The sequence below is a fragment of the Roseococcus thiosulfatophilus genome, from assembly GCF_017311575.1.
GTDB lineage: Bacteria > Pseudomonadota > Alphaproteobacteria > Acetobacterales > Acetobacteraceae > Roseococcus > Roseococcus thiosulfatophilus.
Genome location: NZ_JAFFQY010000033.1, coordinates 218027 through 258921, shown reverse-complemented (window position 1 = coordinate 258921; position 40895 = coordinate 218027). Strand labels below are relative to the sequence as shown.

At 70.6% G+C, this 40895-nt stretch carries 45 protein-coding genes and 1 tRNA gene (1 of these 46 cut by a window edge); 27 read left to right on the top strand and 19 right to left on the bottom strand.

Going from position 1 to position 40895, the window contains the following annotated elements:
• The coding region (locus JTN19_RS13080) for an efflux RND transporter permease subunit (RefSeq protein WP_206933404.1) at nt 1–1006 on the top strand (1006 nt) is incomplete at its 5' end.
• Nucleotides 1003–1608 (top strand): TetR/AcrR family transcriptional regulator, encoded by a 606-nt coding sequence (locus tag JTN19_RS13075; RefSeq protein WP_206933402.1) that lies wholly within the window; start codon nt 1003–1005, stop codon nt 1606–1608. The genes JTN19_RS13080 and JTN19_RS13075, both read left to right, overlap by 4 nt.
• 81 nt (nt 1609–1689) lie before the next feature.
• On the opposite strand, the gene glnA is transcribed toward JTN19_RS13075, so the two are convergent.
• Together glnA and JTN19_RS13065 are read right to left on the bottom strand one after the other, a co-directional pair.
• Entirely contained in the window at nt 1690–3114 is a 1425-nt protein-coding gene (glnA, locus tag JTN19_RS13070; protein ID WP_206933400.1) for a type I glutamate--ammonia ligase, read from the bottom strand.
• Nucleotides 3115–3268: 154 nt separating this feature from the next.
• The gene (locus tag JTN19_RS13065; RefSeq protein WP_184385397.1) at nt 3269–3607 is read right to left on the bottom strand and encodes a P-II family nitrogen regulator; all 339 of its coding nucleotides are present in this window, start codon (nt 3605–3607) and stop codon (nt 3269–3271) included.
• Between the two features lie 297 nt (nt 3608–3904).
• On the opposite strand from JTN19_RS13065, the gene JTN19_RS13060 reads away from it, so the two are divergent.
• From JTN19_RS13060 to JTN19_RS13045, 4 genes are all read left to right on the top strand, one after another.
• Nucleotides 3905–5098 carry an aminotransferase gene (locus tag JTN19_RS13060; RefSeq protein WP_206933391.1) on the top strand — a complete coding sequence of 398 codons (1194 nt, stop codon included), beginning with the start codon at nt 3905–3907 and terminating at the stop codon, nt 5096–5098.
• A gap of 54 nt (nt 5099–5152) precedes the next feature.
• Complete coding sequence (locus tag JTN19_RS13055; RefSeq protein WP_206933381.1) at nt 5153–5422, top strand: MoaD/ThiS family protein; 270 nt, start codon at nt 5153–5155, stop codon at nt 5420–5422.
• 3 nt (nt 5423–5425) lie between these two features.
• Complete coding sequence (locus JTN19_RS13050) at nt 5426–6493, top strand: WD40/YVTN/BNR-like repeat-containing protein (RefSeq protein WP_206933379.1); 1068 nt, start codon at nt 5426–5428, stop codon at nt 6491–6493.
• A gap of 78 nt (nt 6494–6571) precedes the next feature.
• Nucleotides 6572–6647 (top strand) — tRNA-His (locus tag JTN19_RS13045).
• Between the two features lie 12 nt (nt 6648–6659).
• On the opposite strand, the gene gmd is transcribed toward JTN19_RS13045, so the two are convergent.
• Nucleotides 6660–7640 carry a GDP-mannose 4,6-dehydratase gene (gene gmd / locus JTN19_RS13040; RefSeq protein WP_206933377.1) on the bottom strand — a complete coding sequence of 327 codons (981 nt, stop codon included), beginning with the start codon at nt 7638–7640 and terminating at the stop codon, nt 6660–6662.
• Nucleotides 7641–7805: 165 nt separating this feature from the next.
• Between gmd and JTN19_RS13035 the strand changes: the two genes are divergently transcribed.
• A complete protein-coding gene (locus JTN19_RS13035) occupies nt 7806–10076 on the top strand; it encodes a PAS domain-containing protein (RefSeq protein WP_206933367.1) in 2271 nt (756 codons plus the stop codon).
• Nucleotides 10073–10690, top strand: a complete 618-nt coding sequence (locus JTN19_RS13030; RefSeq protein WP_206933358.1) for a response regulator transcription factor — start codon at nt 10073–10075, stop codon at nt 10688–10690. The genes JTN19_RS13035 and JTN19_RS13030 overlap by 4 nt, the downstream gene beginning before the upstream one ends.
• 61 nt (nt 10691–10751) lie before the next feature.
• On the opposite strand, the gene JTN19_RS13025 is transcribed toward JTN19_RS13030, so the two are convergent.
• From JTN19_RS13025 to JTN19_RS12990, 8 genes are all read right to left on the bottom strand, one after another.
• The gene (locus tag JTN19_RS13025) at nt 10752–11150 is read right to left on the bottom strand and encodes a Rieske (2Fe-2S) protein (protein ID WP_191083968.1); all 399 of its coding nucleotides are present in this window, start codon (nt 11148–11150) and stop codon (nt 10752–10754) included.
• On the bottom strand, nt 11150–12256 hold the full coding sequence (locus tag JTN19_RS13020) for an amidohydrolase family protein (protein ID WP_206933356.1): 1107 nt from the start codon (nt 12254–12256) through the stop codon (nt 11150–11152). The genes JTN19_RS13025 and JTN19_RS13020 overlap by 1 nt, the downstream gene beginning before the upstream one ends.
• Nucleotides 12253–13329 (bottom strand): amidohydrolase family protein, encoded by a 1077-nt coding sequence (locus JTN19_RS13015; protein ID WP_206933354.1) that lies wholly within the window; start codon nt 13327–13329, stop codon nt 12253–12255. Before JTN19_RS13015 ends, JTN19_RS13020 begins: the two co-directional genes overlap by 4 nt.
• Nucleotides 13326–13628, bottom strand: coding sequence for a putative quinol monooxygenase (locus JTN19_RS13010; protein WP_206933352.1), 303 nt, complete (start codon nt 13626–13628; stop codon nt 13326–13328). Before JTN19_RS13010 ends, JTN19_RS13015 begins: the two co-directional genes overlap by 4 nt.
• A gap of 52 nt (nt 13629–13680) precedes the next feature.
• Nucleotides 13681–14664 carry a S1C family serine protease gene (locus JTN19_RS13005; protein ID WP_206933350.1) on the bottom strand — a complete coding sequence of 328 codons (984 nt, stop codon included), beginning with the start codon at nt 14662–14664 and terminating at the stop codon, nt 13681–13683.
• Between the two features lie 90 nt (nt 14665–14754).
• Nucleotides 14755–15243, bottom strand: a complete 489-nt coding sequence (locus tag JTN19_RS13000; protein ID WP_206933348.1) for a CinA family protein — start codon at nt 15241–15243, stop codon at nt 14755–14757.
• Nucleotides 15243–15683, bottom strand: a complete 441-nt coding sequence (locus JTN19_RS12995) for a phosphatidylglycerophosphatase A family protein (protein ID WP_206933346.1) — start codon at nt 15681–15683, stop codon at nt 15243–15245. Before JTN19_RS12995 ends, JTN19_RS13000 begins: the two co-directional genes overlap by 1 nt.
• Complete coding sequence (locus JTN19_RS12990) at nt 15671–17611, bottom strand: lytic transglycosylase domain-containing protein (RefSeq protein WP_206933345.1); 1941 nt, start codon at nt 17609–17611, stop codon at nt 15671–15673. Before JTN19_RS12990 ends, JTN19_RS12995 begins: the two co-directional genes overlap by 13 nt.
• Before the next feature lie 108 nt (nt 17612–17719).
• Here JTN19_RS12990 and dapA point away from each other — a divergent pair, with 108 nt between their 5' ends.
• Entirely contained in the window at nt 17720–18601 is an 882-nt protein-coding gene (gene dapA, locus JTN19_RS12985; RefSeq protein WP_206933344.1) for a 4-hydroxy-tetrahydrodipicolinate synthase, read from the top strand.
• Nucleotides 18601–19098 (top strand): SsrA-binding protein SmpB, encoded by a 498-nt coding sequence (gene smpB / locus JTN19_RS12980; RefSeq protein ID WP_206933342.1) that lies wholly within the window; start codon nt 18601–18603, stop codon nt 19096–19098. The genes dapA and smpB overlap by 1 nt, the downstream gene beginning before the upstream one ends.
• A gap of 20 nt (nt 19099–19118) precedes the next feature.
• On the opposite strand, the gene JTN19_RS12975 is transcribed toward smpB, so the two are convergent.
• Nucleotides 19119–19631 carry a hypothetical protein gene (locus JTN19_RS12975; protein ID WP_206933334.1) on the bottom strand — a complete coding sequence of 171 codons (513 nt, stop codon included), beginning with the start codon at nt 19629–19631 and terminating at the stop codon, nt 19119–19121.
• A gap of 214 nt (nt 19632–19845) precedes the next feature.
• Here JTN19_RS12975 and JTN19_RS12970 point away from each other — a divergent pair, with 214 nt between their 5' ends.
• The 11 genes from JTN19_RS12970 to parC all read left to right on the top strand — a co-directional run bounded on the left by JTN19_RS12970 (nt 19846) and on the right by parC (nt 30382).
• Nucleotides 19846–20526 (top strand): sulfite oxidase-like oxidoreductase, encoded by a 681-nt coding sequence (locus JTN19_RS12970; protein ID WP_206933332.1) that lies wholly within the window; start codon nt 19846–19848, stop codon nt 20524–20526.
• Nucleotides 20519–21067 (top strand): glutathione peroxidase, encoded by a 549-nt coding sequence (locus JTN19_RS12965; RefSeq protein WP_206933330.1) that lies wholly within the window; start codon nt 20519–20521, stop codon nt 21065–21067. The genes JTN19_RS12970 and JTN19_RS12965 overlap by 8 nt, the downstream gene beginning before the upstream one ends.
• Nucleotides 21064–21561, top strand: a complete 498-nt coding sequence (gene folK, locus JTN19_RS12960; RefSeq protein WP_206933328.1) for a 2-amino-4-hydroxy-6-hydroxymethyldihydropteridine diphosphokinase — start codon at nt 21064–21066, stop codon at nt 21559–21561. Before JTN19_RS12965 ends, folK begins: the two co-directional genes overlap by 4 nt.
• 90 nt (nt 21562–21651) lie before the next feature.
• The gene (gene rpoZ / locus JTN19_RS12955; protein ID WP_206933326.1) at nt 21652–22047 is read left to right on the top strand and encodes a DNA-directed RNA polymerase subunit omega; all 396 of its coding nucleotides are present in this window, start codon (nt 21652–21654) and stop codon (nt 22045–22047) included.
• Between the two features lie 24 nt (nt 22048–22071).
• Nucleotides 22072–24354, top strand: coding sequence for a RelA/SpoT family protein (locus JTN19_RS12950; protein ID WP_206933325.1), 2283 nt, complete (start codon nt 22072–22074; stop codon nt 24352–24354).
• A gap of 160 nt (nt 24355–24514) precedes the next feature.
• A complete protein-coding gene (gene acpS, locus JTN19_RS12945) occupies nt 24515–24943 on the top strand; it encodes a holo-ACP synthase (protein WP_206933324.1) in 429 nt (142 codons plus the stop codon).
• Nucleotides 24944–25026: 83 nt separating this feature from the next.
• Complete coding sequence (gene lepB, locus JTN19_RS12940; RefSeq protein WP_206933322.1) at nt 25027–25764, top strand: signal peptidase I; 738 nt, start codon at nt 25027–25029, stop codon at nt 25762–25764.
• Entirely contained in the window at nt 25761–26438 is a 678-nt protein-coding gene (gene rnc / locus JTN19_RS12935; RefSeq protein ID WP_206933320.1) for a ribonuclease III, read from the top strand. Before lepB ends, rnc begins: the two co-directional genes overlap by 4 nt.
• Nucleotides 26435–27340, top strand: a complete 906-nt coding sequence (era, locus tag JTN19_RS12930) for a GTPase Era (RefSeq protein WP_206933318.1) — start codon at nt 26435–26437, stop codon at nt 27338–27340. The genes rnc and era overlap by 4 nt, the downstream gene beginning before the upstream one ends.
• A gap of 2 nt (nt 27341–27342) precedes the next feature.
• Nucleotides 27343–28116 (top strand): DNA repair protein RecO, encoded by a 774-nt coding sequence (recO, locus tag JTN19_RS12925; protein WP_206933440.1) that lies wholly within the window; start codon nt 27343–27345, stop codon nt 28114–28116.
• Nucleotides 28106–30382 carry a DNA topoisomerase IV subunit A gene (gene parC, locus JTN19_RS12920; protein WP_206933310.1) on the top strand — a complete coding sequence of 759 codons (2277 nt, stop codon included), beginning with the start codon at nt 28106–28108 and terminating at the stop codon, nt 30380–30382. Before recO ends, parC begins: the two co-directional genes overlap by 11 nt.
• Here parC and JTN19_RS12915 read toward each other — a convergent pair.
• From JTN19_RS12915 to JTN19_RS12885, 7 genes are all read right to left on the bottom strand, one after another.
• A complete protein-coding gene (locus tag JTN19_RS12915) occupies nt 30379–31116 on the bottom strand; it encodes an arginyltransferase (RefSeq protein WP_408901880.1) in 738 nt (245 codons plus the stop codon). The genes parC and JTN19_RS12915 overlap by 4 nt on opposite strands.
• 50 nt (nt 31117–31166) lie before the next feature.
• Nucleotides 31167–31922, bottom strand: coding sequence for an NAD kinase (locus tag JTN19_RS12910; RefSeq protein ID WP_206933298.1), 756 nt, complete (start codon nt 31920–31922; stop codon nt 31167–31169).
• Entirely contained in the window at nt 31919–32746 is an 828-nt protein-coding gene (locus JTN19_RS12905) for a carbon-nitrogen hydrolase family protein (protein ID WP_206933296.1), read from the bottom strand. The genes JTN19_RS12910 and JTN19_RS12905 overlap by 4 nt, the downstream gene beginning before the upstream one ends.
• Nucleotides 32747–32797: 51 nt before the next feature.
• Nucleotides 32798–33112 carry a hypothetical protein gene (locus JTN19_RS12900; protein ID WP_206933294.1) on the bottom strand — a complete coding sequence of 105 codons (315 nt, stop codon included), beginning with the start codon at nt 33110–33112 and terminating at the stop codon, nt 32798–32800.
• Nucleotides 33112–34104 (bottom strand): GTP 3',8-cyclase MoaA, encoded by a 993-nt coding sequence (moaA, locus tag JTN19_RS12895; protein WP_206933292.1) that lies wholly within the window; start codon nt 34102–34104, stop codon nt 33112–33114. Before moaA ends, JTN19_RS12900 begins: the two co-directional genes overlap by 1 nt.
• A gap of 143 nt (nt 34105–34247) precedes the next feature.
• Nucleotides 34248–34991: a sulfite exporter TauE/SafE family protein gene (locus tag JTN19_RS12890; protein WP_206933290.1), complete on the bottom strand. Its 744-nt coding sequence runs from the start codon at nt 34989–34991 to the stop codon at nt 34248–34250.
• Nucleotides 34991–35158, bottom strand: coding sequence for a DUF3553 domain-containing protein (locus JTN19_RS12885; protein ID WP_456315798.1), 168 nt, complete (start codon nt 35156–35158; stop codon nt 34991–34993). The genes JTN19_RS12890 and JTN19_RS12885 overlap by 1 nt, the downstream gene beginning before the upstream one ends.
• A gap of 306 nt (nt 35159–35464) precedes the next feature.
• Between JTN19_RS12885 and JTN19_RS12880 the strand changes: the two genes are divergently transcribed.
• From JTN19_RS12880 to JTN19_RS12855, 6 genes are all read left to right on the top strand, one after another.
• Nucleotides 35465–36088 (top strand): histidine phosphotransferase family protein, encoded by a 624-nt coding sequence (locus tag JTN19_RS12880; RefSeq protein WP_206933287.1) that lies wholly within the window; start codon nt 35465–35467, stop codon nt 36086–36088.
• Nucleotides 36089–36218: 130 nt separating this feature from the next.
• A complete protein-coding gene (locus JTN19_RS12875) occupies nt 36219–38780 on the top strand; it encodes a hybrid sensor histidine kinase/response regulator (protein ID WP_206933285.1) in 2562 nt (853 codons plus the stop codon).
• 25 nt (nt 38781–38805) lie between these two features.
• Nucleotides 38806–39294 (top strand): chemotaxis protein CheW, encoded by a 489-nt coding sequence (locus JTN19_RS12870; protein WP_206933277.1) that lies wholly within the window; start codon nt 38806–38808, stop codon nt 39292–39294.
• Nucleotides 39291–39668, top strand: a complete 378-nt coding sequence (locus JTN19_RS12865) for a response regulator (RefSeq protein WP_206933275.1) — start codon at nt 39291–39293, stop codon at nt 39666–39668. Before JTN19_RS12870 ends, JTN19_RS12865 begins: the two co-directional genes overlap by 4 nt.
• The gene (locus JTN19_RS12860; protein ID WP_242531105.1) at nt 39665–40756 is read left to right on the top strand and encodes a protein-glutamate methylesterase/protein-glutamine glutaminase; all 1092 of its coding nucleotides are present in this window, start codon (nt 39665–39667) and stop codon (nt 40754–40756) included. The genes JTN19_RS12865 and JTN19_RS12860 overlap by 4 nt, the downstream gene beginning before the upstream one ends.
• Nucleotides 40753–40895, top strand: the 5' portion of a protein-coding gene (locus JTN19_RS12855; protein ID WP_206933264.1) for a CheR family methyltransferase. It continues 703 nt past the right edge of the window; only the first 143 of its 846 coding nucleotides appear in the window; the start codon lies at nt 40753–40755; its stop codon lies off the right edge, out of view. Before JTN19_RS12860 ends, JTN19_RS12855 begins: the two co-directional genes overlap by 4 nt.

Below are 40895 nucleotides of genomic sequence, written 5' to 3'. Positions count from 1 at the left end.
AGATGGCCGCATCACCGACCTGCGGCACGACTGGCAGGCGCGCGAACTTGTGGCCGTGCCGCGCCTGGAGGAGGAGCGCATGCGCGTGGCGGGCGTGGCCCGGACCGATATCGCGCAGGCGCTGCTGTTTGCCACCTCGGGCGTGCGGGCGGGCGAATACCGCGAGGGCGACACCATCATCCCCATCCTCGCCCGCGCGCCTGAGGCTGAACGCGGCGACCTGGCCCGGATGCAGGACCGCCTGGTCTGGAGCCCGGCCGAGCAGGCGCATGTGCCGCTCTCCCAGCTCATGACCCGGCTGGAGACGGTGCAGGAGGACACGCTGATTCAGCGGCGCAACCGCGTGCGGACGCTAACGGTGCAGGCCAACCCGGGCCCGGGCGAGACGGCGGCCGATGCCTTCGCGCGCATCCGCGGCGACATCGAGGCCATCCCGCTGCCGCCCGGCTATGCGCTGGAATGGGGCGGCGAATTCGAGAACTCCCAGCGCGCGCAGGCGGCGTTGGGCGCGCAGCTGCCCTTCAGCTTCATCCCCATGCTGGTCATCTCCATCCTGCTGTTCGGCCGGCTGCGCCAGCCGCTGATCGTCTGGGCGGTGGTGCCCATGGCCATCTGCGGCGTGACGCTGGGCTTGCTCGCCACCGGCATGCCCTTCACCTTCACGGCGCTGCTCGGGCTGCTCAGCCTGTCGGGGATGCTGATGAAGAACGCGATCGTGCTGGTGGATGAGATCGACACGCGCCTCGCGGAGGGGGAGGCATTGCCGGAGGCCATCACCGAAGGCGCCGTCAGCCGCCTCCGCCCGGTGTTCCTCGCGGCCGCGACGACCATCCTGGGCATGGTGCCGCTGCTGGGCGATGCCTTCTTCTCCAGCATGGCGGTGACGATCATGGCGGGCCTGGCCTTCGCCTCGCTGCTGACGCTGTTCGCCGTTCCCGCGCTTTACGCGATCCTCTTCGCCGCGCCGGCGCCCGGTCGCGCGCCGGCCACCGCCACCGCCACATGACGCGCCGGCCGCTGGGCGACGCGTTGCGGGAGGAGCGGCGGCGCCAGGTGCTGGACGCCGCGCTGGAATGCTTCCGCAGCGAGGGGTTCCGCGGCGCCAGCATGGCCGACATCTGCCAGGCGGCGCGAATGAGCCCCGGCCACCTCTACCACTACTTCGCGGGCAAGGAGGCCATCATCGAGGCCATCGCCGAGGATGACCTCGCCCGCCGCCTGGCCGAGGTGGAGCGCGCGGCGGCCGCGCCCGATGTTCTCGACGCGCTGATCACCTTCGGCGTGGAGACGCGCGACCACGCGACAAGCGGGGGGTTGGGCGGTGCGCTCCGCGCCGAGATCGCGGCCGAGGCCAGCCACAACCCCCGCATCGCCGCGATCCTGTCCCGCTTCCACGGAAGGCTGGAGGCGCGACTGGCGGAGGTGCTGGCCGTGGCGCAACGGCAGGGTCAGGTGGACCCGGCGCTGGACCCGGCGGTGCTGGCCGTGGTGGTGGGCCTGATGGCGGATGGCTTCCACGCGAGGCTGGCCTCGGAGCCTGGTCTCGCCGAGCGGGAGCGGATGCTGGCGATGGGCGCGGTGCTGCGGCGGATGCTGTCCGGGCGCTGAGGCGCGGGCAAAGAAAAACCCGTCGCCATTCCTGGCGACGGGCCATTCAGGTGGCGGCCGGGTGCCGGCCGCCGGCCTTTATCAGACGCTGTAGTACATCTCGAACTCGACCGGGTGCGGGGTGTGCTCGAAGCGGTACACCTCGCCCCACTTCAGCTCGATGTAGCTCTCGATCTGGTCCTTCGAGAACACGTCACCGGCCAGCAGGAACTCATGGTCGGCGGCGAGCGCGCCCAGGGCTTCGCGCAGCGAGCCGCAGACGGTCGGGATGCCCTTCAGCTCCTCGGGCGGCAGGTCGTACAGATCCTTGTCCATGGCGTCGCCCGGGTGGATCTTGTTCTTGATGCCGTCCAGGCCGGCCATCAGCATGGCGGCGAAGGCCAGGTAGGGGTTCGCACCCGGATCGGGGAAGCGGACCTCGACGCGCTTGGCCTTGGGGCTCGTCGCGTAGGGGATGCGGCAGGAGGCCGAGCGGTTGCGGGCCGAATAGGCCAGCAGCACGGGGGCCTCGAAGCCCGGGATCAGCCGCTTGTAGCTGTTGGTCAGCGGGTTGGTGAAGGCGTTCAGCGCCTTGGCGTGCTTGATGATGCCGCCGATGTAGTACAGCGCCATCTCGCTCAGGTCCGCGTAGCCATTGCCCGCGAACATCGGCTTGCCGTCCTTCCAGATGGACTGGTGGACATGCATGCCCGAGCCGTTGTCGCCATAGATCGGCTTCGGCATGAAGGTGGCCGACTTGCCGTAGCTGTGGGCGACGTTGTGGATGCAGTACTTGTAGATCTGCAGCATGTCGGCCTGCTTCACCAGCGTGCCGAACTTGGTGCCGAGCTCATGCTGGGACTGCGCCACCTCGTGGTGGTGCTTCTCGCCCTCGACGCCCATCTCGATCATGGTCGAGAGCATCTCGGCGCGCAGGTCCTGCTCGCTGTCCACGGGGGGGACGGGGAAGTAGCCGCCCTTCACGCCGGGGCGGTGGCCCATGTTGCCCTCGGGGAAGTCCTTCAGGCTGGCCTGCGGACCCTCGATGCTGTCCAGCTGGTACATGCCATAGTTGCCGCCCGTGCCGAACTTCACGTTGTCGAAGATGAAGAACTCGGCTTCGGGGCCGAAGAAGGCGGTGTCGCCCAGGCCCGTGGACTTCAGATACTCTTCGGCCTTCTTGGCGGTCGAGCGCGGGTCGCGCGTGTAGCGCTGGCCGGTCGAGGGCTCATAGATGTCGCAGAACAGGATCAGCTGCGGCTTGGCCGAGAAGGGGTCCATGCAGGCGCTGGCCGCGTCCGGCATCAGGATCATGTCGCTCTCGTTGATCGCCTTCCAGCCGGCGATGGACGAGCCGTCGAACATGATGCCGTCCTCGAAGGTGTCCGGCTCGACGGTGGAGACATGCTGGGCGGTGTGCTGCCACTTGCCGCGGGGGTCGGTGAACCGGAAGTCCACATACTCCACGCTGTTCTCCTTGATCATTTCCATGACCTTGGAGACGGCCTCGGGGGAATTCATCGACATGTCGTCTCTGTCCTGTTCCTGCGTCCCTGTTCACGTTCCCGCGGGGGGGTGTTCCGCCCCCGCAGCCGCCACCCCACCGACCAGGGACGCGCCCAGGGCCGGCGTGCTGCGATAAGCCTTGCCCGCCGCCCGGGTGCGCCGGGCGGCGGGAAACTCACACCGCCTCTTCGCCCCGTTCGCCGGTGCGGATGCGGATCACCTCCTGGATGTCCGAGATGAAGATCTTGCCGTCGCCGATGCGGCCGGTGCGGGCGGCGGCCTGGATGGCCTCCACGGCGCGGTCCAGCATGTCATCGGCGCAGATCACCTCGATCTTCACCTTGGGCAGGAAGTCCACGACGTATTCGGCGCCACGGTACAGCTCGGTATGGCCCTTCTGGCGGCCGAAGCCCTTGGCTTCCACCACCGTCAGGCCCTGCAGGCCGATCTCGTGCAGCGCGTCCTTCACCTCGTCGAGCTTGAAGGGCTTGATGATCGCCTCGATCTTTTTCATCGCATCCGTCGTCGCATGGCGCGGGCTGGATGGGCGGCCCACGGCGTTTCCCCGGCGCCCGTCGAAGGCGCGATACGCGCCGCGCTCGATCCAGGCAGGGCGTGTTTTGCACGCGCCATGCCAGGGCGCAATCGGCCGTTGGGGCGGTTTGACCCCTCCTCCGGCCGCCCCACAGCCTCCATCGGAGGCAAGCTGCACAGAGGGCGGGCAAACCGTGTCAGCGCCCGCATTGCGCATCCGGCGGGCCGGGGCCATTCTGGGAGGCTTACCGCTCTGCCTCCGCGCCAGGACATGCCCATGCAGCCGATGAACCACCTCCTCTCCGCCACCGGCACCACCATTTTCACGGTGATGTCCGCCCTGGCCGTGCAGCATGGCGCGATCAACCTGGGCCAGGGCTTCCCCGACTATGACGGCCCGGAGGACGTGATCGAGGCCGCCGCCGCGGCATTGAAGGACGGTCGCAACCAATACCCCCCCATGACGGGCGTGCCCGAGCTGCGCCGCGCGGTCGCCGAGGCCAACCGCCGCTTCTACGGGCTTGAGGTGGACCCGGACCGCGAAGTGGTCGTCACCTCCGGCGCCACAGAGGCTATCACCGCCTGCCTGATGGCCGTGCTGAACCCCGGCGACGAATGCGTGCTGATCGAGCCGCTCTATGACACCTACCTGCCCGTGGTGAAGCTGCTGGGCGCGGTGCCGAAGCTGGTGCGCCTCTCCCCGCCCAAGTGGGAGCTGCCGCGCGCCGAGCTGGCCGCCGCCTTCGGCCCCAAGACCAAGGCCGTGCTGTTCAACACGCCCATGAACCCCACGGGCAAGGTCTTCACCGCGGCCGAACTGGCTTTCCTCGCCGACCTGATCGAGCGCCACGACTGCTACGCCATCTGCGACGAGGTCTATGAGCACCTGACCTATGACGGCTGGAAGCACATCCCGCTGATGACGCTGCCAGGCATGCGGCAGCGCTGCATGCGGATCGGCAGCGCGGGCAAGACCTTCAGCCTGACCGGCTGGAAGGTGGGCTACGTCACCTGCGACGCGGCACTCCAGCCCAACGTGGCGAAGGCCCACCAGAACCTGACCTTCACCACGCCCCCCAACCTGCAGCGCGCCGTCGCCGTGGGGCTGGCCAAGGACGACGCCTATTTCGACGGCCTCTCGGGCGAGCTGGCCGAGCGGCGGGACCTGCTGACGCGCGGCCTCCAGGCGCTGGGCTTCGAGACCCTGCCCGTCATGGGCAGCTATTTCGTGACGGCGGACATCCGCTCCATCGGCTTCACCGGCGATGACGTGGCCTTCTGCCGCGCCATCACGGAGGAAGCCAAGGTCACGGCCATTCCTGTCACCGCCTTCTATGCGGGGCCCAACCCGCCCAACCACTATGCCCGCTTCGCCTTCTGCAAGAACGCGGCGGTGCTGGAGGAGGCGCTGGCCCGGCTCGGCGCCTGGGTCGCGGCGCGCGGGGCGGGGAGCGTCCGCGCGGCCGGGTAGGCCGCCATACACTAAACCTTGAAGTAAAGTATTGGGTGGGGCATGGTAACGTCCATGCCCCGCGTCAGCTTCACGCCCAATCTGCGCCGCCATCTGGATTGCCCGACCGTGGATGCGCCTGGCGCCACGGTCCGCGCGGCGCTGGAGAATGTCTTCGCCGGCAACCCGCGGCTGCGCGGCTACCTGCTCGACGAGCACGGATGCCTGCGCCGGCATGTCACCATCTTCGTCAACGACGCCCCCGCCGCCGACCGCGTGACGCTCGCCGATCCGGTTGGCGAGGGCGACGACATCTTCGTCTTCCAGGCGCTTTCGGGAGGATAGGCCATGTCAGCGCGGCTGCTCGTCGCAACCCGCAAGGGACTCTTCATCTGCCCGCCCGGCGGAGATGGCTGGTCCATCCCGGCCCCCGCTTTCCTGGGCGAGCCGGTCTCCGCCGTTCTGCACGACCCGCGCGACGGCGCGCTCTATGCCGCCCTGCGGCTCGGCCATTTCGGCGTGAAGCTGCATCGCTCCGAGGATGGCGGGGCGAGCTGGACAGAGATCGGCGTGCCGGCCCTTCCGAAGGAGAAGGAGGGCGACAAGCCGCTCGACATGATCTGGACGCTGGCCGTGGGCGCGGAGCCGGGCGTGCTCTGGGCCGGCACGCTGCCCGCCGCGCTGTTCCGCAGCGCCGACCGTGGCGCGAGCTGGGAGCTTGTGCGCGGCCTCTGGGACGTGCCGGAGCGCGCGTCCTGGATGGGCGGTGGCTATGACGACCCCGGCCTGCATTCCATCGTGATCCATCCGCTGGACCCGCGCCGCATGGCCATCGCCATCTCCACCGGCGGCGTGTGGCTGAGCGGCGATGGCGGCGGCACATGGCGGCTCGGCGGGCGCGGTTTGCGCGCCGAATACATGCCGCCCGCCCAGGCCTTCGAGCCGGGGGTGCAGGACGTGCACCTGCTGGCCGCCTGCGCCGCCGCGCCCGAGGTGCTCTGGGCGCAGCACCACAACGGCATCTTCCGCTCCGCCGATGGTGGCGAGAGCTTCGTGGAGGTGACGGCCGCCGCACCATCGCGCTTCGGCTTCGCGGTGGCGGCGCATCCGGCTGATCCCGCCACCGCCTGGTTCGCCCCGGCCGTGAAGGATGAATGCCGCGTGCCGGTGGAAGGCCGGCTCCTCGTCACCCGCACGCAGGATGGCGGCGCGAGCCTGGAGTCGCTGGGCGAGGGGCTGCCGGCGGGCGGCAGCTATGACCTCGTCTATCGTCACGCCCTCTTGGTGGATGCGGCGGGCACGCGCCTGGCCATGGGCTCCACCACGGGAAACCTCTGGCTGGGCGAGGACGGCGGCGCGCGCTGGCGGCTGCTCTCGGCGCATCTGCCGCCCATCGCGGCGCTGGCCTTCGCGTGAAGCCCCGCGGCGGTTGCCGCGCGCCGGGGCGGCGTTGACGTCCCCGGCAGTGCTGGCCTAAACCCTCGCGGCACTGTGGCGGCCATAGCTCAGTTGGTAGAGCGCCAGGTTGTGGTCTTGGATGTCGCGGGTTCGAGTCCCGTTGGTCGCCCCAGTTCTCCCACCTTCAGTGTCCGCGACGCCGCAGCCGTTCCAGGTCGGCGTCCACCATCTCCGCCACCATCCGCTCCAGCGTGATCTCGGGCTCCCAGCCGAGACGTTCCCGCGCGCGGCTGGCGTCGCCTTGCAGCACGTCCACCTCGGCGGGGCGCAGGAAGGCGGGGTCCACCGTCACATGGGCCTCCCAGTCCAGGCCCGCATGGGCGAAGGCCAGGCGGCAGAACTCGCGCACGCTGGTGGTGCGGCCCGTGGCCACGACATAATCGGCCGGCGTCTCCTGCTGCATCATCAGCCACATGGCGCGCACATAGTCGGCCGCATGGCCCCAGTCGCGCCGGGCATCGAGGTTGCCCAGCGCCAGCGTCTTCGCCAGGCCGAGCTTGATGCGCGCCACCCCGTCCGTGATCTTGCGGGTGACGAACTCGATGCCGCGCAGCGGGCTCTCGTGGTTGAACAGGATGCCGCTGCTGGCGTGCATGCCGAAGCTCTCGCGGTAGTTCACCGTCATCCAGTGGGCGTAGAGCTTGGCTGCGGCATAGGGGCTGCGCGGGTAGAAGGGCGTCGTCTCGTTCTGGATGGGCGCCTGGATCAGCCCATACATCTCGCTGCTGCTGGCCTGGTAGAAGCGCGCCTGCGGGGCCGCGAGGCGCACCGCCTCCAGCATGTTCACGGCGCCGAGCCCCGTGACCTGGCCCGTCAGCAGCGGCTGGGTCCAGCTCGTCTTCACGAAGGACTGGGCGGCCAGGTTGTAGACCTCGTCGGGCTGCGTCACCTGCACGGCGCGCAGGATGGAGGAGAGGTCCACCAGGTCCGCATCCACCATCTCGACCTCGCGCTCGATGCCGAGCCAGCGCAGCCGCTCGCCAATCACGTCGGCCGAGGCCGAGCGCCGCAGCAGCCCGTGGACGCGGTAGCCCCGGCCCAACAGGAAGCGCGCCAGATAGGCGCCGTCCTGTCCCGTGATCCCGGTGATCAGCGCCGTCTTCATCCGTGCATCCAAAATGCCATGGCCTCCGGCCGCGTGGTGTCCTGCCCGCGATGGTGTCACCCCGCGGCGAAAAATGGATGGAAAGGATAGCATGCCGCCGCCATGCGCCGGAACACGGGCCTCTGCGCGCTGGTTCCTTGCCACGGTTTCGGGCATTCTGCCGACATGTTGGGCCACAGCACGGCAACCGCTTCGCCCCAGCCGGGGGACCTGCCCGCGGAGGCGTTGGGGCGCGCGAAGCCCGCCCCGGGCCTCGCCCGGCACATCACCGTGCTCGCGCTGCTGCTGTTGATGCCGGCCTTGGCGCTCGGCCTCATCACCTCCTTCAACCTGGCCTCGCGGTTGCGCGCGGGCATGGAGGCGAGCTTCGCCGCGGCGGCCGCAGCGGGCGCCCTTGCCGTGGCGGACCAGGTGGAGACGCGCACCGTCCTGCTGGAAGTGCTGGCCGCCTCGCCACTGATCGATGCGGGGCCGGCGGCGGAGGAGGATTTCCGCCACCAGGCGCGCCGTGCCCTGGCCGGGCGCGGACCCTGGATCACGCTCATCACCGCCACCGCGCCCGACCACCCCCCGTTGCACACCCGGGGCGAGGCGGAGGGGCCGCCCACCCTGCCCATGGCCGCGCTCGCCCAGGTGATGCGCGATGGCGTGGCGGTGGTGGCCCGCCATGCCGGGGACGGGGCGGGGCGGCAAGACCAGCTTGTCCTGGCCGTGCCGGTGTTGCGCGACCGGGTGGCCATGGGCGCGCTCGCCACCCCGGTGACGCAAGCGGTCCTGCTGGATGCCCTGGCCCGCGCCACCCGCCCGCCCGACTCCTTCCTGATGCTGCTCGACCCGGATGGTGCCGTGGTGACCGCGCATGGCCTCGGGCCCGATGCCGCGGCCTGGACGGCCCCGCCCGCCCTGCGCGCGGCGCTGGCGGCGGGAAGCGCGACCACGCCGCGCGCGCGGGGGGGCGTGGCCACGACGCGTGCGCCGGGGCCGGAGGGCGCCCCGGCCGTGCTGTTCGCCGCGCCATTGCCGCTGGCGGGCTGGGTCGTGGTGGCGGGGCAGGCCGAATCCCGCTTCTCCGCCGGCTGGACCGGCCCCGCCCTGCTGCAATGGGGTGGGGGCCTGGCCATGATCGCGCTGGGGCTGCTGCTGGCCGGCCAGTTCGCCCGGCGCCTGCTGGCGGCGCTGGGGTCCATCCGCGCCCCCCAGCCCCGCGGCCTGCGTGTGGCGGAGTTCGAGGTGCTGGGCACGACCATCGCGGATGCCGAGGGCGCGCTGCGGCAGGAGGCCGCGCGGGCGGAGCGCGCGGCCGCCCGGACAACCCATCTGGCCCGCACCGCCGAGGATGACCGGCTGCTGCTCGAATCCGTCGTGCGCTCGGTGCCCGAGCCCATCTTCGTGAAGGACCGGGACCTGCGCTACGTGCTCATCAACGATGCCGCGGCGCGCTCCATGGGCTGGAACGAGAGGGATTGCATCGGCCGCACCGCCGCGGAGATGACGCGGCCCGACGTGGTGGAACGCTTCGACACCCAGGACCGCGCCGTTCTGGCGGCCGGCCGCACCATGGAATTCGAGGATCAGATCGTGCTCGAACGCGGCGTCACGCGCTGCTACCGCACCATCAAGGCCCCCTGGCGCGACAGCGCGGGCCGCGTGCTGGGCGTGGTGGGCGTGGCGCGCGACGTGACGCGCCGCCGCGCGGCCGAGGAACGCCTCCGCGCGGCCGAGGCCGCCATGCGCCGCATCGCCCGCGCGGACAGCCTGACGGTGATGAGCCTCGGCATCGCGCATGAGCTGAACCAGCCGCTGACCGCGGCCTCGAACTTCCAGCGGGCGTCGCTGCGCTGGCTGGACCAGGCGGCTTCCGACCCCGAGCGCCTGGCGGCGGCCCGCGCCGCCATCGAGGAGGCCTCGGCCGAGACGCTGCGCGCCGCCGCCATCCTGCGCCAGATCCGCGACTTCATCGATCGCGGCCAGACCGAGCGCACCACGGTCGAGCTCGGCCCCCTGCTGGCCGACACGGTGGCCCTGTTCCGCGCCGCCCGGGCCGAAGAGAAGCTGCCGGTGGAGGTGGAGGTGCCCGAAAGCGGCCATGCCGTCATGGGCGACCGGGTGCAGCTGCAGCAGGTCTTCGTGAACCTGCTGCGCAACGCCATCGAGGCGACGGAAGGCCAGGCGGAGCGGGGCCTGGCCGTCTCGCTCAGCAGCGAGGGCGGCATGGCGCGGGTGATCCTGGCCGACCGCGGCCCAGGCCTGCCGGAGGAGGTGACGGAGCGCATGTTCGAACCCTTCGTCTCCACCCGCGCGGAGGGCATGGGCATCGGCCTGTCCATCGCGCGCACCATCATCGAATCCCATGGCGGGCGGATCACGGCGCGGGCCCGGCCCGGGGGGGGCACCGAGTTCGTGCTGGACCTGCCGCTGCACATGGCCTTCGCATGAGGCAGGTGGTGCATGTGGTGGATGACCACGCGGCCATTCGCCGTTCGCTCGCCCTGCTGCTCCAGGCCGCGGGCCATGAGGTGGTGCTGCACGAGAGCGGCGACGCGCTGCTGGAAGCCGCCGAGGCCGGGCTGGAGCCCGGCTGCATCATCCTCGACGTGCGGATGCCGGGGCGCGACGGGCTGGCGGTGATGGAGTTGCTGGGCCACCGTCCCCTCGCGCTGCCCGTCATCATCGTGACGGGCCATGGCGACATTCCGCTGGCGGTGCGCGCCATGCGCGCCGGCGCGCGCGACTTCATCGAGAAGCCCTACCCGGAGGAGCGCATCCTGGGTGCGGTGGAGGAGGCGCTGGAGGCCGCCCGCGCCGCGGTGGACGAGAAGGCGCGCACGGCCGAGGCGCAGGCCCGCATCGCCACCCTGACCCCGCGCGAGGGCGAGGTGCTGGCGGCCCTCGTCTCCGGCCAGTCCAACAAGGGCACGGCCGCCAAGCTCGGCATCAGCCCGCGCACCGTAGAGGTGCACCGCGCGCATCTGATGGAGAAGCTGGGCGTGCGGAGCCTGCCGGAGGCGGTGCGGATGTATCTCGCGGCCGGCGTGCCGCAGGATTCCTGAGGCGGGGCTCCATCTCGCGTGATTCACGCGTCCGGGCGTTACGCCCTGCGGCGATCACGCTCTACAGCTCCACCACCACATAGGCCTGTTCCACCCGCACGGGGAAGGTCTCGGCCTGGAGGGTGGCGCCATCCTCCACGCAGGCGGGGAAGGCACGCACCTTCATCCGCCGCGGGTCGAAGCGGGAGCGCCCGGTGCGGATGTCGAACTCCCAGGCATGCCAGGGGCAGCGCACGATCTCGCCCGCGCGGCCATAGCGGTATTCGCCGGGGCAGGGGCTTTCCACCAGGCCCATCACCGGGCCCTTGTGCAGCGGCCCACCCTGGTGCGGGCAGCGGTCGGACAGCGCGAAGAACTCGCCATCCAGGTTGAAGACGACGACGCGCTTGCCCTCCGCCTCCACGAGCTTGCGGGCGCCGGGCGGAATCTCCTCCACCGGGCCGACGACATGGCGCGGCATCAGAAGCCGTAGACCCGGCGGGCATTGCCGCCATAGATCGCGGCGCGCTTGGCCTCCGGGATGTAGGAGGGGATGGCGTGGCGCGGGTCGTCGAAATCCCAGTGGGGGTAGTCGGACGCGTAGAGGATCTTGTCCCAGCCGATCCAGCCCATGCAGTCCAGCAACTGCTCGGGGCGGGGCGGTTCCTCCACGGGCTGGGTGCTGACCCAGATGTGCTCGCGGATCTGCTCCGACGGCGCGCGCTTCATGTGCGGCACCTCGTCGCGCAGGGTGGGCCAGTGCTTGTCCAGCCGCCAGGCGACGGAGGGCAGCCAGCCGAAACCGCATTCGATCAGCACGATCTTGAGCTGCCGGAAGCGTTCGAAGACGCCCTCGATCACCATGGAGTTGACCAGCGACTGGCAGGAGGTGGCGTGCTCGCTCACCTCCTCGATGTAGAAGCTGGGCCAGCCGCCATTGGTCATGGGCCAGCCGCTGTAGCCGAAGGCGTGGATGCCGATGGGGAGGTTCGCCTCCTGCGCCGCCTCGAAGATCGGCCAGTATTTCGGGTTGCCCAGCGGGTGGCTGGTGCGGCTCATCAGCAGCACCTGGCAGAAGCGGGGGTCGCCGGCGCGCTTGCGGATTTCGGCGGCGCTGGCCTCCGGGTCCTCGTAGGGAACCACCACGCTGGCCCGCAGCCGCCCGTCCACCGCGATCCATTGGTCGAGCTGCCACTCATTCACCGCATGGGCCATGGCCACCGAGAACGGGTTGTTCATGTCCCCCTGGCCCGAGGGCTGGAGAGGGTTCAGCACGCCCACATCCACGCCGTGGAAATCGAGGTGCTGGGTGGCGGTGAAGGCCGGGTCGCTGGCCGGGGTGCCGCCTTCCGGCGTCCAGGCATCGCGGCGCGAGGCCAGGGGCTGCGACTTAAAATAAGGCGTGCCCTTCACGAAGCCGTGGCGGGGCCGGTTGCCATAGGTGTGCAGGCGATGGCGCATCTCGGCCGAGAGGTAGGGGTCGAAATCCTTCACGGACCGCACGCGGGGGTGGATGTCCACATCCACCAGGCCCTGCGTGGCGGCGAGGGGCCTTCCAGGCGCGGCTTCGGGGCGGATCACGTTCATGGCACGGTCTCCCAGGCGAGGCGCCTGTAGGTGGCGCGGGCGTTGTCCACGCAGATCTTTTGCATCAGCTCGGGGCCGATGCCGGGCGGCAGGCGCGGCGGCCCGTCGAACTGCCAATGCGGCCAGTCGCTGGACCATAGCAGCATTTCGTCCGAGCCCAGGTGGTTCATCAGCCGGTCCACCGTTTCCGCATCCTCCGGTGCGTCGAAGGGCTGCACCGACATCCGGACATTCTCGCGCACGATCTCGATGGGCGAGCGGTCCACCCAGGGCACCTCGAAGCGCACGCCCTTCCAGGTCTTGGACAGGCGCCAGAGGAAGGCTGGCAGCCAGGAGACGCCTGACTCCAGCAGCACCACCTTCAGCGTGGGGAACTTGGAAAACACGCCCTCGGTGATCAGCGAGGCGAGGGTGGACTGGAAGGCCTGCTGGTTGGCCGCGTAGTCCTCCATGTACCAGGACGCCCAGCCGAGCGACGTCACGGGGTTGCGCCAGGAAGATCCCGCATGGATGGCCAGCGGCAGGTCATGCTTCACCAGCGCCTCGAAGATGGGCCAATTGTGCCGCCGGCCGAGCGGCGTCTCGCCCATCACCAGCACCATGGCCTGCACGAAGCGGGGGTCGGGGGCGAGGCGCTCGATCTCGGCCACCGCGTGCTCGGCATTGAACATGGGCAGGATGATGGAGGCGGCGAGACGGGTGTCCTCATCGAGGAAGCGCGCCCGCGTCCAGTCGTTCAGCGCGCGGGTGAAGCCCGCCGCCATGTCCTCGTTGAAGACCAGTTGCACCCCGTAGAGGGGTGTGACGATGCCGCGCGAAATTCCCCAGGGCTCCAACACCTGGGCGCGCAATTGCTCGATGGTGCAGGCGGGCTTCGACCCATCGGCGGGGCGCCAGTCGGCGCGCACCGTCTTGGGGGCGTTGGGCGGGTAGGATTGCGTGTCGAAACCTTCCATCCCGCGCTGCGAAATCTGGTCGCGCCAGAGCGGGTCCAGGAAGGGTTCCAGCGCGGCGAGGCCCGGCACCATGGGGTGCAGGTCCACATCCACCACGCCTCGTGGCAGGGTTGTCACAGCGCGCAGACCTGGATGCGCCGGGCTTCGATCAGCTCGGCATAGGCGGCGCGGGTGCGGGCGAGGCGCGGGTTCTCCGTGTGCGCCTGGAAGGCCGCGTCATCCGCGTACACCTCGTAGAGGACGACGCGGGACAGGTCGGGCTGGCCGTCGCTGCCGCGCGGCTGGAGCACGTCGAAGCGCTCGCAGCCCGGCTCATCGGCCAGGGTTCCGGCGGCATGGTCGCGGATGACGGCGTCGAAGGCGGCATGCGCCCCGGGCTTGAGCGTGAATTCCACCACCAGCGCGATGCGGGCCATGGCGTTTCCCCTTTTCCGTTGGGGGCCATTCCGCCCCCGACGGGCGCGCCCGTCAATGCAGGCGGGGCGCTTTCAGGTGCCGGGCGCGGTCGCTGCTGGTGATGGACAGGTCCATCTGCTTCTGCCCGCGCGATACCGTGAGTTTCACCGCGGCCCCCGCCGGCCCCGCCGCCCGCACCGCGGTCCAGAGCGAGACGAGGTCATTCACCGCCTGGCCATCCACGGCCAGGATGCGGTCACGCGGGCGCAGCCCGGCGCGCTCGGCCGGGCCGCCCTTGGCGAGGCTGCCCACGCCGACCGTCTCCTCGTCCTCGGTGGCGTAGAGACCGAGCCAGGGGCGCGCCGGGCGGCCGGAATGGCCCGTGCGGCGCAGCGTCTCCAGGATGGGCAGCAACTCGTTGATGGGCACCACCATGTTGAGGTCGAGCCGCTTCCCCCCCGGCTGCCCCTGCTGGAGGATCAGGCTGCCGATGCCGGCCAGCCGCCCATCCGGCCCGAACAGCCCCGCCCCGCCCCAATGCGGGTGCGCGGGGGCGGTGAAGATGGCGTTGTCCAGCATGTATTCCCAATAGCCGGCGAAGGGCTGGCGCGCGGCGATGGTGCAGGCAACCGCATGTTCGCGCCCACCGGCCGCGGCCAGCACACAGCTCGTGCCGAATTTCAGCCCGTCGGAATCCCCCAACGGCGCCACAGGAATGCCCGGCAGCCGGCCCAGCGCTTGCACCAGGCCGAAGCCGCTCTCGAAATCCGTCGCGATGGGGGTGGCCTGGACCACGCGGCCATCATGGGCCGTCAGCCAGATGGTCTCGGCCTCCATGACCAGGTAGCCCATGGTCAGCACCAGGCCGCCCTGGTCGATCCAGACGCCCGAGCCCTCGCGTTCCACCCCCAGCGCGGCGGCGGAGGTGGCGTCGGGTGGCACCTGGGCCTTCACGGTCACGATGCTGTCGAAGCGCTCCTGCAGGGGAAAGGCGAATTCGGCAGGGTCGGGCTGGAAGGCGTCGGGCACCTCCCACTCATCGTCATCGTCCGGCATCGGGGCATCGGGCGCTGGGGAACAACTGCATCCTCCCAGCTTAGCAAAGCCGCAACGCCACGCCCATACGCTTCGCACCTCGGGCGAGGTTCAGCTCCGCACCGCCCGGATGAGGGCAAAGCCCTCGCGCACCGTCGCCGCGCGCACCGCTTGGCGGTCGCCGGGGAAGACGCAGCGGCGGTGCAGCACCTGGCCCCCCGCCCGCGCGACGGCCAGGTGCACCAGGCCCACGGGCTTCGTGGCGCTGCCCCCACCTGGGCCGGCCACGCCGGTGCAGGCCACGGCCATGTCCGCGCCGGACCGGGACTGCGCGCCGGTGGCCATGGCGCGGGCCACACTCTCGCTGACCGCGCCCTCGGCCGCGATCACGCCCGGATCCACCCCCAGCATCGCGGCCTTGGACGCGTTGGAATAGGTGACGAAGCCGCAGAGCAGCGTGGCCGAGGACCCCGGAACCGCCGTCAGCGCCGCCGCGATCAGCCCGCCCGTGCAGCTCTCGGCCGTCGCGAGCCTCAGGCCCTGGGCCTGCAGTTCCGACAGCAGCCGCGCGGCGTCGTCCAGAATGTCCTGGTCCAGCATCATCCCATCCACAGCAGGTGCAACAGCAACAGGATCACGGCCGCCATGGCGCCCGCCACCAGGTCATCGGCCATCACGCCGAAGGGGCCGTGCCGGCGGTCGGCCCAGCCCACGGGGCCGGGCTTGCCGATGTCGAAGGCGCGGAACAAGGCGAAGGCCAGCACCACGCCCAGCAGCCCATCCGCGAAAACCAGCGCGAGGGACATGCCCGCCGCCTCATCCACCACCACCCAGGAGGGGTCTTCCCGCGCCTCGGGCAGCCGCGCCAGCGCCCAGAAGCCCGCCACGGTGAAGGCGGCGCAGGCGGCCAGCGCCACCCAGCCCGGCAGCAGCGCCATCGGCAGCACCACGGCCGAGCCCCAGGTGCCGGGCCCCGGCCGCAGGAAGCCCACACCGCCCAGCGAGGCGACATGCCGTGGCCAGGGGCTCACGCCTGCCATTCGGCCATGGGGTGGGGCAGGGCGCGGGTGGCCGGGTCCATGGCGCGATAGACGGCGACGTTCTCCACCACGCGCTGCACGTAGTTCCGCGTCTCCGCGAAGGGGATCATCTCCATCCAATCCAGCATGCGGATGCCGCCCTGCCGCGGGTCGCCATAGGTGGCGAGCCACTGGTCCACGCGTCCCGAGCCCGCATTGTATCCGGCCGCCGCGAAGACCATCACGCCGCCGAAGCGTTCCAGCCTCTCCTGGATATAGGCCGAGCCCAGGCGGAGATTGTGCTCCGGGTCGTTGATGAGCTGCGAGAGCTGGTGCGGAATGCCCTGCCGCCGCGCGACATCGCGGGCCGTGGCCGGCAGCAGCTGCATGAGGCCGCGCGCATTGGAGCGCGAGACGGCCGTCGTCTCGAAATTGCTCTCCTGCCGGGTGATGGCATAGACCAGGGCGGGTTCGGCCAGGTTCGGCGGCGCGCGGAAGGGGCGGGGCCAGCCTTCCTGGACCAGCATGGCACCCTGGGAACTGGCCCGGCGCGTGACCCAGACGCCGTGGTCGGGCTGGCCGATGGCGATGGCGAGCCTTGCGGTCAGCGCGTATTCGGCCGGGCTCGATTGCAGGTCCACCAGCCGCAGCAGGAAGGGGCGGGTGCGGCGGCCCTCGCCCAGCTCGCCCAGCAGCGAGATCAGCCGCACCAATTCATTGGCCTGGAAGGCGCGGGATTGCGCCGCGCTGGCCTGCGGCGCCGCCACGCCGTTGATCCGCGCCGAGAGCTGTTGCGGCGTCTCGCCCAGGGCGAGCGAGGCCATCTGGCCGTAGAAGGTCACCGGGAATGCGGCGGCCTCGGCGAAGCGCGCCCGGGCGCGGCCCGCATCCTGCTCGGCCCGGCCCTCCCAATAGAGGCCGCGCGCATTGGTGATGGGGCTCTGGCTGTCCGCGCGGAGGCGCTGGAAATGGGGCAGGGCGCGGGCGGGGTCGTTCAGGAAGCGCAGCGCCGCGAAGCCCGCCATGAACTCGGCCTCCTGGCGGGCGATGCCGGGCTCGGTCTGGCCGTGCTGCGCGGCCACCTGGTAGGCGAGGTTCGGCTCGCCCAGGCGCAGCAGCTTGCGGACCAGGATGTGCCGTTCGTTCCAGCTGGCCCGCTGGGCATCGGGGTCCAGCCCGCGCTGGGCCCCGGCGCCGGCGGCCCAGGCCTGCGCCGCCGCGGCGTCCTCGTCGCGCTGGCGCAGCATGCGCGCGCGCTCCAGCGTGGCGGCGCCGTCGCGCGCGGCGGCCGCCGGGTCGGCGTCGCGCCCATTGGAATAGGCGAGGCGCAGCTCGTTGATGGCGCGGTGCCGGGCATCGAGCAGGGGCAGCAGCCGCTGCACCCCCGCGAAATCCCGCGCGAAGGCCAGCCGGTCGGCGCGGCGCGCATGGGCCAATTCGTCCAGCAGGGGGGTGGCGCGCGCCAGGAAGGCGGCCTCCGCCGCCGCATCGCCATCGGTGTCCTCGGCCCAGGCGAGCGTCGCGGCGTCCAGGGCCGCGTCGCGCCGGCCGGCGTTGAGCAGGGCGGTGACGTGGCGCGTGGCGCCATCCAGCGTCAGCGCGGAATTGTTCTCGAAGTGGCGCAGCGCCAGCGCGTCATCGGGGTCGGTGGCCAGCAACTCCTCGGCGCGGCGGCGCAGGGTCAGCGGCATGGGCCAGTCGGGCGAGGTGGCGATGAACTCCACCACCTCGCGCGCATTGGCCGGCGCGCCGCGCGTGGTCAGCCGCATCCACCGCACCAGATTGGCCACCAAGGGGTCGGCCTGGGCGGCCAGGCCTTCCGCCTGCACCCAGCGCTGCGCCTGCGCGGCGGCGATGGCCTGGCGGCCCGTCTCGGCGCGCGTCTGCGCGGAGAGCGGGCCGGGGATGGTGGGAAGAAGCAGGCCGAGAAGCAGGAAATTCCTTCGCATCCCCCCTTCTACCCCCGAAGCGCCTCCCGCTTCCACCGCCGATGGCCGCGGCCCAACCTTGTTACGCGCGCCGCGCGGGATTAGGTGTGAGGCTGAGAGGAACGCCACATGCGCTTCACCGGTTCATTCACCGCCCTGATCACCCCCATGCACGCCGATGGCAGCCTGGATGAGCGCGCTTTCGGCGACCTCGTCGAATGGCAGATCGCCGAGGGCACGGAAGGCCTCGTCCCCGTGGGCACCACGGGCGAAAGCCCGACCCTGTCGCATGCCGAGCACAAACGCGTGGTGGAGCTGTGCATCGAGGCCGCGCGCGGCCGCGTGCCCGTGATGGCGGGCGCGGGCAGCAACAGCACGGCCGAGGCGCTGGATTTCGCGCAGCACGCCAAGGGCGCGGGGGCGGACGCGATCCTCGTGGTCACGCCCTACTACAACAAGCCGACGCAGGAGGGGATGTTCCTGCACTTCTCCATGATCGCGGATGCGGTGGACATCCCGATGTTCATCTACAACATCCCCGGCCGTTCGGTGATTGACATGACGCCGGAGACGATGGGCCGGCTGGCGAAGCACCCCAACATCGTCGGCGTGAAGGACGCGACGGCGAACCTCGCGCGGCCGCTGCACCAGCGCGCGACCTGCGGGGCGGACTTCATCCAGCTTTCGGGCGAGGACCACACGGCGCTGTCCTTCAACGCCGCCGGCGGCCATGGCTGCATCAGCGTGACCAGCAACATCGCCCCCCGCCTCTGCGCCGAGATGCAGAAGGCCTGGCGCGAGGGCAAGGTCTGCGAGGCCATGGCCATCCAGGACCGCCTGCTGCCCGTCCATGACGCGCTGTTCTGCGAGACCTCGCCCGGGCCGGTGAAGTATGCGGCGAGCCTGCTGGGCCGCGGCACCGCCTTCTGCCGCCCGCCCATGGCGCCCATCGCGGAGAGCACGGCGACGCGCGTCGAGGAGGCGATGCGGGGCGCGGGGCTGCTGAACTGATGGCCGCCGCCGAGGCCCGCAAGAAACCGCTGATCAGCCACGGCACCGCGGCGCTGAACCGTCGCGCGCGCTTCGACTACAAGATCGGCGAGGTGATCGAGGCGGGCCTCGTGCTGCTGGGGCCCGAGGTGAAGAGCCTCCGCGCCGGCCGCGCCAGCCTGAGCGAGGCATGGGCCGGGGAGCGCGAGGGGGAGATGTTCCTGTTCGGCTGCCATATCGGCGAATGGCAAGCCGGCAGCTTCATGGCGAAGATGGACCCCGTGCGTCCGCGCAAGCTGTTGCTGCACAAGAAGCAGGTGCGGGAGTTGACGGGCGCCACGACGCGCGAAGGCGCCACCATCGTGCCGCTCGAAATCCGCTTCAACGACAAGGGACGGGCCAAGGTGCTGATCGGCCTCGCCACCGGCAAGAAGCTGCACGACAAGCGCGCCGACATCGCCAAGCGCGACTGGCAGCGCGACAAGGCGCGTCTCATGCGAAACAAGGGCGGGGAGTAGCCCCCGCCCCCTGACAGGTCTCAGCGCGTGTCGCGCGAGGCCTGGTTGTTCTTCACCTGCTGCGAGACGCTGCCCACCTGGCGGGGGTCCACATCCGTCATCTGCCGCTTTTCGTCGAGCGGGTTCATGCCCTCGCGCGCCGTGGCGCCGGGGTTAGGGTGATGGCGCGGGGCGGCCTTCTTCCTTTGCAGCGCCTCGCGCAGGAACTCCGTCGTCTTCGCCCGCTTGTCGCCCGTCTGAAGGGCCGCGATGCGGCTGTTCACCCGCTTCATGGCCGCGGCGAAGACCTGCTTCTTCAACAGGATGCCCTCCTCGGCCGGTGCGGGGCCGGCGCTGCGCGGCTCGGCCTTGCCGCGCTGGCTGCGCCGGCGGTCCCGCGCGATATCGCGCGCCTTGTCGCGGTATTCGCGCAGCCGGCGGGCGAGCGCCAGGACGGCGTCCCGGTCCAGGGATTGAATGTCAGGGTGGCGGCTCTGCCGCACCGCGTCGCGCTCCGCCCCGGTGAGGAGGCGGTCTTCGGTTCGAGTGCCCATGAACAGGAAATGCGGATGCGCGGCTTTGGCTGCAACCCAGCGCGACTTTCCTGTGGGTTTCGGGGGGCTGGCACGATCGCCCTGACCTCCCCATCATCCCATGCGGACGGCATGCCTCGGAATGGATTGTGGCGGCCGTATTTTCTGCTACCCATGATTGCGTCGCGCCCGCTTCGCCGAGGGGCGTGCGAAGGACGCCCACGAAGGAACTGCCATGGCTGACCAACCCGTGACCGATGACGCCGTGCTCCACGGCGCGCTCCGCGAGAAACTGGTCCGCGCCAAGGAGCAATGGGCGCGCGAGGGCCGCCTGCTCACCGGTGAGACCAGCACCCCACAGGCCCAGCGCCTGCCGCCCGGCCAGCGCCTGGTGCAGGACTTCCCGGTGCTCGACCTCGGCGTGCAGCCGGAGGTGAAGCCGGAGCGCTGGCGCCTGCGCGTGGAAGGTCTGGTGGAGGAGAAGGTGGCCCTGGATTGGGACGCCTTCCAATCCCTGCCGCAGCGGGAATGGGTGAACGACATCCATTGCGTCACCGCCTGGTCACGCTACGACAACCGCTGGAAGGGGGTGGCGGCGCGCGACATCCTCATGCTGGCCCGCCCCAGGCCCGAGGCGCGCTTCGTCGTCTTCCACTCCTATGACGGCTACACCACCAATGTGCCGCTGGAGGTCTTCGCCTCGGAGGAGGCGCTGGTGGCCCATAGCTGGAACGGCGCGCCGCTGGACCGCCTGCATGGCGGCCCGGCGCGCATCGTCATCCCCCGTTACTATTTCTGGAAAAGCGCCAAATGGGTGACGCGCATCGAGCTCCTGGCCGAGGACCGGCCGGGCTTCTGGGAGGTGCGCGGCTACCACAACAACGCCGACCCCTGGCTGGAGGAGCGCTATGCCTGAGTTACGACGGCGCATGGTCGCGGGGGGGCTGCTCGGCAGCCTCGCGGCCGCGCCGGCCCTGGCCGACCACACCGCCTTCGACTTCGGCTTCGAGGCGCTGGAGGGCGGCCCGCTTCCGCTCTCCGAGTTCCGCGGCCGCGTCCTGCTGGTGGTGAACACCGCCAGCTTCTGCGGCTTCACCCCCCAATACGCCGCCCTGCAGCGCCTGTATGACCGTTACGGCGCGCGCGGTCTGACGGTGGTGGGCGTCCCCTCCGAGGATTTCAACCAGGAAAGCGACGATGCCCGCCGCATCCGGGAATTGTGCGACACGATGTTCGGCATCACCTTCCCCATGGCCGCCCTCACCCATGTGCGGGGGCCGGGGGCGCACCCCTTCTTCGCCTGGGCCGCGCGCCGCGCCGGGCCGGTGCGCTGGAATTTTCACAAGTATCTGGTGGCCCGGGACGGGGTGCAGGTGGCCGGCTTCTCTTCGCACATCCCGCCCGATGCGCCTGAAATGCTGCGTGTGCTGCACACGAAGCTCGCGGTCGGCGCGTGATCCTGGTCGGGCTGGGGGCCAGCCTGCCGGCCCCCGATGGCGGCGCCCCCCGCGCCACCTGTGAGGCGGCCGCCCAATTGCTGGGCGAGTTGCCGGGGCTGCGCCGCGTGGCGCTCTCGCGATGGTGGGAGAGCGCCCCCGTGCCACCCATGGCCGGCGCCCCCTGGTTCGTGAACGGGGTGGCGCGGCTGGAAGGCGAAATGGCCCCCGAGGTGCTGTTGGGCCATCTCCAGGCCATCGAGGCGCGTTTCGGCCGGCAGCGGCCCTTCCCCAACGCCCCGCGCACGCTGGACCTGGACCTGCTGGACCATGGCGGGCGGGTGCTCAACACGCCCCGCCTGACCCTGCCCCACCCCCGCATGACGGGCCGCGCCTTCGTGCTGCTTCCCCTGGCCGAGGTGGCGCCGGGCTGGACCCATCCGGTCACGGGGGAGGAGGTGGCGGCACTGATCGCAACCCTGCCCCCGCAGGAGATCAGGCCGATGGCGGCCTGATCGCTTGCACCGACGGGGCGCTTCGCTTATCTGAAGGCTTCGCCGTGGTGCAGCACGTCTGCGCCCGCACACCCTTGGCCGAGGTATTTCATGGCACGCGTTACCGTTGAAGACTGCATCGTCCAGGTTCCGAACCGCTTCGAGCTCGTGCTCCTCGCGGCCCAGCGCGCGCGCAACATCAGCCGGGGCGAAACCCTGACGGTGGACCGCGACAATGACAAGAACCCGGTCGTTGCCCTGCGCGAGATCGCGGACCAGACCGTGCCGCTGGATGGGCTGGAGCAGGACCTCATCAAGTCCCTGAGCCGCGCGCCGGAGCCGGAGCCCGTCGAGGACGAGGTGATGGACCTCATCGACACCAACGAGAACATCTTCGGCGTCATGGACGTGAACGAGGAGCTTCCCGCCGACATGGGCGTGGAGGAGTTCAGCCCCGACGACCTCGAAGCCCAGCTCGCGGCCGAGCTGGGCGGCGGGCGGGACTGAGCCGCCACCGGCCCCCGCCCCGACATGACCTCGCGCGCCACCCCGGCACTGTCGGAGGTGGCGCGCGCGCCTGACGGCGTCTCCCGCGGGGACGCCGCTCCGCCCGGCCTCGACGCCGTCCTCGAATTCTGCACCCGCGCCAGCGCCGCCGACCCCCGGCTCGACGCGGAGCTCCTGCGCCGCGCCGGGCGCCTCGCCGCCGAGGCCCATGCCCCCCAGGCGCGGCAAAATGGCGAGCCCTACATCATCCACCCCATCGCGGTGGCGGAAATCCTGGCGGGTTTCCGGATGGACACGGCCACCATCGCCACCGCCCTGCTGCACGACGTGGTGGAGGACACCGAGCACAGCCTCGCCGACATCGAGCGGCAATTCGGCCCCGAGATCGCCCGGCTGGTGGATGGCGTCACCAAGCTCAGCCGCATCGAGGTGCAGAGCGAGCGCACCAAGCAGGCCGAGAACCTCCGCAAGCTGCTGCTGGCGCTGTCGGAGGATCTGCGCGTCCTGCTGGTTAAGCTCGCGGACCGGCTGCACAACATGCGGACCCTGGCCTTCGTCCCCAAGCCCGAGAAGCGGCAGCGGACGGCGCGGGAGACGCTCGACATCTATGCCCCGCTCGCCGAGCGCATCGGCATGGAGCAGCTCAAGACCGAGCTTGAGACGCTGGCCTTCCGCGAGCTGAACCCCGATGGCTGGGCCAGCATCGCCCAGCGCCTGACCTGGCTGCGCGGCCGTTCGGGCGACATGATCACCGAGATCGAGCAGGAGCTGCACGAGGTGCTGGGCCTGCACGAGGTGCCGGTCGAGGAGGTCTCGGGCCGCGAGAAATCGCCCTATTCCATCTGGCGCAAGATGCAGGCCAAGAACGTGACCTTCGAGGGCCTCTCGGACGTCATGGCCTTCCGCATCATCGTGCCCGAGCGCGCGCATTGCTACCTGGCGCTGGGCGCCATCCACGATGCCTTCAAGGTGATCGCCGGGCGCTTCAAGGACTACATCTCCACGCCCAAGACCAACGGCTACCAGTCGCTGCACACCGGCGTGCTGCTGCCCGGCCGTCGCGCCGAGGCCAAGATCGAGGTGCAGATCCGCACGCGCGAGATGCACCGCGTCGCCGAATACGGTGTCGCCGCGCACTGGGTCTACAAGCAGGGCGAGACGGCCTCCCCCGCGCGCAGCTACCCCTGGGTCCGCCACCTGATCGACATCCTGGAGACGGAGCCCGAGGCCAATGACGCGATGGAGGCGACGAAGCTCGAACTCCACCGCGACCTGGTGTTCTGCTTCTCGCCCAAGGGCGACCTGATCGAGCTGCCCCAGGGCGCCACACCGGTGGACTTCGCCTATCACGTCCACAGCCAGGTGGGTGATACCTGCGTGGGCGCCAAGGTGAACGGGCGCATCGTCAAGCTCGACCACAAGCTCGACAATGGCGACCAGGTCGAGATCATCACGGCCAAGGGCGGCAAGCCCAATCCGGCCTGGATGAAGTTCGTGAAGTCGGGCAAGGCGCAGGCGCGCATCCGCCGCTACGCCGTGGCCGAGGAGAAGGCCCGCGCCCGCGAGGAAGGCCGCACCGCCATCGTGAAGGCCTTCCGCGCCAACGGCCTCGAATTCACCGAGAAGGCGCTGGAGCCCGCGGCCAAGACACTGCGCCAGTCGGGCGTGGAGGAGATGTTCCACGCCGTCGCCTCCGGCAGCCTGACGGCGCGCGACGTGGTGCACGCCGCCTATCCGGAACTGCGCGGCGGCGGCCCACGCCCGGTGGAGCCCATCGCGCTGGTGTCGCCGCGCGGGCGGCTCGGCCTGCCGCCTGGCCGCAGCGGGGCGGGGGACAAGCGGCGTGTGGCGGTGCCGCTGGCGCCCATCACCGGCATCGTGGCCGGCATGCAGCTGAACTTCGCCCATTGCTGCCACCCGGTCCCGGGCGACCGCATCGTGGGCGTGGTCACCACCGGCAAGGGTGTGACGGTCCATCGCAACGACTGCCACATGCTGGAGAATTTCGCGGCCACGCCGGAGCGGCTGCTTGATGTGGAATGGGAACAATCCGGCCTCAACGGCGCGGCCTATGTGGCGCGGCTGACCGTCTCGGCCATCAACGGGCCGCAGCTTCTCTCCAACGTCGCCAATTCCGTGATCCGGCAGAAGGCGGGGCTGACCAACATGCGGCTCGGCCGGCGCGAGGATGACGAGTGCGACCTCTCGCTCGACGTGGAGGTGCGCGACACCCGCCATCTCGCCGAGGTCATGGGCGTGCTGCGGGCCTGCGAGGGTGTCGTCAGGGTTGATCGGGCGCGCGGTTGATGGAGCCACCGCCCTTGCTGCACCAAGGTGTTGGGAGATCCCTGTCCAGCCACCGGCCGCACAGCGGACGGTGCGCCCAGTGCAACATCACGCTCGGCGCGACCTCGGCGGCGCGTAAGCCAAGCGGCAGAATGCCGCGCCCGGCGCTTGAGGGCGAAAAGTGATCATCGGCCTGGGGTCGGATCTTTGCGACATCCGGCGCATCGAAACCGTCCTGGCGCGGCATGGCGAGAAATTCCTCGCCCGCGTCTTCACCGACCTGGAACGCGCCAAGGCGGAGCGCCGGACAGAGCGAATCCGCGCCGGCACCTATGCCAAGCGCTTCGCCGCCAAGGAGGCGGCGAGCAAGGCGCTGGGCACCGGCTTCAGCCAGGGCGTCTTCATGAAGGATCTGGGGGTGGTGAACCTGCCCTCGGGCCAGCCCACCCTGCGCCTGACCGGGGGGGCCGCGCGGCGGCTGGCCGCCATCACGCCCCCGGGCCATCGGGCGGAAATCGCCCTGACGATGACCGACGAATACCCCTACGCCCAGGCGCAGGTCATCATCACGGCCGTGCCCATCCCGCCCGGCGCACCGCAGATTGCTTGACACACCCTGAAGGCCGGGCTTGATCCCGCGGGTGGCACGCCCGCCCCTGAACGAACGGACCCATGGTGAAAAGCGCATCCTCGATGGCGAAAAAGAAATCGGGCGGCTGGCTTGAGAGCATCAAGACCATCCTCTACGCGGCGCTGATTGCCATCGGCATCCGGACCGTGGCCTTCGAGCCGTTCAACATTCCCTCGGGTTCCATGATCCCGACATTGCTGGTGGGCGATTATCTCTTCGTCTCCAAGTATTCCTACGGTTATTCGCGGCACTCCATCCCCTTTAGCCCGAACATCTTCGAGGGGCGCATCTGGGCGCGCATGCCCGAGCGTGGCGATGTGGCCGTGTTCAAGCTGCCCCGAGACACGCGGCAGGACTACATCAAGCGCATCGTGGGCCTGCCTGGTGACCGCATCCAGGTGATCCGCGGCATCCTGCACGTGAATGGCGAGCCGGCGCGGCGTGAGCCGCTGGGCGATTTCGTGGCCGAGGGCGATGGCCCGCGCATGACGGTTCGCCTGTTCCGCGAATTCCTGCCCGGTGGGAACAACCACCTGATCGTCGAGCAGTCCGATGACGGGCCGCTCGACAACACGCCCGAATTCCTGGTGCCGGCGGGCCATGTCTTCGCCATGGGCGACAACCGCGACAACAGCCTGGACAGCCGCGTGCCCGGCGCGGTGGGCGTGATCCCGCTCGACAACCTGGTGGGCCGCGCGGAATTCATCTTCTTCTCGGTGGATGGCAGCGCGCGCTGGTGGGAGGTGTGGGGCTGGCCCTTCGCCATCCGCTACGCCCGCATCTTCTCCGCGGTGCGATGACGGACGCCATCGCCGCGCTGGAGGCGCGCCTGGGACATGTCTTCCAGGACCGCGCCCTGCTGGAACGCGCCCTGACCCATTCCTCCCATGCCGGAGAGAACAAGGGCGCGCCCAGCAATGAGCGCCTGGAATTCCTGGGCGACCGCGTGCTGGGCCTCTGCATGGCCGAATGGCTGTGCGAACTCTACCCGAACGAGCGCGAGGGCGATTTGGGCAAGCGCATCGCCGTTCTGGTGGCGCGCGACACGCTCGCGCCCATCGCGGAGCGGCTGGGCGTGCCGGCCGCGCTGCGGATCGCGGCCTCGCACCGCCACGCGGCCCTACGGCAAAGCGCGACCGTGCTGGGCGATGCGCTGGAGGCGCTGCTGGCGGCGCTTTTCCTCGAAGCGGGGCTGGGCGCGGCGCGGGATCTGGTGCGGCGCGAATGGGCCGAGGCGGTGCAGGGCCAGGCGCGGCCGCCACGCTCGCCCAAGACGCGGCTGCAGGAATGGACGTTGAAGCGAGGGCTCGGCTTGCCGGATTATGTGACGACCTCCGTCGGCGGCGAGGGGGAGAACACCATGTTCCATGCGCGCGTCTCGGCCGCGGGCCGTGAGGCCGAAGGCACCGGCCCCAACAAGCGCGCCGCCGAACAGGCGGCGGCCGAGGCTTGGCTCGGGGTGGTGAAGGCATGACCACCGAGGCTCCCACCCGCTGCGGCTTCGTCGCCATCCTCGGCGCGCCGAACGCCGGCAAGTCCACCCTCGTGAACGCGCTGGCGGGCACCAAGGTCACGATCGTCTCACCCAAGCCGCAGACCACGCGCTTCCGCATCCGCGCGGTGGTCATGGAAGGCGCCTCCCAGATCGTGCTGGTGGACACGCCGGGCATCTTCGCGCCCCGCCGGCGGCTGGACCGCGCCATGGTCTCCGCCGCCTGGGGTGGGGCCAAGGACGCCGACTTCGCCCTGATGGTGGTGGATGCGAAATCCGGCCTCACCGAGGCGGTGCGCGCCATCCTGGAGAAGCTGGCGCAGCAATCGCGGCCGGTGTGGCTCGCGCTGAACAAGGTGGACCTGATCCCGCGCGAGAAGCTGCTGCCGCTCTCCGCCGAACTCCACACCCTGCTGCCCTTCGCCGAGACCTTCATGATCAGCGCGGAGAAGTCCCAGGGCCTCGACCGCCTGAAGGCCAAGCTCGCCGAGGCGATGCCCGAGGGCCCCTGGCACTTCCCCGAGGACGAGCTGTCTGACCTGCCCAACCGCATGCTGGCCGCCGAGGTGGTGCGCGAGCAGATCCTGCGCCAGACCCATGAGGAAGTGCCCCACCACGCCACCGTCGAGACGGAGCAATGGCTCGAACGCCCCGATGGCGGCGCGCGGGTCGAGTGCACCATCTACGTCACCCGCGCCACGCAGAAAGCGATTCTGATCGGTGATGGCGGGGCGCGTATCCGCGAGATCGGCAAGCGCGCGCGGCTCGAGCTAACGCAGCTTCTCGAACGGCCCATCCACCTCTTCCTCAATGTGAAGGACCGGCCGGGCTGGGATGAGGAGCGCGGGCGGATCCGCGCCCTCGGCCTGGAGGATGAGGGATGAGCGTGGAGTGGGCAGCGCCCGCCGTGGTGCTGTCCGCCCGGCCCTATGGCGAGGGCGGCGTCATCGCCACCGTCCTGACCGAGGCGCAGGGGCGCCACCCCGGCCTGGTGCGTGGCGGTGGCTCGCGCGGGCAGGTGGCGCTCTGGCAGACCGGCAACCTGATCGAGGCGCGCTGGGTGGCGCGGCTGGCGGACCAGCTGGGCGCGCTGTCCGGCGAGATGGTCCATGCCGCGGCGGCGCTGGCCATGGAGGATGCGCTCTCGCTTGCCACCCTCGCCGGCGCCTGCGCCGTGGCCGAGGGCGCGCTGCCGGAACGCGAGGCCCATCCCGCCATCTTCCACGGCCTGGTCTCGGTCATCGCCGGGCTGGCGCGCGGCACGGACACCGCGCTGCCGCTGCTGGTGCGGTGGGAGGCGCTGCTGCTGGCCGATCTCGGCTATGGGCTGGACTTGGAAAGCTGCGCCGCCACCGGCGCGCGGGAGGGGCTGGAATGGGTCTCCCCCCGCTCCGGCCGGGCGGTCAGCGCCAAGGCCGGTGCCCCCTATGCCGACCGCCTGCTGCGCCTGCCCGCCTTCCTGCGCGAGCCCGATGCCGCCTCCACGCCACAGGATTGGCTTGCGGGACTCCGCCTGACCGGCTTCTTCCTGGCGCGCGACGCCTTCGGCCTCCAGCACCGCCCGCTGCCGCCCGCGCGGCAGGCGCTGGAGGCGCGGCTCGCGGACCAGCTTTCCCTGACACACCCCCCGACGCACCAAGGTTCTCCAGATGCCCGATGACGTGATCACGCCCGAGGGCGGCGCCATCCGTGAAACCAGCCTGCAGGTGGCGCTGAGCGAGCGCTACCTCGCCTATGCCATGTCCACCATCATGGCGCGGTCGCTGCCCGATGTGCGGGACGGGCTGAAGCCCGTGCACCGCCGGCTGCTCTGGGCCATGCACCAGCTGAAGCTGGACCCCGCCTCGGGCTTCAAGAAATGCGCGCGCATCGTGGGCGATGTGATGGGCAAGTATCACCCGCATGGTGACAGCTCCATCTACGAGGCGCTGGTCCGCCAGGCGCAGGAATTCGCCGCCCGCTATCCGCTGGTCGAGGGCCAGGGCAATTTCGGCAACATCGACGGCGATAACGCGGCGGCCATGCGCTACACCGAGGCGCGGCTGACCGAGGTGGCCCAGGCGCTGCTGTCCCAGATCGACGAGGACACGGTGGATTTCCGCGCCACCTATGATGGCGAGGACCGCGAGCCCGCGGTGCTGCCCGCCGCCTTCCCCAACCTGCTGGCCAATGGCGCGAGCGGCATCGCGGTCGGCATGGCCACCTCCATCCCGCCGCACAATGCGGGCGAGCTTTGCGCCGCCGCCCTGCACCTGATCGAACACCCCAAGGCCACCACGGCCGAACTCATGGCGCATGTGCCCGGCCCCGATTTCCCCACCGGCGGCGTGCTGGTGGAAAGCCGCGAGAGCATTCTCGACGCCTATGAAACCGGCCGTGGCGGCTTCCGCCTGCGCGCCAAGTGGGAGGTGGAGCGCGGCAAGGCCGGCGCCTGGAACCTGGTCATCACCGAAATTCCCTACCAGGTGCAGAAATCCAAGCTGATCGAGCAGATCGCGCTGCTGCTGGACGAGAAGAAACTTCCCCTGCTCGGCGACATCCGCGACGAGAGCACCGACCAGGTCCGCATCGTCATCGAGCCCAAGACGCGCGCCGTGGACCCCGCCGTGCTGATGGAGACGCTGTTCCGCGCCACCCAGCTCGAATCCCGATTCAGCCTCAACATGAATGTGCTGGACGCGAGCCGCACGCCGCGCGTGATGGGCCTGCGCGAGGTGCTGCGCGCTTGGCTGGACCACCGCCATGTCGTGCTGCAACGCCGCACCGCGCACCGGCTGGAGGCCATTGCGCGGCGGCTGGAGGTGCTGGACGGCTACCTCATCGTCTACCTCAATCTCGATGAGGTCATCCGCATCATCCGCACGGAGGAGGAGCCGCGGCCCAAGCTGATGGCCGCCTTCGGCCTGAGCGAGGTGCAGGCCGAGGCCATCCTGAACATGCGCCTTCGCAGCCTGCGCCGCCTGGAGGAGATGGAAATCCGCCGCGAGCACGAGAAGCTGTCCAAGGAACAGAAGGGCCTGCAGGCGCTGATGGGCAGCGAGGCGAAGCGGTGGTCCGCCATCGCGCGCGAAATCGAGGAAACGCGGAAGAAGTTCGGCGCGACCGAAATCCCCGAAGGCAAGGGGCGCGAGGCCGCCGAACGCCAGAACGCCCTTGGCGCCCGCCGCACTCGCGTGGACGGCGCCCAGGCCGCCGTGGTGGTGGATGAGACCGCCTTCATCGAGCGCGAGGCGCTGACCATCATCCTCTCCGAGAAGGGCTGGATCCGCGCGCTGAAGGGCCACCTGGCCGAGGATGCCGAGCTGCGCTTCAAGGAAGGCGACGCCCTGCGCTTCCGCCTGCACGCGCAGAGCACCGACCGCATCGTGGTCTTCGCCACCAATGGCAAGGCCTACACGCTGAAGGCCGAGACCCTGCCGCGCGGGCGCGGTGATGGCCAGCCGCTGCGCCTCATCGTGGAACTGCCCAATGAGGACGAGCCCATCGCGATGTTCGTGGCCGCCGAGGGCCAGCGCTTCCTGCTGGCCGCCACCGACGGCAAGGGCTTCTTCGTGGAAGGGGCGGAACTCCTGGCCGAGAAGCGCACCGGCAAGCAGGTGATGGTGCTGGAAGGCAAGGCGCAGGCCCTGCTGTGCAAGCCCGCCACGGGCGACATGGTGGCGGCCATCGGCACGAACCGGAAGCTGCTGATCTTCCCCGCCGACCAGATCCCCGTCATGACGCGCGGCCGGGGCGTGCAGCTGCAATCCTACAAGGACGCGGAACTGGCCGACGTCAAGCTGTTCCCGGCCGCCGAGGGCCTCACCTGGCGCCTGGGCGAACGGGTGCGGGTGGAGGCGGACATCACCCCCTGGCGCGGCAACCGCGCGGGGGCTGGCAAGATGCCGCCCAACGGCTTCCCGAAGAACAACCGGTTCGGTGGTTAAGCCTCGCTGTCCTCCAGCGGCCGCCACTGCCCGCGCAGCAGCACCTCGGCGGGGCGGTAGCTGGATTTGTAGGCCATCTTCCGGCTCTCCGGCACCCAATAGCCCAGATAGACGTAGGGCAGGGCGCTGCGCCGCGCCTCGGCCAGCAGCCACATGACGGCGAAGGCGCCCAGGCTGCGGCGCTCCTCCTCCGGTGCGTAGAAGGAATAGACGGCGGAAAGCCCGTCGCTCAGCCAGTCGGTCAGGCAGGCGCCCAGCAGCTTGCCCTCGGCGTTGCGGAACTCCACCAGGCCCGTGGTGATGGGCGTGTCCTCCACCATGGCGCGGTAGTCATAGAAGCCCATCGCCGCCATGTCGCCGCCGGTGTGGCGCTGCTGCTGGTAGGCCTGGAACAGGGCGAACTGCTCGGCCGTGGCGCGGGCCGGCGTCACGCGCACGTCCAGGTCCGCATTGCGGGCCCATAGCTTGCGCTGGGTGCGGTTGGGCTCGAAATCCTGGGCGCGCACGCGGATGGGGATGCAGGCCGAGCAGCCCGGGCAGACCGGCGAATAGGCGATGTTGTGGCTGCGCCGGAACCCCGCCCGGGACAGGCGGTCATGCAGCGCCTCGCTCTCATTGCCCGAGAGCTCGGTCACGATCTTCCGCTCCGTCCGGCCCGGCAGGTAGGGGCAGGGCAGGGGCGTCGTGGTGTAGAAGAATTGCGGGCGTCGGGTCCGGCTGTGCACGGCGGAGATGTCGCCGCGCGCGCCGATTTCTTCAATAGCCGGAGTCACGCGCTCGGCCATCAGACGGTGAACTGCTCGGCGATGATGCGCTCGCTCAGGCTGTGCGCCGGGTCGAAGAGCATGGTCATGGAGACCCCCCGGTCCTCCCGCACCTCCACCCGGCGCACGTCGCGCACCTCGGTGTAGTCGGCGGTGGCGGAGACCGGGCGCTTGTCGGCCTCCAGCACCTCGAACACCACCCGCGCGGTGGAGGGCAGCAGCGCGCCCCGCCAGCGCCGTGGCCTGAAGGCCGAGATGGGCGTCATGGGCAGCAAATTGGCATCCAGCGGCACGATGGGGCCGTGGGCGGAAAGATTATAGGCCGTGGAGCCCGCCGGGGTGCTGACCAGGATGCCGTCGCAGATCAGCTCCGGCAGGCGCTCCTTGCCGTCCACCAGGATCCGCAGCTTGGCCGCCTGGCGCGTCTCCCGCAGCAGGGAGACCTCGTTGATGGCGAGCGAGGCATGGGTGCGGTCGGGGCCATGCGCGCGCATCCGCAAGGGGTGCAGCAGGGCGGCCTGGGCGGCGGCCAGGCGCTCCGGCACATCCTCCTCGGTGTAGGCGTTCATCATGAAGCCCACGCTGCCGCGGTTCATGCCGTAGATGGGCCGGTTGCGGCCGAGAAAGCGGTGCTGCGTCTCCAGCATCATGCCATCGCCGCCCAGCGCCACGATGTAGTCCGCCGTCTCGGGCGGGGCGTCGCCATAGCGCGCGACCAGGCGTTCGCGGGCCTCCTGCGCCGCCTCGGTCTGCGCGGCGAGGAAGGCGATGCTCACGCGAGGCGCCGGTGTTCGAGCACGGGCATGTCACGCCGCACCCGGGCCGTCAGCGCCCGGTCCAGCCGCGCCGTGGCCCAGCCGATGCCGTCCGAGCACTTGGCCACCACATGCCCCCAGGGGTCCGCCACGAGCGAGTGGCCATAGACCTGGCGCATCGCGCCGCGTTCCTCGTAGCTGCCATGGGAGGCGGCGGCGATGATCCAGCACTGGCTCTCGATGGCGCGTGCCCGCAGCAGCACCTCCCAATGGTCCTTGCCGGTCATCAGGGTGAAGTTGGAGGGCACCAGGATGGCCTCCGCGCCCCGGCGGCGAAGCGCCAGGTATTGCTCGGGGAAGCGCATGTCGTAGCAGATGGTGCAGCCGAAGGTGACGCCGCCGGCCTCGAAGGTGACCAGGCTCTCGCCCCCGCCATAGAGGGCGCTTTCACGATAGCCCGTGCCGTCCGGGCCCGTGATGTCGAAGAGATGGATCTTGCGGTAGCGCGCGATTTCGCGCCCCGTGGGGTCAAAGACCAGGGTGGTGTTGAAGAACTTGCCTTCACCCTGCTCGATGATGGAGCCGCCATGCACATGGATGCCGGCGCCGCGCGCCACCTCGCGCAGGAATTCGTAAGCCGCGCCGCCGGTGCCGCCGGGCTCGGGCAACACCTCCGCCGCCGCCGCGCGGGCTTCGCGCCCCCCGCCCAGGTTGGTCCAGGTCTCGGGCAGGCTGACCATCTGTGGACGGTCGGCCTCCAGCGCACCCTCGATGAGGCGGCGGGCCTGGGCGATATTGGCGGGCTTGTCGGAGCCCTGGTTCATCTGGAGGACGGAGACGCGCATGCGCGCATCAAGCCACAGTCGGGGCCGCGCCGCAAAAGGGCAGGCGAGGTTTCAGCGCCCCTGTGGCCAATTGATCCGCGGCTCGGCCCGGCGCGCGTGGGCTTCGGGCGGGGCGGCCGCGACACTCGGCGGGGGCGCCTCGTCCCGCGTGGCCAGGGGAATGCCCCGCGCGGCCAGGGCCCGGATGTCGGCCCGCAGGTCATCGAGCTGCGCCTCGATGGAATCGAGCCGTCCCTTCACCCCGAAGACCGAGAAGGGCATGACCAGCACGCACAGCACGAGCAGGATCAGCACCAGCAGCACGGCCAGCCCGCTCCATTCGGGCAGGCCGGGAATGGTGAGGCGTTGCGCCCAGACCTCCAGCATCAGCCCCCCGTCACGCTCATGTGGCGGGCCACGGCGGGGGCGCGGCGGCGGCGGTCGATCACGAAGTCATGCCCCTTGGGCTTGCGGGCGATGGCGTCACGAATGGCCTGGCGCAGTCCTTCCTCGCCCAGGCCGGGGTCGCGCAGGGGCGCGCGCAGGTCGGCCGCATCCTCCTGGCCCAGGCACATGTAGAGAGTCCCGGTGCAGGTGAGCCGCACGCGGTTGCAGCTCTCGCAGAAGTTGTGCGTCATGGGCGTGATGAAGCCGAGGCGCGTGCCCGTCTCCGCCACGTCGAAATAGCGCGCGGGGCCGCCCGTGCTGTAGTCGGTTTCGTTCAGCGTCCAGCGCTGGCGCAGCCGGGCGCGGATAAGGCTGAGCGGCAGGAACTGGTCGGTGCGATCCTCGTTGATTTCGCCGAGCGGCATGGTCTCGATCAGGCAGAGGTCGAAGCCATGCTCCCCGCACCAGGCGAGCATGCGGTCGAACTCGTCCTCGTTCACGCCACGCAGGGCCACGGCGTTGATCTTGACGTGCAGCCCGGCGGCCTTCGCCGCGAAGATGCCGTCCAGGACCTTGTCGAGCTCACCCCAGCGCGTGGCCGCCTTGAAGGCGGCGGCGTCCAGCGTGTCGAGCGAGACGTTGATGCGCCGCACGCCCGCCGCGGCCAGCCCCTCGGCGTGTTTTGTCAGCTGCGTGCCGTTGGTGGTGAGCGTCAGCTCCTCCAGCCCGCCCGCGCCGATGCGCGCGCCGAGGCTGCGCACCAGGCTCATGACGTTGCGGCGCACCAGGGGCTCGCCCCCGGTCAGGCGCAGCTTGCGCACACCCAGGCCGATGAAGGTGCCGCAGAGGCGGTCCAGCTCCTCCAGCGTCAGCACCTCGGACTTGGGCAGGAAGGTCATGTCCTCGGCCATGCAGTAGACGCAGCGCAGGTCGCACCGGTCCGTCACCGAGACGCGAAGGTAGCTGATGCTGCGGCCGAAGGGGTCGATCATGGCGGGCGGGGTGTTCCGGATGTCGGGCGGCTGGCCCCGGTATTTGGGGCCGCCGCCCGCCTCGGCGCAACCCCCGCGGCACCGCGGCGCGGCCGCGCGGCTGATTCACGCCTTTGGTGATTCCACCAAAGGCGATCAGACGCTCAGGCGAAGAGGGCGATGCTGCCCGCCGTGGTCAGCAGCACCAGGGCGAAGGGCTTGTAGAAGCGCACCGGCACCACCCCGAACAGCGCCGCGCCCACCCGCACGAAAACCATCAGCACCGGCAGCATGATGAGGAAGCGCAGCAGCACCGGCCCGTCGATCAACCCGGCGAAGAGCGGCACCACGACCGAGATCACCGCGATCAGCCCGAAGAACAGGATGAGGTTGGCGCGGTGGCGCTTGGCCTCCTCGGGGCCCGCCAGCAGGTAGAGGATGACGGGCGGGCCGCTCATGCCCGTGGCGCCCTTCAACAGCCCCGCCGCCGTGCCCACCGCCACGTTCAGCCCGAAGGGCCGCGCGCCGTGGTAGCGCCAGCCGGACAGCATGAGGAAGCCGAACACCAGCACCAGCCCGCCGATGGCGCGGCGCAGCAACTCAGGGTCCGCCGCCAGCAGCACATAGGCGCCGAGCGGTGTCGCCAGCGCGGCCGCGCCGCCGATGGGGATGATGACCCGCTTGTCCGCATCGCGGAAGGCGCGGGGGAGCAGCTGCAAGGAAACCAGAAGTTCCATCAGCAGCATCACCGGCACCCCGGCCAGCGGCCCCCACAGCACCGAGTAGATCGGCGCGAGGATGATGGCCGTGCCAAAGCCCGCATAGCCGCGCATGAGCCCGGCGATGGCGGTGGCGAGGATGGCGGCCCAGGTCTGCCAGGCCGCGAGTTCGTTCAGCAGCAACTGCATCAGCCGTGCACCTGTTCGAGCCGCACCAGGGCGAGGTTGAGCAGAAGCTTGCCCGCATGTTCGAAATTCACCGTCACACGGTCCCCCACCACCGATTGCACCTGCCCAATCCCCCAATCCGGGCGCTCGGGGTGGCGCACGCGCATGCCTGGCTCGATTTCGCTCACCCCATCCCCTCTTCGACGCTCGAGATTCTTGCTCCGCGAGGCGTCACGCCACAGCCTTTCCCCGCTTTTCCACCATCCCGCCTAAAGGATGCGGCAACCATCCCCCGCCTATGCTTCCCGTCAATGACTGCCCCGCGGCACACGCGCAGGCCCGCGCGACCAACGGCCTGCCTTCTCGACGCGTTGTCGTTGGAGGTTGATGCACCGCGTCCGATACTGGCGGGATGGCATGCTGCCCTGCCATGCGGATTCCATGGGCCCGCCTCGATCCCGGCGCCCCATCTTGCAGCGAAGTGGAACTCGAACATGCTGGACCAACCCTCCGAGGGCCGCATCACCATCCGCCTGGCGGAGCTGGTGGCGGCACGCATCTGTCATGACCTGGGCTCGCCCATGGCCAGCATCTCAGCCCTGATGCCGCAGGCCGCGGACCCCGCGGCGCATGCGGTGGTGACGGAGACGGCGGGCGAGCTGCGGGCCCGACTGCGCCTGTTCGGCGCCATGTTCGGCCTGGCCGACGAACTGGGCTGGCCCGAGCTGGACGCGCTGGTGCGCGGCGCGCCCATGGCCCACCGGGTGCGCTTCGCCCTGCCGCTGCGGGGCGGCCCCTTCGCCCCGGGCCGCGCGCGCCTCTACCTCGCCGCCGTGCTGCTGGCGGCGGAGGCGCTGCCACGTGGCGGCGTGGTCCATGCCACCGAATCCGGCCCCGGCGAACTCGCGCTTCGCCTGGAGGGCCGGCAGACCGAATGGTCGCCCACGCTGCTCGACCTTTTGGCCGGCGGCAGCCTGGAGGCGGCGCTGGAGGAGGGGCCGCGCCGGCTGCTCGCCCCCTGGGTCTTCCTGCTGGCGGCGCGGGAGCGCCATGTCCTGTCCTTGGCGATGCCCGCCGGCGAGGGCGAGCCCATGCTGCTGCTGCAACCCGAGATATGAACGCTTCGCCGGCCCGCGCGGCGCGCCCCGCCCGCGAGCCGGCATCCCGCCACCGCTTAACCTTTTCTTCGGTCAGCCCGCGCATTCTGCCCTCTCAATTCCCCGTGATGCCGGAGGAGAAGGGCTGCCCATGGATGACTTGCTCGCCGACTTCCTGACCGAAACCAATGAGGGGCTGCAAAGCCTCGACGGCGCGCTGCTGCAGCTCGAACGCGAACCGGCGAACGGCCCGCTGCTGTCGGAGGTGTTCCGCACCGTCCACACCATCAAGGGCACCTGCGGGTTCCTGGGCCTCTCGCGCCTCGAATCGGTCGCGCATGCCGCGGAGAATGTGCTGGGCCTGTGGCGCGACGGCACGCTGCCCGTGACGCCCGCTGGCATCTCCCTGATCCTGAACGCGGTGGACCGCATCAAGCAGATCGTGGCCGGGCTGGAGGCCACGGGCCAGGAGCCCACCGGCGACGACACCGCGCTGAAGGCCGAGCTGGACGCCGCGGCCGCGGGCCAGCTGCCCGCCGACCCGGCGCCCCGTGCCCCGGAGGCCCCGGCACCCCAGATGGCCTTGACCGAAGCCGCGCCCGAGTCCGCACCCCCCGCGCCCGAGCCCCGCGCCGCGGCCGAGCCTGTGGCGGAGGTGGTGGGCGGCAACGCGCCGCAGACCATCCGCGTGGCGGTGGACGTGCTCGAGGACCTGATGGTCCTGGTGAGCGAGCTGGTGCTGACGCGCAACCAGCTTCTCCAGCTCGCCCGCTCCGAGGAGAACGCGGCCTTCTCCGTGCCGCTCCAGCGCCTGTCGCAGATCACGTCGGACCTGCAGGACGGCGTGATGAAGACGCGCATGCAGCCCATCGGCAATGCCTGGCAGAAGCTGCCGCGCCTGGTGCGCGACCTCAGCCAGGAACTGGGCAAGCGCATCGTGCTGGAGATGCGCGGCGCCGAGACCGAGCTGGACCGCCAGGTGCTCGAACTCATCAAGGACCCGCTGACGCACATGGTCCGCAACAGCGCGGACCACGGCCTCGAAAGCCCGGAGCAGCGTCGCGCCGCCGGCAAGAGCGAGACGGGCCGCATCATGCTCAACGCCTTCCATGAGGGCGGGCATATCGTGCTCGAGATCGGCGATGACGGGCGCGGCCTGAACACCGAGCGCATCAAGGCCAAGGTGCTGGCCCAGGGCCTGACCACCGAGGCCGAGCTCGCCACCATGAACGAGCGGGAGATCCATCGCTTCATCTTCCGTCCGGGCTTCTCGACGGCCGCCGCCGTCACCTCGGTCTCCGGCCGCGGCGTGGGCATGGATGTGGTGAAGACCAACATCGAGCGCATCGGCGGCGCGGTGGACCTGCGCTCCCGCGAGGGGCATGGCAGCACCTTCATCATCAAGATCCCGCTGACGCTCGCCATCGTCGCCGCCCTCATCGTGGAGGCGGGCGGCGAGCGCTTCGCCATCCCGCAGAACGGCGTGCTGGAACTGGTGCGCGTGGGCGATGGCGACGGCCCGAAGGTGGAGCGCATCAAGGACGCGCAGGTGCTGCGCCTGCGCGACCGGCTGTTGCCGCTGGTGCCGCTGCGCCGCATCCTCAGCCTGTCCGAGGACACGCCCCCGGCCGATGCCGGCGAGAGCTTCGTCGTGGTCACGCAGGTGGGCGCGCAGCTCTTCGGCATCGTGGTGGACCGCGTCTTCGACACGGAGGAGATCGTGGTGAAGCCGGTGGCGCCCATCCTGCGCCACATCACCATGTTCTCCGGCAACACCATCCTGGGCGATGGCAGCGTCATCATGATCCTGGACCCCAACGGGATCGCGCGGGCGACGGGCCTCGGCTCCGAGATCGCGGGGGATTCGGCCGGCTTGGCCTCCCAGGCCTCGGCCGTGGCGCGCGGGCCGCGCCAGACCGCGCTGCTGCTCTTCCGCGCCGGCGAGGGTGCGCCCAAGGCCGTGCCGCTCGCCCTTGTCGCGCGGCTGGAACACTTGGCGGCCGATCGCATCGAGCAGGCGGGGGACAGCCTGGTGGTGCAGTACCGTGGCAGCCTGATGCCGCTGCTGCCCATCGCGGGCTATGGCGCGCCGCCCACCGGTGGGGCCGACCAGCCCGTGCTGGTCTTCGGCGATGGCGACCGCGCGCTGGGCCTGATGGTGGACGAGATCCTCGACGTGGTGGATGCGGTGCTGGACATCGACCAGGCGGGGCAACGGCCGGGCTTCCTCGGCTCCTGCGTGGTCAACAACCGCGTGACGGAGATCCTGGACACCGCGCACTGGCTTCAGCAGGCCAAGGAGGACTGGTTCGGCAACCGCCGCACCGAGACCGTCCGCCCCCGCGTGCTGATCGTGGAGGACAGCGCCTTCTTCCGGAACCTTGTGGTGCCCGCCGTCACGGCCGGTGGCTACGAGGTGACGACGGTGGCCAATGGCCGGGAGGCGCTGGCCCTGCGCGACGCCGACGAGATGTTCGACGTGATCGTCTCCGACATCGAAATGCCCGAGCTGGACGGCTTCGGCCTGGTGAGCGCCGTACGCGAAGGCGGCATCTGGGCGGCATTGCCCATGATCGCCCTTTCCGGCCGGTGCGAGCCGGAGGACGTGGCCCGCGGCCGCGGTGCCGGGTTCAGCGACTACATCGGCAAGTATGACCGCGACGCGCTGCTCGCCAGCCTGCAGGAATGCCTGCAGCCCGCCGTCGCGCCGTGATCCGCCATTCTGAAGGGACACAGACATGCAGCAGCCCCAGACCTTGAACACAGGCGGCCCGCCCTCGCGCGCCGCACTGGGCGCGGACGCCGCCCACATGGTTCTCACCCTGACCGTGGCGGGCCAGCAGTGCGGGGTGCCCGTGCTCTCGGTGCGCGACGTGCTGGGGGTGCAGGTCATCACCCCCATCCCGTTGGCGCCACGTGAGGTGGCGGGCAGCCTGAACCTGCGCGGGCGGATCGTGACGGCCGTGGACCTTCGGGCACGCCTGGGCCTGCCGGCGCGCGAGGCCGGCAAGGGCGCCATGAGCGTGGTGGTGGAGGTGGGCGGCGAGCTCTACTCCCTGCTGGCCGACGAGGTGGGCGAGGTGCTCTCCCTCTCCTCCGAGGACCGTGCGGCCAACCCGCCCACGCTCGACAATCTGTGGCGCGATGTCTCGCTCGGCGTGCATCGCCAGGGCGGCAGCCTCCTCGTCATCTTCGACGTGGACAAGCTGCTGGCGCTCTCCGCATGAGTGCCGGAACCTGCCTCGTGGTGGACGACAGCATGGTCGTCCGTAAGGTCGCCCGCCGCATCCTCGAGAAGCACGGCTTCACCGTGCGCGAGGCCGAGGACGGGCAGAAGGCGCTGGAGGCTTGCCGCGCCGAGATGCCGCGCGCCGTGCTGCTGGACCGCAACATGCCGGTGCTGGACGGCATCGGCTTCCTCAAGGCGCTGCGCGCCGAGTTCGGCCCCGATGATCCCGTGGTGGTCATGTGCACGACCGAGGCCGCGATGGAACGCATCATCGAGGGGATCGAGGCCGGCGCGCAGGAATATGTGATGAAGCCCTTCGACGAGGAGATCCTGCTGGACAAGCTGACCCAGGCAGGGCTGCTGCCGGCATGAGCACCGCCCCGACCGGCGCGCCGGTGCGCGTCATGCTGTGCGACGACAGCGCCACCGCCCGCGGCGCGCTCGCCCGCGTGCTGGAGACCGACCCCGGGCTGCGCGTGGTCGCCCGCGTGGGCGATGGCCGCCAGGCGCTGGAAGCGCTCGACAAGGCGCCCCCGCATGAGCGCGCCGAGGTCATCCTGCTCGACCTCGAAATGCCGCAGATGGACGGGATGACGGCGCTGCCGCTGCTGCTCCAGCGTGAGCCGCGGCCCATCGTCATCGTCGCCTCGGCGCTGACGCAGCGCGGTGCCACGGCCACCATGGCGGCGCTGAAGGCGGGCGCCTCGGACTATGTGCCCAAGCCGGGTGCCGCGGGCGGTGGCCTGCAGGACCCCGCCTTCCGGGCGGAATTGCTGGCGAAGGTGAAGGGCTGGGCCAGGCTGCGCCAGAAGCCGGCCAGCGCCGCGACGCCGCGGCCCGCGCCGACCCTGCGTGCCGCGCCGCGTGGCAAGCTGGGGCCGGGGGCGCGGGTGCTGTGCATCGGCAGTTCCACCGGGGGGCCGCAGGCCCTGGCCGCCCTCGTGCGCCGTCTGCCGCGCCAGCTGGCCATTCCCTGCGTCATCGTGCAGCACATGCCGGCGGGCTTCACCGCCATGCTGGCGCAGCACCTCGACGGGCTGGGCGGGCCGCGCGTGTCGGAAGCGAAGGAGGGCCAGCCGCTGCTGCCGGGGGAAATCCTGGTGGCGCCCGGTGACCGCCACTTGCTGCTACGCGCTGAGGGCGACCGCTTCCTGGCGCAGCTCTCGGACGGCCCGCCCGAGAATTTCTGTCGCCCCGCGGTGGACCCCACCCTGCGAAGCCTGATCGCCGCCTTCGGCGGACGGGTTCACGCCGTGATCCTGACGGGCATGGGCCATGATGGCCTGGCCGGCTGCCGCGCCCTCAGCCAGGCGGGCGGGACGGTCTGGGCGCAGGACGAGGCTTCCTCGGTCGTCTGGGGCATGCCGGGCGCCGTCGCCCGCGCGGGCCTCGCCATGGAACAAGGCACGCCGGAGGCGCTGGGCGAGGCGCTTTCCACTTTGATCGGGCGCAGCGCATGACCCCCGCGACCTTCACCTTCCTCACCGGCATCGTCCGCGCGCGCTCCGGCGGCGTGATCGGCGCCGACCAGGGCTACATGCTGGAGACGCGTCTCACCCCGCTGCTCAAGCGCGAGAACCTGCCCAGCCTCGACGCCCT

Excerpts from the sequence above, each read along its gene's own strand:
- JTN19_RS12990 (WP_206933345.1), bottom strand. The coding sequence starts at position 17,611 with ATGCGAAGGAATTTCCTGCTTCTCGGCCTGCTTCTTCCCACCATCCCC.
- moaA (WP_206933292.1), bottom strand. The coding sequence starts at position 34,104 with ATGATCGACCCCTTCGGCCGCAGCATCAGCTACCTTCGCGTCTCGGTG.
- JTN19_RS12880 (WP_206933287.1), top strand. The coding sequence starts at position 35,465 with ATGCTGGACCAACCCTCCGAGGGCCGCATCACCATCCGCCTGGCGGAG.
- smpB (WP_206933342.1), top strand. The coding sequence starts at position 18,601 with ATGGCCGCCGCCGAGGCCCGCAAGAAACCGCTGATCAGCCACGGCACC.
- JTN19_RS13055 (WP_206933381.1), top strand. The coding sequence starts at position 5,153 with ATGCCCCGCGTCAGCTTCACGCCCAATCTGCGCCGCCATCTGGATTGC.
- JTN19_RS13020 (WP_206933356.1), bottom strand. The coding sequence starts at position 12,256 with ATGAACGTGATCCGCCCCGAAGCCGCGCCTGGAAGGCCCCTCGCCGCC.
- glnA (WP_206933400.1), bottom strand. The coding sequence starts at position 3,114 with ATGTCGATGAATTCCCCCGAGGCCGTCTCCAAGGTCATGGAAATGATC.
- JTN19_RS12870 (WP_206933277.1), top strand. The coding sequence starts at position 38,806 with ATGCAGCAGCCCCAGACCTTGAACACAGGCGGCCCGCCCTCGCGCGCC.
- JTN19_RS13000 (WP_206933348.1), bottom strand. The coding sequence starts at position 15,243 with ATGCTGGACCAGGACATTCTGGACGACGCCGCGCGGCTGCTGTCGGAA.
- rpoZ (WP_206933326.1), top strand. The coding sequence starts at position 21,652 with ATGGCACGCGTTACCGTTGAAGACTGCATCGTCCAGGTTCCGAACCGC.
- parC (WP_206933310.1), top strand. The coding sequence starts at position 28,106 with ATGCCCGATGACGTGATCACGCCCGAGGGCGGCGCCATCCGTGAAACC.
- rnc (WP_206933320.1), top strand. The coding sequence starts at position 25,761 with ATGACGGACGCCATCGCCGCGCTGGAGGCGCGCCTGGGACATGTCTTC.
- JTN19_RS13065 (WP_184385397.1), bottom strand. The coding sequence starts at position 3,607 with ATGAAAAAGATCGAGGCGATCATCAAGCCCTTCAAGCTCGACGAGGTG.
- JTN19_RS13005 (WP_206933350.1), bottom strand. The coding sequence starts at position 14,664 with ATGCCGGACGATGACGATGAGTGGGAGGTGCCCGACGCCTTCCAGCCC.
- JTN19_RS13025 (WP_191083968.1), bottom strand. The coding sequence starts at position 11,150 with ATGCCGCGCCATGTCGTCGGCCCGGTGGAGGAGATTCCGCCCGGCGCC.
- JTN19_RS12900 (WP_206933294.1), bottom strand. The coding sequence starts at position 33,112 with ATGCTGGAGGTCTGGGCGCAACGCCTCACCATTCCCGGCCTGCCCGAA.
- era (WP_206933318.1), top strand. The coding sequence starts at position 26,435 with ATGACCACCGAGGCTCCCACCCGCTGCGGCTTCGTCGCCATCCTCGGC.
- JTN19_RS12865 (WP_206933275.1), top strand. The coding sequence starts at position 39,291 with ATGAGTGCCGGAACCTGCCTCGTGGTGGACGACAGCATGGTCGTCCGT.
- JTN19_RS13035 (WP_206933367.1), top strand. The coding sequence starts at position 7,806 with ATGTTGGGCCACAGCACGGCAACCGCTTCGCCCCAGCCGGGGGACCTG.
- JTN19_RS12890 (WP_206933290.1), bottom strand. The coding sequence starts at position 34,991 with ATGCAGTTGCTGCTGAACGAACTCGCGGCCTGGCAGACCTGGGCCGCC.
- dapA (WP_206933344.1), top strand. The coding sequence starts at position 17,720 with ATGCGCTTCACCGGTTCATTCACCGCCCTGATCACCCCCATGCACGCC.
- JTN19_RS13030 (WP_206933358.1), top strand. The coding sequence starts at position 10,073 with ATGAGGCAGGTGGTGCATGTGGTGGATGACCACGCGGCCATTCGCCGT.
- JTN19_RS12965 (WP_206933330.1), top strand. The coding sequence starts at position 20,519 with ATGCCTGAGTTACGACGGCGCATGGTCGCGGGGGGGCTGCTCGGCAGC.
- JTN19_RS13010 (WP_206933352.1), bottom strand. The coding sequence starts at position 13,628 with ATGGCCCGCATCGCGCTGGTGGTGGAATTCACGCTCAAGCCCGGGGCG.
- JTN19_RS12860 (WP_242531105.1), top strand. The coding sequence starts at position 39,665 with ATGAGCACCGCCCCGACCGGCGCGCCGGTGCGCGTCATGCTGTGCGAC.
- JTN19_RS12950 (WP_206933325.1), top strand. The coding sequence starts at position 22,072 with ATGACCTCGCGCGCCACCCCGGCACTGTCGGAGGTGGCGCGCGCGCCT.
- JTN19_RS12975 (WP_206933334.1), bottom strand. The coding sequence starts at position 19,631 with ATGGGCACTCGAACCGAAGACCGCCTCCTCACCGGGGCGGAGCGCGAC.
- JTN19_RS13060 (WP_206933391.1), top strand. The coding sequence starts at position 3,905 with ATGCAGCCGATGAACCACCTCCTCTCCGCCACCGGCACCACCATTTTC.
- gmd (WP_206933377.1), bottom strand. The coding sequence starts at position 7,640 with ATGAAGACGGCGCTGATCACCGGGATCACGGGACAGGACGGCGCCTAT.
- JTN19_RS12905 (WP_206933296.1), bottom strand. The coding sequence starts at position 32,746 with ATGCGCGTCTCCGTCCTCCAGATGAACCAGGGCTCCGACAAGCCCGCC.
- lepB (WP_206933322.1), top strand. The coding sequence starts at position 25,027 with ATGGCGAAAAAGAAATCGGGCGGCTGGCTTGAGAGCATCAAGACCATC.
- JTN19_RS12875 (WP_206933285.1), top strand. The coding sequence starts at position 36,219 with ATGGATGACTTGCTCGCCGACTTCCTGACCGAAACCAATGAGGGGCTG.
- JTN19_RS12995 (WP_206933346.1), bottom strand. The coding sequence starts at position 15,683 with ATGGCAGGCGTGAGCCCCTGGCCACGGCATGTCGCCTCGCTGGGCGGT.
- JTN19_RS12970 (WP_206933332.1), top strand. The coding sequence starts at position 19,846 with ATGGCTGACCAACCCGTGACCGATGACGCCGTGCTCCACGGCGCGCTC.
- JTN19_RS13075 (WP_206933402.1), top strand. The coding sequence starts at position 1,003 with ATGACGCGCCGGCCGCTGGGCGACGCGTTGCGGGAGGAGCGGCGGCGC.
- JTN19_RS13050 (WP_206933379.1), top strand. The coding sequence starts at position 5,426 with ATGTCAGCGCGGCTGCTCGTCGCAACCCGCAAGGGACTCTTCATCTGC.